Annotated in this window: 34 protein-coding genes and 1 pseudogene; 16 read left to right on the top strand and 19 right to left on the bottom strand. The window is 45.6% G+C overall.

The annotated features are described in order from the left end of the window. Nucleotides 1–115: 115 nt before the first annotated feature. Nucleotides 116–2,938, bottom strand: coding sequence for a DUF3769 domain-containing protein (locus H6F77_RS18750; RefSeq protein ID WP_190490070.1), 2,823 nt, complete (start codon nucleotides 2,936–2,938; stop codon nucleotides 116–118). Nucleotides 2,939–3,057: 119 nt separating this feature from the next. Beyond that, on the bottom strand, nucleotides 3,058–3,174 hold the full coding sequence (locus H6F77_RS18745) for a photosystem II reaction center protein I (protein ID WP_190490069.1): 117 nt from the start codon (nucleotides 3,172–3,174) through the stop codon (nucleotides 3,058–3,060). A 1,223-nt stretch (nucleotides 3,175–4,397) separates the two neighbouring features. Between H6F77_RS18745 and glgP the strand changes: the two genes are divergently transcribed. Continuing rightward, nucleotides 4,398–6,953, top strand: a complete 2,556-nt coding sequence (gene glgP / locus H6F77_RS18740; protein WP_190490068.1) for an alpha-glucan family phosphorylase — start codon at nucleotides 4,398–4,400, stop codon at nucleotides 6,951–6,953. A 46-nt stretch (nucleotides 6,954–6,999) separates the two neighbouring features. Here glgP and H6F77_RS18735 read toward each other — a convergent pair whose 3' ends face one another. Beyond that, nucleotides 7,000–7,815: a DUF429 domain-containing protein gene (locus H6F77_RS18735; protein WP_190490067.1), complete on the bottom strand. Its 816-nt coding sequence runs from the start codon at nucleotides 7,813–7,815 to the stop codon at nucleotides 7,000–7,002. Between the two features lie 183 nt (nucleotides 7,816–7,998). After that, nucleotides 7,999–8,142, bottom strand: a complete 144-nt coding sequence (locus tag H6F77_RS28490) for a transposase DNA-binding-containing protein (RefSeq protein WP_190490066.1) — start codon at nucleotides 8,140–8,142, stop codon at nucleotides 7,999–8,001. Between the two features lie 360 nt (nucleotides 8,143–8,502). Here H6F77_RS28490 and H6F77_RS18725 point away from each other — a divergent pair, with 360 nt between their 5' ends. Together H6F77_RS18725 and H6F77_RS18720 are read left to right on the top strand one after the other, a co-directional pair. After that, a complete protein-coding gene (locus H6F77_RS18725) occupies nucleotides 8,503–8,757 on the top strand; it encodes a DUF4212 domain-containing protein (RefSeq protein WP_190490065.1) in 255 nt (84 codons plus the stop codon). Between the two features lie 9 nt (nucleotides 8,758–8,766). After that, nucleotides 8,767–10,440, top strand: a complete 1,674-nt coding sequence (locus tag H6F77_RS18720) for a sodium:solute symporter family protein (RefSeq protein ID WP_190490064.1) — start codon at nucleotides 8,767–8,769, stop codon at nucleotides 10,438–10,440. A gap of 189 nt (nucleotides 10,441–10,629) precedes the next feature. On the opposite strand, the gene H6F77_RS18715 is transcribed toward H6F77_RS18720, so the two are convergent. Beyond that, nucleotides 10,630–11,454, bottom strand: coding sequence for an SDR family NAD(P)-dependent oxidoreductase (locus H6F77_RS18715; RefSeq protein ID WP_190490063.1), 825 nt, complete (start codon nucleotides 11,452–11,454; stop codon nucleotides 10,630–10,632). Between the two features lie 767 nt (nucleotides 11,455–12,221). On the opposite strand from H6F77_RS18715, the gene H6F77_RS18710 reads away from it, so the two are divergent. From H6F77_RS18710 to yidD, 3 genes are all read left to right on the top strand, one after another. Further along, a complete protein-coding gene (locus H6F77_RS18710) occupies nucleotides 12,222–12,563 on the top strand; it encodes a hypothetical protein (protein WP_190490062.1) in 342 nt (113 codons plus the stop codon). Between the two features lie 109 nt (nucleotides 12,564–12,672). Beyond that, nucleotides 12,673–12,834 (top strand): hypothetical protein, encoded by a 162-nt coding sequence (locus tag H6F77_RS18705; protein WP_190490061.1) that lies wholly within the window; start codon nucleotides 12,673–12,675, stop codon nucleotides 12,832–12,834. A 253-nt stretch (nucleotides 12,835–13,087) separates the two neighbouring features. Continuing rightward, the gene (gene yidD, locus H6F77_RS18700) at nucleotides 13,088–13,378 is read left to right on the top strand and encodes a membrane protein insertion efficiency factor YidD (RefSeq protein WP_190490060.1); all 291 of its coding nucleotides are present in this window, start codon (nucleotides 13,088–13,090) and stop codon (nucleotides 13,376–13,378) included. A gap of 164 nt (nucleotides 13,379–13,542) precedes the next feature. Here yidD and ftsH read toward each other — a convergent pair whose 3' ends face one another. Then, nucleotides 13,543–15,483: an ATP-dependent zinc metalloprotease FtsH gene (gene ftsH, locus H6F77_RS18695; protein WP_190490059.1), complete on the bottom strand. Its 1,941-nt coding sequence runs from the start codon at nucleotides 15,481–15,483 to the stop codon at nucleotides 13,543–13,545. 103 nt (nucleotides 15,484–15,586) lie between these two features. Here ftsH and H6F77_RS18690 point away from each other — a divergent pair, with 103 nt between their 5' ends. The 5 genes from H6F77_RS18690 (at nucleotide 15,587) to H6F77_RS18670 (ending at nucleotide 22,846) form a co-directional block, all read left to right on the top strand. Then, entirely contained in the window at nucleotides 15,587–15,781 is a 195-nt protein-coding gene (locus H6F77_RS18690; protein ID WP_190490058.1) for a hypothetical protein, read from the top strand. Between the two features lie 54 nt (nucleotides 15,782–15,835). Further along, nucleotides 15,836–17,059, top strand: coding sequence for an AI-2E family transporter (locus H6F77_RS18685; RefSeq protein ID WP_199321418.1), 1,224 nt, complete (start codon nucleotides 15,836–15,838; stop codon nucleotides 17,057–17,059). A gap of 225 nt (nucleotides 17,060–17,284) precedes the next feature. Beyond that, nucleotides 17,285–20,737, top strand: coding sequence for a response regulator (locus tag H6F77_RS18680; RefSeq protein WP_190490057.1), 3,453 nt, complete (start codon nucleotides 17,285–17,287; stop codon nucleotides 20,735–20,737). A 34-nt stretch (nucleotides 20,738–20,771) separates the two neighbouring features. Then, nucleotides 20,772–21,614: a DUF4351 domain-containing protein gene (locus H6F77_RS18675; RefSeq protein WP_190490056.1), complete on the top strand. Its 843-nt coding sequence runs from the start codon at nucleotides 20,772–20,774 to the stop codon at nucleotides 21,612–21,614. A 56-nt stretch (nucleotides 21,615–21,670) separates the two neighbouring features. Then, nucleotides 21,671–22,846, top strand: coding sequence for a homocysteine biosynthesis protein (locus H6F77_RS18670; RefSeq protein ID WP_190490055.1), 1,176 nt, complete (start codon nucleotides 21,671–21,673; stop codon nucleotides 22,844–22,846). Nucleotides 22,847–22,930: 84 nt separating this feature from the next. On the opposite strand, the gene patR is transcribed toward H6F77_RS18670, so the two are convergent. Next, entirely contained in the window at nucleotides 22,931–23,881 is a 951-nt protein-coding gene (gene patR, locus H6F77_RS18665) for a heterocyst master regulator PatR (RefSeq protein ID WP_190490054.1), read from the bottom strand. Between the two features lie 208 nt (nucleotides 23,882–24,089). Beyond that, nucleotides 24,090–24,368 (bottom strand): hypothetical protein, encoded by a 279-nt coding sequence (locus H6F77_RS18660; RefSeq protein WP_190490053.1) that lies wholly within the window; start codon nucleotides 24,366–24,368, stop codon nucleotides 24,090–24,092. A gap of 9 nt (nucleotides 24,369–24,377) precedes the next feature. Between H6F77_RS18660 and H6F77_RS18655 the strand changes: the two genes are divergently transcribed. After that, nucleotides 24,378–25,283 (top strand): tetratricopeptide repeat protein, encoded by a 906-nt coding sequence (locus H6F77_RS18655; protein WP_190490052.1) that lies wholly within the window; start codon nucleotides 24,378–24,380, stop codon nucleotides 25,281–25,283. 147 nt (nucleotides 25,284–25,430) lie between these two features. On the opposite strand, the gene H6F77_RS18650 is transcribed toward H6F77_RS18655, so the two are convergent. The 6 genes and pseudogenes from H6F77_RS18650 to H6F77_RS18625 all read right to left on the bottom strand — a co-directional run bounded on the left by H6F77_RS18650 (nucleotide 25,431) and on the right by H6F77_RS18625 (nucleotide 30,604). Beyond that, nucleotides 25,431–26,048 carry a TMEM165/GDT1 family protein gene (locus tag H6F77_RS18650; RefSeq protein ID WP_190490051.1) on the bottom strand — a complete coding sequence of 206 codons (618 nt, stop codon included), beginning with the start codon at nucleotides 26,046–26,048 and terminating at the stop codon, nucleotides 25,431–25,433. 268 nt (nucleotides 26,049–26,316) lie between these two features. Further along, nucleotides 26,317–26,484, bottom strand: coding sequence for a hypothetical protein (locus tag H6F77_RS18645; protein ID WP_206753479.1), 168 nt, complete (start codon nucleotides 26,482–26,484; stop codon nucleotides 26,317–26,319). A 106-nt stretch (nucleotides 26,485–26,590) separates the two neighbouring features. Next, complete coding sequence (locus H6F77_RS18640; RefSeq protein ID WP_190490049.1) at nucleotides 26,591–26,911, bottom strand: hypothetical protein; 321 nt, start codon at nucleotides 26,909–26,911, stop codon at nucleotides 26,591–26,593. Then, nucleotides 26,871–27,934, bottom strand: a pseudogene (locus H6F77_RS18635) (IS630 family transposase). The gene H6F77_RS18640 and the pseudogene H6F77_RS18635 overlap by 41 nt, the downstream one beginning before the upstream one ends. Nucleotides 27,935–28,382: 448 nt before the next feature. Continuing rightward, on the bottom strand, nucleotides 28,383–30,110 hold the full coding sequence (locus H6F77_RS18630) for a succinate dehydrogenase/fumarate reductase flavoprotein subunit (protein ID WP_190490048.1): 1,728 nt from the start codon (nucleotides 30,108–30,110) through the stop codon (nucleotides 28,383–28,385). Nucleotides 30,111–30,280: 170 nt separating this feature from the next. Further along, nucleotides 30,281–30,604, bottom strand: a complete 324-nt coding sequence (locus H6F77_RS18625; RefSeq protein WP_190490047.1) for a hypothetical protein — start codon at nucleotides 30,602–30,604, stop codon at nucleotides 30,281–30,283. A 611-nt stretch (nucleotides 30,605–31,215) separates the two neighbouring features. Between H6F77_RS18625 and H6F77_RS18620 the strand changes: the two genes are divergently transcribed. Together H6F77_RS18620 and H6F77_RS18615 are read left to right on the top strand one after the other, a co-directional pair. Continuing rightward, nucleotides 31,216–37,566 carry a PAS domain S-box protein gene (locus H6F77_RS18620; protein ID WP_190490046.1) on the top strand — a complete coding sequence of 2,117 codons (6,351 nt, stop codon included), beginning with the start codon at nucleotides 31,216–31,218 and terminating at the stop codon, nucleotides 37,564–37,566. Nucleotides 37,567–37,972: 406 nt separating this feature from the next. Further along, nucleotides 37,973–38,695: a DUF8692 domain-containing protein gene (locus H6F77_RS18615; protein WP_190490045.1), complete on the top strand. Its 723-nt coding sequence runs from the start codon at nucleotides 37,973–37,975 to the stop codon at nucleotides 38,693–38,695. 30 nt (nucleotides 38,696–38,725) lie between these two features. On the opposite strand, the gene H6F77_RS18610 is transcribed toward H6F77_RS18615, so the two are convergent. Next, nucleotides 38,726–39,088 (bottom strand): hypothetical protein, encoded by a 363-nt coding sequence (locus H6F77_RS18610; protein WP_190490044.1) that lies wholly within the window; start codon nucleotides 39,086–39,088, stop codon nucleotides 38,726–38,728. A gap of 103 nt (nucleotides 39,089–39,191) precedes the next feature. Next, nucleotides 39,192–39,791 (bottom strand): SH3 domain-containing protein, encoded by a 600-nt coding sequence (locus H6F77_RS18605; RefSeq protein WP_190490043.1) that lies wholly within the window; start codon nucleotides 39,789–39,791, stop codon nucleotides 39,192–39,194. 47 nt (nucleotides 39,792–39,838) lie between these two features. On the opposite strand from H6F77_RS18605, the gene H6F77_RS18600 reads away from it, so the two are divergent. Continuing rightward, entirely contained in the window at nucleotides 39,839–40,759 is a 921-nt protein-coding gene (locus H6F77_RS18600; protein ID WP_190490042.1) for a DMT family transporter, read from the top strand. Between the two features lie 123 nt (nucleotides 40,760–40,882). On the opposite strand, the gene H6F77_RS18595 is transcribed toward H6F77_RS18600, so the two are convergent. Continuing rightward, entirely contained in the window at nucleotides 40,883–41,167 is a 285-nt protein-coding gene (locus H6F77_RS18595; RefSeq protein ID WP_190490041.1) for a contact-dependent growth inhibition system immunity protein, read from the bottom strand. Nucleotides 41,168–41,383: 216 nt separating this feature from the next. Between H6F77_RS18595 and H6F77_RS18590 the strand changes: the two genes are divergently transcribed. Then, complete coding sequence (locus H6F77_RS18590) at nucleotides 41,384–43,315, top strand: S9 family peptidase (protein WP_190490040.1); 1,932 nt, start codon at nucleotides 41,384–41,386, stop codon at nucleotides 43,313–43,315. A 511-nt stretch (nucleotides 43,316–43,826) separates the two neighbouring features. Here the strand turns inward: H6F77_RS18590 and H6F77_RS18585 are convergent. Both H6F77_RS18585 and H6F77_RS18580 read right to left on the bottom strand, forming a co-directional pair. Then, the gene (locus tag H6F77_RS18585; protein WP_190490039.1) at nucleotides 43,827–45,077 is read right to left on the bottom strand and encodes a hybrid sensor histidine kinase/response regulator; all 1,251 of its coding nucleotides are present in this window, start codon (nucleotides 45,075–45,077) and stop codon (nucleotides 43,827–43,829) included. Between the two features lie 34 nt (nucleotides 45,078–45,111). Beyond that, the coding region (locus H6F77_RS18580; protein WP_190490038.1) for a GAF domain-containing sensor histidine kinase at nucleotides 45,112–48,225 on the bottom strand (3,114 nt) is incomplete at its 5' end.

Here is a 48,225-nt window from a genome sequence, read left to right as displayed (position 1 = left end):
CGTTCATCGCGGCTGGAATCTCTTTTGTGAAGGAAAATGTCTCTTTTTATACAAAAATAGCCTTTTTATCTCCGTAATTTCCGATTGTGACAGTTGTGGGTGCGGAATGTGGGTTTTAGCGCGTTACGCCTTGTACGACAGGACGGACGCCACTACCCTCGAAAGGTTCTGGAGTGCCTCTCCAGTTAAAGTCATTAACTCTAAAGCTGAGCGAACCAAGCTGTAAAACTGGGTTATAGCGCAGGAGTACGTTGTAGGTGCGGCGGCTGTATTCCAGAAAGTAGTCGGTACTGATGTCTTGCCCAGTATCTAAATTAATAGATGTTTGGAAACCAGCACGGAATGGCCCCCAAAGTTGCTGCGTTAGTCCAGCAGAAAGCACTCTAGTATCGCTTATTCGATCGAACAAGAAAGGCGATATGCCACTGCGGACGCTTTGAGAGTAGCTGAGATTAAATCCGGTGTAGTCCAGAAAAGGTCGGGAAAAGTGGCCAATTTGTCCGTATAGGGCGACTGTACCGCTGAGCGAATTTTGGCTATCACCGCTACTGTAAGCAGTACCAACACCTGTGAGGCTTGTACCCACCACTAGGGAAGGAACTACGGGTGCTGGTGTGTAGCGCATCCCCTCGGTCGGAGTAGCAGGCAAGGCTTTACCCTGCCAGAGTGTAAAGTAGCGGCTAAGGCTAGCACTGGCTTGATAGCGAGATAAGTTAACGCGATTGTTGGTGCGGATTGGTTCTAACAAGTCAATGCGGTCGGTGTCGGAGTTGATATACGCTGCGCCTAGTTGATAGCTGAGGTTGATACCGCTTCTACCCAACGGAATTACAGGAGAAGTCAGGACAGCGCCTAGATTGCTCTGGACGGTTTGAAAGCCGAGGGAGCCGTTGAACAAGCGATCGCGGTAGCTGTATTCCAGGTTTAAGGTATGAGGTAGCTTGGTACCAACGATCTGCCGCAGTCGCAAACTTGCCCGCGTGTTGTTTTCAAACAGGCTGGGGTTGAGGGTAAGAAATTCTGCACGTCCCGTTATCTCTGTGCGCGGGCTGAGGGTTACATCCAGTCTGGATTTTAAACCAAAGTCAGATGGGTCGATAAATTTCCCTACTCCTGGCTGATCGGGAGCTGGGTTAACAAAAAAACCAAGCCCAACCGCTCTTTGCACAAAATACTGTGGCGTGACGCGAAATCGCACTTTGGGGGTGTTAATTATGTCAAAGGTGCGCTCGACAAACAGACCTCCTCGATCGGTGCCATCAAAGCCGAAGTTGACAATAGCAGGTTCGCGTTCGCGCCTGTCAAGCAATATCCGATCTTGAAATATCGGCAGCGAAAAACCCTGGTCAAAAACTATGCGGGAGCCAGTGGTTGTAATCTCGTCCACCTGTGGCTCTAAATTCCTAAATCTGGCTGTGTCTGCCCGTACTTCCAACTCTGGGGGTGAAAATGGGTCGTTAGTAAGCCTAATATTAGTAGCTCTCCAGCTTTCTGAGTCGAAGTCCACTTTTTCGGCTTTAAACCGCACTCGGTTAATTTGCCCGCCTGTTTCTGGACGAGCCAGGTTTTCGGCTTGCCTGCCACTACCCACGGCAAAGGTATAGCCACCTGGGTTGGTTATCTGTTGTAGCGGTTGATTTTGGATAATGCGATCGCTCAGGGGTCGTTGTGGCAAACCCGCTGCACCCACGTCGTTGGGTAAGGTGGCTGAGAAATCTGCCCCGGTTCGCGGTTGATAAATTTCGCCGCTGGCGTTCAAAATGGTGCCGCTATCCTGGACGAAGAAATAATCAAAGCGATCGCCCCGCAGCACTTGCTCGCCCCGACGCAGAGACACGTTGCCCGTCGCTACCATAATCCGGTTGGGCAAGTTCACCTCTAGTCTGTCTGCATCAAGAATGGCATTTTGAAACCGCATCACAACATTGCCCTCGGCTGTGATGACTTGTCGCTCTTCGTCGTACTCTTGCCGATCTGCTGTTAATTCAATCGCCCCCTCTAAGCTGATGCTATTACTGGGCTTGGCGGGCGGCCTTTTCCCGTCTGTACTAGGTTTAGTAGATGGCTGTTGCCTATCCTGCACTGGCGGCGGGGCTGTAGGTGCGGGCGGATTCTGTTGAGGCAGTGGGGCTGTTTGTGGCTGAGGTGTAGCTTGGCCGCCTTGCGTTGCTCCACCAGGCTGTATTTCAAATGTAGGTGTGGTAGAGCGATCGCCTTGCGTTGCTCCACCAGGCTGTATTTCAAATGTAGGTGTGTTTTGGCCTCCCCCCGGCGTTCCTTGTGGCTGCTGCGGAGTTACCTGGGGGTTATCGGAAGCGGGTGGTGTATTAATCTCGAATTGTCTAACGTCTCCACCGCGCTCTTGAGTCAGCAGACGGGTGACTGGTGGGGATTGTTTTTTGCTTGCTCCTCCCTCTGAGGAAACGGGCTTAGCCTCCCACAATCCTGATATTTCTCTGCGTACTTCTGTCTTTGCAGGCGATCGCCGATTAGCAATTAAAGCTTGAGAAGCACCCCTGGCTATCGTTCCCTGGCTCTGATTAGGAAGGCCATTACTTTCCGGTGTGGCTGCGGGTGTCAGCTCTTTAAGCAGGTTAGTTCCCGATGCTACAGAATACTTGACTTCTGGAGCCATTTGTGAAGTTTGATTTGCTACAGAAGTGCCTGCTGGTAGAATCTGATGGCCTACGGAAATGGCTGGCCCTAGCAGAGATGCACTCTTAGCCACTTTCAAAGGAGAAGCTTCAGGCGCAAATGTTTCCGGCTGTGTCGGGGAAGCGAGGGCTACCTTTGACAGCGTGCGGTTCGATACCGACGTGCGGGAAATTTTTGTAGAGACTTTGCAGTTTACATCTCTACATTGCGGCGCGGCAAATGCCTGGGTCGGTAAGTTCGCAACAATAACAGGCGGTTCAGGCGGCGGGACTGGGTGGGGCATTTTTCAACAACAGTGGTCAAACTGACAGTCCGGGCGCATGACCTCAACCGCAACGGTAAATTTTAGGCGTGGCATGGCCACGCCTTACGACGGACTGAGATAACAAGCGATCGCGCTGTCTATTCTAGATCTCTGCGTCCGGGGTTCCGGGCAGGATCGCTTGATAGGAATCCAAAGATAAACAGCAGCGAGAAGAAGGCAACGACAATATAAACTGTAACTTTGAGGGTCAGCATAGCAGTATCTACTCCAGACAGGAAAGACTGAACGTTGGTGTCTTAAAGGACATACAACTTTCTCATAATACCGAAATATTGCTTCATTTTTGGTCTGGAGTTTTTTTAACAACTGTTGACCTCAAGCAGTGAGGATGGCGATCCCTGATGGCTGCTAGCCTGTTGTGACGATGGATTGGTGTTATAAGTTTCCGTTACGGGGGCGATCGCCAAGGTTGCAAGTCAAAAGGCTAAATTTAAAAGAAAGAAAAGCTATGCGCTTTAAGGCTTTTGACCAGTGCTTATAGGGAAATTAAATGTGGAATAGCTTACTGGGGCGATCGCTACTTAAGCTGCTCTTAATTATCTATCGCCCGTTGCACCTCATCAAGTTGCATGCGGCGAATGCTGGATTATAATTTTCTGCGCGTTCTCAATTTCACTCCAGCTTTTTCAGATATTAAAGCATCTGCGTGAGGTTGGTAAATGAAACATTTTAAACCGTAATTACCTACAAAACTTATTTTCTATAGGTTCTTAATTTAAAAATGGGTAATTAAAAACGCTCGCAATACGAGAATATCTAATCGTTTGGAATAGCAGAAAATACCTTATTTGCAATAATTTTAAAATTAACATAGAAATAGACTCCAGAGAGTTTAGTAGGGTAAATACAATTAAATAAATCGCAGAAGACGTAAACTTTAAATGGACTATAGTATTTTATGGAAAAAGGCCAAAAAGATGGAGGGTTTTATATACCAAGTTTATAAATGATATTCCAGTTATAGCGGCGATCGCTCCCATTGATACGGTTGAGCGGTAGGGGGACAAAGCTTGGCGTTACTAAAGATTTATCTGAAAATTGAAAATCAGTATAAAACCTAAAATAAGTAATAATTTTGACTAATTGGCGCTGGGGATGTATGGGAAATAGCACGATAAATTGAGGCGATAAAACAGGGGCGTCCAGTAATTATGCCAAAGCCAGGGTTGAAAAAATTAATCTTCACGCTGGTATCGTGGCGAGTAAATTGACAATTTTCGCTTATTCTGGGCAAGAGGGCGATCGCATATAAAGGAACTGCGCTGTATTGCCCATACGAAAATAACAGCAAAATGCGAGCAGGAAAACTTTTTGTGGAAAAGGGCGATCGCGTTTTCCCACAAAAAGTATTAAGAGTGACTAGAAAACGCCTCAACAGAGGTGACAATAACTAAAACAGGACTTAGAGGCTTAGTTGATGCAGCCGATTCGGACATTTAACGTATCCCCCGCTTTACCACCGCGACTCGAACCGTTACGAAAACTGGCTTTCAACCTGCACTGGGATTGGAACGTCGAAACTAAAGAGTTATTTCGTCGCCTAGACCGCGATTTGTGGGAATCAAGCCGCCACAATCCAGTTTTGATGCTGGGAACCATCTCTCAAAAGCGACTAAAGGAAGTTGCTGAAGATGAAGGCTTTGTTGCCCAAATGGAAAGAGCAGCGATGCAGCTAGACAACTACCTAAGCGATCGCCACTGGTATCGCAAGAGTAGAAGTCAGCAATCAGAATGCTACGCCTATTTTTCTGCTGAATTTGGATTGTGCGATTGCCTGCCCATCTACTCTGGGGGCTTGGGCGTACTTGCTGGAGATCACCTGAAATCTGCATCTGACCTGGGTTTGCCTCTCGTAGGCGTCGGCTTGCTCTACCAAGAAGGTTATTTTTCCCAACAACTAAGCGCCGATGGCTGGCAGCAAGAACGCTACCCCATCAACGACTTCTACAATATGCCGCTACACCTAGAGCGGAATCCTGACGGGTCAGAATTGCGGATAGACGTGCCGTTTCCAGGGCGTACCGTCTATGCTCGCGTGTGGCGCGTGCAAGTGGGAGTTGTACCTCTTTACCTGCTAGATACAAACATCGAGCCAAACGCGGAATACGACCACAACATCACCGACCAACTCTATGGTGGCGACCTGGATATCCGCATTCACCAAGAAATATTGCTTGGTATCGGCGGCGTGCGGATGCTCAAAGCGTTGGGACTGAAACCGACGGTCTACCATATGAACGAGGGGCATTCGGCGTTCTTGTCTCTAGAACGCATCCGGATGCTGATGGAAGAAGAAGGACTGAGCTACAACGAAGCTAAGCAAGTAGCAATTTCCAGCAATATTTTCACTACGCATACGCCCGTACCCGCTGGAATTGATAAGTTCAGCGGAGAGATGATTCTCCATTATTTGGGACATTACGGCGATCGCTTTGGCTTATCTAAAGAAGAATTTCTGTCTGTGGGACGGGAAACCCCTGGCGATTTGGCAGAACCCTTCAGCATGATTATCCTGGCAATGAATATGGCCAGCTTTGTCAATGGTGTCGCCCAGTTGCACGGGTTAGTCTCGCGGCGGATGTTCCACAGTTTGTGGAAAGATTTCCCCTTAGATGAAGTGCCGATTACAGCGATTACCAACGGCGTACACGCCCGCAGTTGCGTGTCGAAGCCAACTCAGGAGTTATACGATCGCTACCTTGGCCCCCAGTGGTCTGATGCAGCCGTTGACGATCCTTTGTGGGAGCGGGTGAAGTCGATTCCAGATGAGGAGTTGTGGCGCAATCACGAGCGTCAGCGCTCAGAAATGGTGGTGTTTGTGCGGGAGCATATGGTAAGGAAGTTGCGCGATCGCAGTGCTTCTCCTGCTGAAATTGCCCAAGCGCAGGAAGTGCTAGACCCATTTGCGTTGACGATTGGTTTTGCTCGTCGCTTTGCGACATATAAGCGGGCTACTCTATTTCTGCGTAACCTCGACAGAATTAAGAAAATTTTGGCTGGGGACAAAAACCGCCGCGTGCAGTTCTTATTTGCTGGGAAAGCTCATCCCAAGGATATTCCAGGAAAAGAGCTGATCCGCAATATCGTCCACTTTGCGCGGGAACAAGGGATGAGCGCCAGCGTGGTGTTTGTGCCAGATTACGATATCTACGTGTCGCGGTTGATGGTTGCTGGCTGCGATGTCTGGCTGAATACGCCCCGCCGTCCCCGCGAAGCATCGGGTACATCGGGGATGAAAGCTTCGATGAATGGTTTGCCTAACCTCAGCGTGCTAGATGGTTGGTGGGATGAGGCGGATTACGTGCGTACTGGTTGGCCGATTGGTCACGGGGAAGACTACGACGACCTAGCATATCAAGATGATGTGGAATCGTCTGCGCTGTACGACACGATTGAAAATGAAGTTGTGCCGTTGTTCTACGACCGCGATGAGTTTGGAATTCCCCGCAAGTGGATTGCCAAAATGAAGGATGCGATTCGGTTGAATACACCGTTCTTTAATACAGCGCGGATGGTGCGCGATTATGGAATGCGGGGATATTTTCCAGCAAGCGATCGCTACTTTGCTATGACTGCTAACAACTACGCTCCAGCTAAAGAGTTATCTTCTTGGAAGCGTAAAGTTAATGAGAATTGGTACGACATCAAAATTGAGGCGGTTGATGTTTCCGAACCATCCCAGATCATGGTAGGTCAAACGATTTCTGTCAAAGCGCGGATCGACCTTAACAAACTACAACCAGAGGACGTACAAGTTGAACTTTACCAGGGTTCAATTGATGCATCTGGTCAGATTGTTAATGGCATTCCTGTTGTGATGGAACACCAAGGTTCTGACCAACAGGGTATTAGCGTTTACACTTCAAATATCTTGTACTCTTCGAGTGGTTTGCAAGGTTTGTCTCTGCGCGTGTTACCCAAACACAAAAATGTCAGCAGTACTTTTGAATTGGGATTGATGCGCTGGGCGTAATGATTTTGGATTTTGGATTTTGGATTTTGGATTAATAATCTAAAATCTAAAATCGATTGGGGATGACGATGTAGCCTGTCGTGCGATCGCCCAGTACCAAGTTACGCTCTAATCCCCAATACCACCAGTGCGCTGCGACATAAGCACAGATGAGACTATCTAGTTGATCTTCTAATGCTTTGAGGGCTGCACCTGTTAGGTAATTTTGGATTTTTGATTTTGGATTTTCGATTAAAGGCTGATTTGGAATTTTTGAACATTCTATATTTTCACCAGCAACACCCAATCCAAAATCTAAAATCGAAAATCTAAAATCAGGCTTGAGGCTTGGTTGGAGATTGGGCAAGATATTTACAATGTACTGGTAGAGTTTGATTAGTTCTAATTGACGCTCTGCCAGTTTTCCTTTTTTATACTTAAGAATGCGTTCTAAGCCGAATAAATTTACTATGGCTGGGTGGGGAAATACTTCGATTTGATATCTATCCCGTTTTTGGGGTTCTATTATTGGTGCGTGTACGAATCCGCGAGTTTCTAGTTGTAATCCAAATTCTACTGTGCGTTGTGCGAAGGGTAGACCGAGGTTTGCTGGATAGCAACCTGCGTGATATTTTCCAAAATGTTTGTGGGCGAGTTTGTCTGGTAGTCGCATCCCTGTAGCGTTGGGGATGAGTGTGGGTGCGTCTACAGCGATTATGGCGGGTTCTGTTGGCGGTGCGGTTGTATCAATCCAGTCGAGGATATCTGCGATCGCATCTATTCGAGTTAAATCTACTATTTGCAGTTTTCCATCTTGCGGGGATAAACAACAACATCCGCTAGGTTGCGATCGCCACCCCAAATCTATCCCGATAAATTTCATTGTTTATATCCCTGTTTCTGTTTCACCCGCAGGCTAGAAGCCTGCGGCTATATTAACAATCGCTGGGAATTAATGGTGCGATCGCGCTTCTGCATCAGTTACGAGTCTGAGTTATTGGAGGCGGAGATTGTGGTGCTTCATCTGACAAAATGACTTTTCCAATCAAAAGTGTGAAGAAGATAACTATTGCCAAACCAATAACATTGGGATAGTTATCGCTGCAACTATTGCGAAAGCCAAGTTTTTTACTAAGCGTATAAGGCGCTTGTTTCTACTTGCGTCTCCTAAGTCTACCTGGGACAATTCTTTAGCTGCCCACTTTTCCATGCAGGCCATCACCCGCTATTTTTCTCTTCTCTCAAAACTATACCTATCAAGCCTTTCAAGATTATTTTAAGTCGTTTGTCTCATTGTTAAGAAAGATGTGGGTAATGGATAAGCCCGCAAGCGAAGAGGAGGGGGGATCGAAGTGACCTAGATAGAGGCTTTGGTTCTATGCGTTCATTTTGAGTCATCTGCTAATGTCTGATTAGATACCTGATATTTGATTTTCCTCGATTTGTGAAACGCGATCGCATTCCTGCAACGGTTGCATTGTGTAGAAATTTGTTGAGATTTTTAGAAACGCTACAAAGCCCGTGTATCCTTGATTTCGCTTAATAAAACGGTGCAAAACAAGGAAGAAACATGAACCAAGATAAACGTCAGGCTTACTGGCGTGCTAATACGGCTTTAATTCGGAATTTGCTGATTGTGTGGGCGCTAGTGTCAATCGTATTCAGCATTCTGCTAGTTGAACCATTAAACGCGGTGCGTCTGGGTGGCGTTCCCCTCGGCTTTTGGATGGCGCAACAGGGGTCTATCTATGTCTTTGTGGTGCTGATATTCATCTACGCCGTGCAGATGGACAAACTGGATCGCAAATATAATATCGACGAATAGGGGAGAATCATGTCTGTTGAAGTCTGGACTATTTTGTTGGTCAGTCTCTCCTTCATTGCATACCTGTATATTGGTTGGCAGTCTCGCGTCAAAGTTAGTGCTGATTTTTTCGTAGCTGGAAGAGGAGTTCCCGCGATCGCTAACGGTGCGGCTACTGGTGCTGATTGGATGTCGGCGGCTTCGTTTATCTCGATGGCGGGGTTAATCTCGTTTCTGGGTTACGACGGTTCGGTTTACTTGATGGGTTGGACTGGTGGCTACGTGCTTTTGGCGTTATTACTAGCACCTTACCTGCGTAAATTCGGTAAATATACCGTACCTGATTTTGTGGGCGATCGCTATTATTCCAACGTTGCTCGTTTAGTAGCAGTTGTAGCCGCGATTTTCATCTCGATGACTTATGTCGCCGGACAGATGCGCGGTGTGGGAATTGTTTTCAGCCGCTTTCTTCAAGTAGACATCAATACTGGCGTGATTATTGGGATGATAATTGTCGCCTTTTTCTCCGTTCTGGGGGGAATGAAAGGCATCACTTGGACTCAGGTTGCACAGTATGGGGTGTTGATTTTCGCCTACTTAATCCCAGCGATCGCTCTCTCATTCTTGCTCACTGGCAACCCCATCCCCCAACTGGCGTTTACTTTCAGCGACATCGTTGAGAAACTCAACCAAGTTCAGCTAGATCTCGGTTTCCAAGAGTACACAAAACCCTTTGTGAATCAGTCGCAGTTGGATGTATTGTTTAGCACCATCGCGTTGATGGTGGGAACTGCGGGGCTGCCCCATATCATTGTGCGATTTTATACTGTTCCTGATGTGAGAGCGGCACGCTACTCAGCAGGTTGGGCGTTGCTGTTCATCGCCATACTCTACACTACTGCACCTGCTTTATCTACCTTTGCCCGGTACAACCTGATCGATACCTTGCACAACAAAACTATTGAAGAGGTACGTCAGCTAGACTGGGTGAACAAGTGGGAAAATACCAAGCTGTTGACCTTTGAGGACAAAAATGGCGATGGACGCATCCAGCTAACACCTGATAAAACTACGAACGAGATTGGTATCGACCGCGACATCATCGTGCTATCAACTCCGGAGGTAGCGAAACTGGCTCCTTGGGTAATTGCTTTGGTGGCGACGGGAGGACTGGCGGCGGCTTTGTCTACGGCTTCGGGATTGCTGCTGGTGATTTCCAGTTCTATCGCCCATGATATCTACTACCGCATTATTAACCCTGGAGCCTCGGAAGCTCGGCGGGTGATGTTCGGTCGGATTATGATTGGATTTGCGATCGCTGTTGCTGGATATTTTGGCGTCAATCCCCCAGGCTTTGTCGCTCAAGTAGTCGCTTTTGCTTTTGGTTTGGCGGCTGCAAGCTTTTTCCCAATTATTATCTTAGGCATCTTTGACAAACGCACGAATCGGGAAGGCGCGATCGCGGGGATGTTAGTAGGTTTAATCTTCACCATCTACTACATCGTTGGAGTCAAATTCTATGGAATGCAACCTTGGTTTTTTGGCGTATCGCCTGAAGGAATTGGCACCTTGGGGATGCTAATCAACTTTGTAGTTACCTGGGTTGTTTCTCGCCTGACTCCACCACCGCCACCGGAAATTCAAGAAATGGTGGAAATGCTACGGACTCCTGGTGGAGAAGCACCTGTAGAAGTAAGCCATTAATATCAATAAACAACACAATCAGCAGCCCTCAGACGAGGGCTTTTTTGTTGGTATGGAATTAACAGCAGCGATCGCATCCCAATAGTTTTTTGTTAACTTGGGGAATTAGGAATTGCTCTGGGATTGCGCGAGCGCGCCCCCACAAAACTTACGGAGAGTCTTAAATAAGACTCTCCCAAGTAACTTTTTCTAACGCGAAGTTAGCGCAGCCTGTCTTAGTCTTCGGTACTGCTTTTGTTTATACTTCGACAGGGGAGCAGCCATTAGTAAAATTTTCTCCAGCAGCCAAGGCGCAATGCGATCGCACCACACTGCTAAATGACTTTGCCATCCCACTAATATTTCCGGCGATTCTCTATTCAATCCGGCGACAAGCCCCTTAGCTACTTTCTGGGGAGTCATCGGTACTACCCACCTAAACCAATGTAATTCTCGCACCATGTCAGTATCAGTTAAAGATGGTAGCAACGCCATCACTTTGATATTGTGTTCAGCTAACTCCCCGCGCAAGGCTTGGGTAAACCCTACAATCGCAAACTTCGTAGCTGAATAAGTCGCCATCGTCGGCGCTGCAATTTTTCCCATCAAGCTAGAAACGTTAACAATTGTCCCTTCTCGTTGTGCTGCCATGCGTCGGGCGACTAGACGAGTCATGGTGTACATTCCCATTAAATTAATGGCAATTTCTTGTTGAACATCAGGCAATTGTGTTTTCAAGAAAGGCGCTTGATGTGCAACTCCAGCACAGTTGACTAATAAATGAATTGGCCCGTGATTTCGCCAAGCTTGCGCGATCGCAATATTTACTTCTACTATCTGAGACAGATCCAAAGCCAGCGTCACGACTTGGGTACCAAACGCTTCTATCTCCCTGCCAACTTCATCTAAACGCTGGCGATCGCGTGCCACAAGCAGCAGCTTTTTCGCTCCTTGTTGCGCTAATTCTAGGGCGATCGCTCTGCCAATTCCACGCGACGCCCCCGTAATTAAAACCGTTTTTCCTTGAACGTTCATTGCTTAAAGTCTCCATAGTTGAGGAGTCACTGCGTCCGCCATATATGCCGCACTTAAATATTTTGCAGATGCAATATGAAAGCATGGGGCAAATACAAGCAGTGAATCGTAATTCAGGTATGAATTGGACTAATTCTTTGAGAGCAAGACATTTCTCACTAATCTTGCAGGGAACACTTTTGCTTTTATACAAACCTGAGAAATGTCTATCAGTAAAATTGGGTGAAGTTGAGTCTAACTGGCAACATACTAGGTTTGCATTGAGTACCAAAATGCACCAGTCTTAAGCGCAGCCAAACTATCAACAACAATATTTCTCCTTCGTCTTGCAAGAAAGTTGGCAGCGAGCCGTTAGAGAAATATTTTTAGGCATTTCTGGACTCAGTTAATCGGTGAACAGCCAATATTGATGTATAGCATTGATGGCACGTCTCCTAAATACGAACATTTACCAGAAGTAACTGCTTAAGCACACCTTAACAAGTATTTCAACGACCCGCAATATTTATTTATAAACTTTGTGTGACGTTTTTGTTACAAAGCTGCAATTCTCTTTCATAAATGCATAGATATTTTCTAGGTAAAACTTCTAGCTTTTGAGGGATGATGCGGAGCGTCGTCGTAGAGCGATCGCCCTCTTATCCGGAATCCTTTATAATGCATAAGTAGTAATACTTAACCCGTTAGGATGACCCATTGGCAGGAATCGGTATTCACTAGGTACCTGGCAACCTAGAACATAAGAAATCCACGAACACCAAAAAGCCATGTCCAAGCTATTTGAACAAAATTCAGCACAATCCGCAGATATGCGCTCTGCTGTCAGCACAAAAATCTGGGGCATAGCAGTTGGGATGATAGCAATTTGCATTCCGCTTTCAGCCGTTACTAAGAGCGGGCCAATTATTCCCCTAGCCGTTATCGCCAGCGCTGCTGCTAGCACCGTTGCCATTTGGGGTTCTGATAAAAAATCCGCCTACTCCTTGCAACCTCATCAGGTACAAGCGCTCTTAGAACGCATCGATAACTTAGAAACAATTGTTGGCGTTGATGATATGGATTTGCAGTTGAGAATCAAACAGTTAGAGACGAGCGATCGCAAATACTAATATTTCCAGCCTTAGCGCTGCGTTTAGTTGATTTACCACTAGATAGATGACAATGCTTGTTTTTTTCAGTAATATCACTGATATAGATTGTTAGGGTGCAAACAAACAGATGATGAAAGCCAAAATACTTATGGGTTTGAGCGCAACCGTATACTTATTAGCCAGCGTTGCTCTAGCTGCCCATCTCTTCAACTTTACTCCCGCATCCGCTGACACTGCTGAACAAATTAACGAACCGATTCAACAAGCTAGTACCCAGTTGCAACCCTAGAAGCTAGGCCTATTTCAGTGAAAACGCTGCTACGCTCCATAGTAGTTAGCACGATAAGAATTTACGCAGATAAGTGGGATCGGTCGTGAGGCGCAAAGCTGCTTATGTCAAACGTAGGTATCGAGGGCAGCTTAAGATTTTAGATTTTATCTGGCTCAATTAATAACGCTGGTAAAACTCATCCCTTTAGCAGAGTAAGAAAAATTTCTAGTGGGATAGAACAGAGCGTAAGTTGTTTACAATCTACACTGTAATGCAAACTAGCAGCGTTAATTCCTTAGCCCAGACAATTGCTATAGACTCTATTAGTGCATATCAAAAGTATATTTCCCCCCGGAAAGGGTTTTCTTGTGCCCATAGAGTTTTGCACGGTGGCTATTCTTGCTCGGACTATGTAAAAAGCGTCTTGGGCGAGCAAAGTTTGATGTCAGCAGTGGGTATATCTCTGCAAAGGTTCCGCAGTTGTAACGAGGCGAGCCAAACTTTGAGAGCGACGAAAGCGACTGGTGGCTGTATTATCATTCCTTGCTGCTTGCCGTTTTAGTTTCAATGGCTAAAAGGCATTAATTTACAGTTACATACGCGACAAAAATTGAAATCTTGAGAAATATTATTTTGCAGTATTAGATAGTAGAAGTAGCTGCAAAAGAAAAGCGATCGCTCCCTTTGAAAGAAAAGCGATCGCCAGATTTTCAACTAAATAACCGATTAGACTATAGCCAGTTGCTTAAGCTGCATTCCTGAAGGGAATTTGCCGCTACGCAACCATTCATCCAACTCAGCAGGTGATTGAGCGCGATTGAGTTGCTCGCGCAATGTTGGCCCTTCTAAGACTTCTTTTTGCAGCAGCGTTTGCGCCGTTTCTTCCAACAAGTCCCGGTTAGTGTCGAGAATTGTTAAGGCAATGTGATGCGCTCCATCAATAGTTTCCTTGACTTGCCGATCTATCTGCTCTGCAACTTTGGGACTAACCGAGCGGCGCGGATTGCCGTAACCTTCGATAAACTGTTGCTGCGGCTTCTCAAAAGCAACGGGGCCAAGTTCATCGCTCATACCGTAGAGAGTAACAGCGCGTTCGGCTAAATCTGTTGCTTTTTGAATGTCGTCGCTAGCGCCAGTTGACACCTTACCGAAGATTATTTCTTCCGCAGAACGACCGCCTAAAAGAGTAGCAATGCGACCGCGAATTTCATCTTCCACCATCAAGAAGCGGTCTTCTTCTGGCATTTGTAGAGTGTAGCCAAGCGCTCCTACACCGCGAGGGACGATGGAGATTTTTTCCACCTTACCCGCTCCCGGCATCAAAGCACCGATAATAGCGTGACCGACTTCGTGATAAGCGACAGTTTTCTTTTCAATTTCGTTGAGTACGCGCGATCGCTTCTCTAAACCAGCCACAACTCGCTCTAGCGCTTCGTTGAAGTCTGCCATCATCACGGCGTCGCGGTTCTGACGTGCCGCCAGCAGCGCCGCTTCGTTGACCAAATTAGCCAAATCCGCACCAGCAAAGCCAGGAGTGCGAGCGGCAATTACGCTTATTTGGACTTCATCAGACAATTTGACAGTTCTGGCGTGGACATTGAGAATGGCTTCCCGACCAATTTTATCAGGGCGGTCTACAACAACTTGGCGGTCAAAGCGACCCGGACGGCGCAAAGCTGGATCTAGGACTTCCGGACGGTTAGTGGCGGCGACGATAATTACGCCAGTATTGCCGTCAAAGCCATCCATCTCGGTGAGCAACTGGTTGAGGGTTTGTTCGCGTTCGTCGTTACCGCCAACAAAGCCACCAGCACCGCCGCGAGATTTGCCTAGTGCGTCTAATTCGTCGATAAAGACGATACAAGGAGATTGTTTTTTGGCTTGTTCAAATAAGTCGCGGACTCGTGCAGCACCAACGCCGACGAACAACTCAATGAACTCAGAGCCAGAGATACTGAAGAACGGGACGCTTGCTTCACCAGCGATCGCCTTTGCTAGCAGCGTCTTACCAGTTCCCGGAGGGCCGACCAGCAGCACGCCTTTGGGGATTTTAGCTCCCAGACGGGTGTATTTCCCGGCGTTTTTCAAGAAATCGACAATTTCTTGTAGTTCCGCCTTGGCTTCATCGACGCCAGCGACATCGGTAAACTTGATCCCAGTGCTGCCTTCTGAGTAAATTCGCGCCTTACTTTTACCTACAGTCAAGGCAGCGCCACCAGCACCTCCACCCCGGTTCATCAGCCAGCCCCAGATGCCGAAGAAAATCACGGGGGGAACAACCCAACTCAGGAGAGTGCCGATCCAGCCGTTGGTGTCAGGAGCAGGTGCGCCAAACTGGACGTTATGATCCCGCAGAATTTTGGGCAGATCTAGATCGAGTGCTACGGGTGTAGTGACAAAGGCTTGAGGTGGTAAGGTGTTATCGCCAGTCGGCTGCGATTTCAGCACATACTCGATGCGATCGCCACCAACAATAGCCCGGTCAACCTTATTTGCTTCTACTTGTGCAATAAAGTCACTGTAGGCAACTTGGGGAGGACGGGGGCCAAAAGTGGGAATGATAAAGTTTAACAGTAGCAGGACTGTCAGTAGAATCAATAAACTACCACCAAACAGCCTGGGCTTGGGAGTTTTGATAGGACGTTTGTTATTAGTTTCAACAGGCATGATTTATCTGATGGTTTAGCTACTGGAGTTATTGTAGAAAGCAAGATGCGATCGCTCCGTTCGGTGTCTACCCCTACTTCAATCCGTATTGCCGTACAACTACATGGGAAATCAGGCTGGATTCATTTTCAAGGTGCTAGTTATCTCTGCTGCACTGTCAATTTTAATTAAGTACGGCGGTGGGGCATTATCTATTGCTCCGACATCAGCTAATGTATTGATTGCTGTGTTTTTACCCGCACTAATTATGGCTGGAGTTCTAGGCTGGCGGGCGTGGCAAGGCGGGCAAGTGCATTGAGCCCCCGGATGCTCAATCCCCTGTTGTGGCTAAGCCCAAAGAAGCTAGGCGAAGATGCCAATATCGGCTAATCTAGCTGAATTGAATGGGAATTGTTGCCAGATAGCCTGGGAGTCTTCATCTGTGAATTTAGGTCAGTGGATTGGTTTACTAGCTGTCGTTATTTCGTTTTACGTACTGTGGCAAATTAGGCAAGTGCTGCTGCTGGTGTTTGTCGCTGTTGTGTTAGCGACTGCCTTGAACAGGCTAGCGCGGTGGCTGCAAAGCAAGCGTGTACCCCGGCTCTTGGCTGTACTGCTGTCGGTGGGAATTTTAGCAAGCGCCATCACAGGATTTTTCTTGCTGATTGTGCCGCCGTTCGCTGCTGAATTTCAAGAATTGACGACAACGAAGTTTCCCCAAGTGTTAGCACTGGTAAGCGATTGGCAAAATCAGTTGAGAAGCAGGCTTCCAGCGCAGTTGCTTCCTTACATACCAGATGTTGATAGTTTGGTGCAGCAACTCCAGCCTTTTCTAAATAGGCTCTTGGGAGGCTCGGTAGCAGTTTTTTCAGGCTCGCTGGGAGTTGTCCTCAATTTGTTGCTGGTGCTTGTTTTGACCATAATGCTGTTAGTCAATCCCCAAGCTTACCGCAAGGCGTTTTTGAGGTTGTTTCCGTCGTTCTATCGGCGTCGGGCGGATGGCATTCTTTCTGAGTGCGAAGTATCGCTAGGGGCATGGCTGGGCGGCGCTTTTATCAGCATGAGCGTTATTGCCATATTGAGTTGGCTTGGACTGACAATTTTAGGAATAAGATTGGCGATCGCTAGTGGCGTTTTGGCAGGATTGCTGAATTTTATTCCCAATATTGGCCCGACTTTAAGCGTTGTATTGCCAATGGGAATTGCTCTTTTAGATGCCCCTTGGAAATCAGTTTTTGTTTTGGCTCTTTATATTATCATTCAGCAGTTTGAAAGCAATTTACTAACACCCTATATCATGTCGCAACAGGTATCTCTGTTACCAGCTGTGACGTTATTATCTCAACTTGTTTTTACTACAGCTTTTGGCTCTTTAGGACTGCTAATGTCCATACCTCTAACTGTTGTTGCTCAGGTTTGGATAAAAGAAGCCTTAATCAAAGATATTCTTGATAAATGGGGCAGTGATAATAAAAACGATGTGGAGATAGTTGTCGTCGCTGACTCTGCTGAATTACCTGAGTCTTCAAAGTTGCCTGCCGTAGCAACAAAAACAGGAGATAATCCTAACGGGGATGATGTTACCGACAAAACATAGATTTGCAGAGAAATCAAGAGTTAAGTAAAAGTTGAATATTGTTTAAATCTAGCTTCTTGGCATAACACTTGTCGAGGAGCGGATGGTTATAGGAAAAATGCTGCTTTTATTTGTCTAAGCCGTAACATTATCTAAAATTACTCCAACTTTCCAGGCAAATGCAATTTTCATACTGGGGATGGGAATCCTAAATTTAGGAAAAGGCTTTCAAAATGGCGGAATAAAATGAACCTAGAAAAATCAAGCGAGCGTTGGGCTAAACTCGTAGCGGCGATTGCGAGCAAAATTCCCATCTATTCTAGATGGTTACCTGTTTGTATTGGGATGGGAATCTCCGCAGCTAGTCTGTTGCTTTGGCAAGGATTGCTGGCTGACGAGCGATCGCAAATTCAGCAGATGATGCAAGCCGAATCCTCAAAGGTAAAAACCCAATTTACAACTCAGCTCAACGCTCGAATATCGGCGTTAGTAAGGATGTCCAAACGCTGGGAGATACGCGGCGGGACTCCCAAACCTGAGTGGGAAGCTGATGCACAGATTCATATAAATGACTACAAAGGTTTCCAAGCCATCGAGTGGATAGACTCATCATTCAAGGTGCGCTGGATTGTCCCCCTAGCAGGAAACGAAGCAGCCCAAAACTTAAAGCTAAATTTTGAGGAGCGACGCCGTAGGGCTTTAGAAGCAGCGCGAAATAGTGGTGATGTTACAGTTACGGGTTCTATAAATTTAGTTCAAGGCGGTAAGGGGTTTTTAGTTTACGTTCCGATTTTCCAAAAGCAAAAATTTGACGGTTTTATTGCGGGAGTGTTTCGAGTTGAGCAATTGCTAGATACCATCTTGGACGATCAGCTTCTACATGGATACTCTTTGGTTGTATTTGATGGAAAGGAGGAAGTATACAGGTTTAACAGGGTTAACAAACAAACCGACTCGAAATGGAGTGAGGAAATAAAAATAGATTTATATGGCGATCGCCACGATCCAGAATTAGCAGGACACCCATATTGGCGAGTCGTGGTTGAGCCAACATCAGAGTTACTAGAAAAAGAGCGATCGCTCCTACCCAAAGTAGCGTTAATTGGTGGGTTGCTAATAGCGTGGATGTTAGCGTTGGCGGTTTATCTTGCCCAAAAATCCCAACGGCGCTCCAAACAAGTTGAACTTGCCAACCAAAAACTAGAAAAAGAAATCACCGAGCGTCAGCAAACAGAGGAAGCTTTGCAAAGACAGCTAATGGCTGTGGAAGCCGCAATGGACGGCATCGCCATTATTAATAGTAACGGCGAGTACCTTTACCTGAATAAGGCTTATATCAATCTGTTTGGATACAGTTCTGCCGCAGAATTATTAGGCAAGAAATGGCAAGAACATTACAACCAAAAAGAAATAGAGCGTTTGGAGCGCGAATTCCTTCTCAGCGTGCGGTCAAAAGGTTACTGGCATGGCGAAGCAACTCCTAGAAAAGGAGATGGCAGCACCTTTGTCCAAGGTATTTCTTTGACAGCGATCGCAGATGGGGGAATGGTTTGTGTTTGCCGTGATATAAGCGTGCGAAAGCAGGCCGAGAACGAACTCCAAATAGCTAAAGAAATGGCCGAAGCGGCGGCGCGAGCCAAGAGCGAGTTTCTGGCAACTATGAGCCACGAAATCCGCACGCCAATGAACGGCGTGATCGGCATGACAGGTTTATTGCTCGATACCAAGCTAACTTCTGTACAACAAGATTTTGTGGAAACAATTCGCACCAGCGGCGATGCTTTGCTGACAATTATTAACGAAATCCTAGATTTCTCTAAAATCGAATCTGGTAAATTGGAATTAGAAGAACAAACTTTTAATCTGCAAATTTGTATTGAAGAATGTCTAGACTTACTAGCTCAACAAGCCACCCAAAAAGGTTTGGAACTTGCTTATATAATTTCTCCTCCAACCCCAACTGCAATTGTGGGAGATGCTACCAGATTACGCCAAATTATAGTTAATTTACTTGGTAACGCCGTTAAATTTACCGAATTAGGGGAAGTTGTTGTTTCAGTAACAGCCCAGCCTTTAGATGCCATTGCTAACGAAAAACTGCCAACTGAGTACGAGATTCAATTTGCGATCGAAGATACTGGTATCGGTATTCCAGAAGTCAGGATGAATCGCTTGTTTAAGGCATTTAGCCAAGTAGATTCTTCCACTACTCGCCAATTTGGTGGCACGGGTTTAGGCCTTGCTATTAGCAGACGATTGAGCGAACTGATGGGCGGTACTATGTGGGTAGAAAGTGGAGGTAAAGTGGGTGGAAATCCCTCTGCTAATTTTGCGTTAGATGCTAACCAGGCTCTGAACAGGTCAAAGTCTAAAGTTGAGGAGCCTTGCGAGGAAAGCGCTGTAAATTTACATCCAAAATTTAACCATGGTTCTACTTTTTATTTCACTATAGGCGCTAAATCAGCAGATGCCCAATCTTGCCCAGGTGAGTTACAACCAACTCATTCTCAGTTAAAGGGCAAGCGAATGCTAATTGTTGATGATAATGCTACTAATAGGCAAATTCTCACTCTACAAGCCCATAACTTCGAGATGATTTCCCGGGGTGCTAGCTCGGCTGCTTATGCTTTGGAATTACTGCGTCAAGGTGAGACATTTGATATCGCGATCCTCGATATGCAGATGCCCCAAATGAATGGCTTAGAGCTAGCCGCAGCCATACGCCAGATGCCGGGATGTGAAGAATTGCCTTTAGTAATGTTGACTTCGATAGGTAGATCAGAATCTAGTTTTCATTGTTCACCAGTAAAGTTTGCAGCGGTTTTGAATAAGCCTATTAAACAATCACAATTACGCAATGTTTTGAGTAGTATTTTATGCAAGCAATTCGTTCCTTTTAAAGAAAACAGCCCTAATCCTTCTCAATTTGACAACAAATTAGGAGAACGTTTACCGCTACGGATTTTGTTAGCGGAAGATAATCCTGTTAACCAGAAAGTTGCTTTGCATTTGTTGCGAAGATTGGGGTATAGGGCAGATGTAGCAGGGAATGGATTGGAGGTGCTAGAACAGCTACGCATCATGTCTTATGATGTGGTGCTAATGGATGTACAAATGCCAGAGATGGATGGTTTGACAGTATCTCGACTGATATGTAAGCAATGGTTGCCAACTGAACGTCCTCGAATTATTGCCATGACAGCGAATGCTATGGAGAGCGATCGCCAGGAATGTTTTGATGCAGGCATGGATGACTATATCAGCAAACCAATTAGGGTAAATGAGGTAATTGAGGCTCTTAGCAAATGTCAGCCCCAGACAGCAAGTAAACCTATAAGTCCTCTGGATGCAAAAACTTTACAAGCGTTAAGAGAAATAGGGGGCGGAGATGATTTAAATTTGTTGGCTGAGATAATTGATAGTTATTTGGCAGATGCTCCCCAACTGCTTGCAGTAATTAAAGCGGCGATCGCTCAACAAGACGCCAAGGCTCTACAACAAGCAAGTCATACTCTCAAGTCCACCAGTGCTGTATGTGGCGCGATCGCTTTCTCGCACTTGTGCGAAGAATTAGAGTTAATGGCAAGAAGCAGCGCTATCTCAGGTGGATTAGACAAATTTTCGCAGCTTGAAGCTGAGTACCAAAAAGTTACAACTGCTTTGGAAATAGAACTTCAACAATGTGGTAAAACCTCATAAAACTCTTATTTAATTATTAATAAAGGCATCTACTTTGGCTTACGACAACACTTGCAAATATCTGGCTGAAGAATATCCAGCGGATTTTGTCGGCTGGCTGCTTTCAGACAGCACCTCAGACATCCAGGTACTGAAAACTGAACTCAGCCTAGATCCGATTCGCGCCGATTCTGTCATATTTATCAAAATTGGCAACAAAATTCTCCACCTAGAATTTCAAACCCAGCCACAATCTAATCCACCTATTGACTTCCGAATGCTCGACTACTACACCCGACTAAAGCGGGAATATGGGTGTCAAATCGAGCAGGTGGTGATTTTTTTACAGCAAACCACTTCAGAGATTGTTTTTAAGCATGAGTATTTAGACACCAACACCAGACACGGATATCGAGCTATGCGAATGTGGGAGGAAAATCCCGCACCACTGCTGGCTAATCCTGCGTTACTACCCTTCGCTACTTTGGCTCGAAGCAACTCGCCCAATACTTTATTAGAGCAAGTTGCCGCACGGGTGGATATGATCGAGGAAACTGACGAGCGACGCAATATTTCGGCTTGTGCAGAGGTTCTGGCTGGTTTGCGGTTTGAAAAAAATCTGATTCAAGAGCTGTTTAGAGAGGAAGTTATGCAGGAATCTGTAATTTATCAAGATATCCTTCAAAAGGGCGAGCAACGAGGAAAGCAACAAGGAAAGCAAGAGGAGGCGTTAGCACTGATTATGCGCCAACTCCCGCGACGAATTGGCGCGATCGCCCCCGATCTCGAAGAACGCATTCGCGGGTTATCCCTTTTTCAGTTGGAGGAGTTGGCGGAGGCGCTGTTAGATTTCTCCGCTGCAAATGATTTAACTGTGTGGCTAGACGCTAATTCCTAAGTACGCGAGCGCCACGCTAAACCGATGCAGCCAAATCACAACAGCTAAACTTCCCTATGCGAACAATTGCCGAAATTAACGACAAAATCAGCCGCCAGTGCGCCGCCGTCCTGACTGTAGACGAACTAAAAGCACGGGTGGTAGAAGTTGGCGTAACCCAAACCGCGAAGGAAGTGGATGTCATCACAACTGGCACTTTTGAGCCTATGGAGTCATCAGGTGCAATTATTAACCTGGGACACACCGACCCACCCATAAAAATTCGTCAGTGTTGGTTAGATGGTGTCCTAGCATACTCTGGCTTCGGTGCGGTGGATTTGTACTTGGGAGCGACTCAAGTTCCCGAAGACGGGGAAGAATCCAGAGAAAGAGGCGGCGGTCATGTAATTCAAGATTTGATTGCTGGGAAAACGGTGCAGTTACGCGCCATAGGACAAGTAACAGACTGCTATCCCCGCGCATCCTTTGATACAACCATTACCCGCGACACAATTAACCAGTTTTATTTATACAATCCGCGCAATCTATACCAAAATTTTATTGTAGGAGTTAATGGAGGCGATCGCCCCCTCTTTACCTACCTCGGCCCCCTGCAACCCCGCCTCTCTAATGGGGTTTATTCAAACACGGGCGCCATCTCCCCCCTGCTAAACGACCCAGATTTGCAACTAATTGGCATTGGCAGTCGCATTTTCTTAGGCGGCGGCGTCGGCTACGTTTCCTGGGAGGGCACTCAACACTTTCCCTTACAGAAGCGCTTGCCCAATCGGACGCCAGTCGGCCCATCTGCCACGCTTGCCTTAATAGGAGACGCTAAACAGATGAACGCCCGTTGGGTAAGGGCTTGCTACTTCAAAAATTACGGCCCATCTCTAATGCTGGGCGTAGGCGTGCCGCTCCCAGTTTTACACGAGGAAGTTGTGGCTAAGTGTGCCGTCCAAGACAAGGACATAGTAGCGCCTGTTGTCGATTTCTCCATTCCCCGGCGCGTCCGTCCCACCTTCGGCTTGGTGAGTTACGCCCAGTTGAAGACCGGGCGCATCACGATTGAGGGTAAAGCGGTGCGGGTAGCTCCGTTAGCCAGTATCTACTTATCACGTCAAGTTGCCTTGGAATTGAAGCAATGGATTGAAAACGGCCAATTTACCCTCACCGAACCTGTTTCTGTCATTCCAATGGACAGGACTTTTGTACCCCAAGACAGCTGGGGTCAGAGGATTCCTCTCGACTAAATAAAGGCTAAAGGCAAAAGAAAAAATTTTTCTTATTCTTCTTTCTTTTGCCCTCGTTCCCAGGCGGGAGCCTGGGAATGGTGTTTACGTTTTACTTTCTGGCGCACTGCGTTTAACAGGCTTAGGAAGAGGTTCTCGGCGCTGTATTATTGGTTTTACTGGCGTTGGTTTATCACCAGGCTTAGTGGGGCGTGACGAGAAGGGCTTATCTCTCCCACCTGGACGCCTTCCTCCTCCTTTAAACGGCTTTTTCTTGCTAGAGGGCAGAACAGCAATGTCGTTTGCCTGCTTAATTACCAGCGAGTTACCTTCCCGGAGGATATGTAAATCCCAGAAGTGACCGACTGCTTTTTCAGCGATCGCACCTGTGATTTTTAACTTAAAAAATTTGGGCTTATCCTCTCCCTTACGGGCTGCCTGCCTAATCTTGATTATCAGGCTATCTTCATCGCGCGACTGATAAATCGCTTCGCCGCGAATTGAAAAATAGCCATCGTTTACAGTTGGCTCTTCGCTCTTTACTTCAGGTAGGCTTGACGATTCCTCAGACGCAGCAGCTGGTTGCTGTAGTCTTTCTGGCTCCCAAACCCCCACAATCTGGACGTGCAGTTTGCCGTCTTCTTGTCGCGTCCGGGGATAAACTACCCAGAGGTGCGGTTGGTCTAAGCTTAGGTGATTTTTCACCAAGCTCATAACTCGGCCCAGTAGCACCGCATCGATTAAAGTATCATCCGCCGCCACTAGCGTGCCCCGCGTAAATTGCTCTGCGGAAGGCATATATTGACCCCTCACCAGTCCGATGGCTCGGTACTGCATGGGTTCGCTCGGTGGCGGAATGGGGTGCTGTCGTGCTTGCTCTGGCGTCGTCGATAGCGCAGCATCAGCATCAGGAGGAGGCATAGAAGCCTCAGTATCAGCGGCGGCTATCTCTGCTGTCGTATCCGAACTGGGGGCAGCCTCCTGAATTTGGGGTTCGGGGGGCTGTTCGGCAGAAGGCTTGGGTAATTTTGAGGGTCGATTCAAAGAAGGATTCATATAAACTCCTCGCGGCGGAGACACATCCCATTATGGGATTTTCCTAGCAACAGATGTTGAGTTATTAATTCCCGAGCTTAGCGATATTTCAATTAGCGATCGCGCTAACTGCTAATTGCTAAGTGCGATACTCAGAACTTAACACTTAACTCTGTAGCTATGTAGCAATGGTAGCGATAGCTTTTGCTAAGGTAACTACCAACGCATATTAGCCAGAAATAACCACCTGATTTACCGCGTCCCTAATACATACGCCGAAGTTATCAGAGTAGGTAGGCACAAAGGCCGGATGGTTATCTAACAAGCCTGCCCATTTTACTGAATTCAGGCTTAGAACTGGTAGATCCGTAAAGTTTCTGCAATTTTTAGGCGATCGCGCCCATAAACTATTTGATGAAATCTTTATGCGGCAAACATTCTGGCAGCGATCGCGCTGTTTTCGTCTAGCAAATTCCCGCTTTGGGTTGATAATGTGATAAGAGTTCAAGGCAATTGTGTGTCCCAAAAGCGCGGTCGCTGGATCGTTAATCTTGTCCTACTACTGGCACTCGTCACGTTTGTAGGAGTTTCCCTGTTCCCTTTGCTGGGGAATGTCCTTCAGGAAAATCAGCCCTCTGCTGTTGGCACACCAGCACCCAAGCCGACGCAACTCGGGGTTAAAGAAAGTGACCTGCAAGATCAGGCTAAGGGTTACGAACTGGTTTTGCAGCGAGAACCCGATAGTAAAACGTCATTGCGCGGTCTTTTAGAAGTGCGGTTGCAACTGGGCGACCTTAAAGGTGCTACTGATGCCCTGGAAAAGTTAGCTGCGCTGAGTCCCGAACAGACCGAGTATATGGTCTTGCTGGCTCAAGCTAAACAGCAACTAGGCGATCGCGAAGCTGCTGCTACGGCTTATCGCTCGGTCTTAACTTCCAATCCGGGGGACATGAATGCCTTACAAGGTCTTGTGAGTCTGCTGCTACAGCAAAAACGCCCTGAAGCAGCTATCGGTTTGCTTCAAGACACTTTGAAAACAGCAACGCAAACTAATCAAGTTCAACCAGGCAGCATAGATACTACCTCAGTCCAACTACTACTAGGTCAGGTTTACATCAACGAGCAGCGTTTTGCAGAAGCGCTGACTATCTATGATGAGGCTGTTAAAACCAATAAACAGGACTTTCGCCCTGTTTTAGCTAAAGCCATTGTTTTACAACGACTAGGCAAAGCCGCAGAAGCTAAACCCCTGTTCACAACGGCTGTTGCTCTGGCACCACCACAGTACAAAGACCAAATTAAACAGATGGCCACTGAAACGCCTACTGCGGCGGCAGCAACACCAACTCCGGCAGCAACATCAACTCCGGCAGCAACCCCAACTCCTACGAGTTCTCCCTCTGTCTCTGCACCCGCTCCTTAAAAAAGGCAAAAGCATTCCCAGGCTCTGCCTGGGAACGAGGGCAAAGGGGAAAAAGGAGCGTTCGACAAATTGAAGTCGGTGAGTAAACTAAGGCAGAAACTGTTCATCGCCGACTCTTTACACTTCCTAATGCTTTCTTTTGCCTTTTTAAGCCCCTTTCATGGCAGCGATCGCGCCAAAAATTACAAATAGACAACCGCCGATCGTTGTCATCATTCTCTCGGAAATCCGCCCTGCAATCAGGCGCCCTCCCATAACTGCGATCGCTGCACAAATCGCATGCCCCATAATTGCCCCAGCCGTTACCCCCAGCGCCGAATTAGATGCTGCTAGCGCTATCGTCGCAAATTGGGTGCGATCGCCCCACTCCGCCACAAAAGTTAGCACGAACGCTTCTACCACAACCGCCAGATTGCTTTTCACCTTGGGCATTTTCAATTCAGCTTCCTTCACCACCGAAAGTGCTTCTTCGGCTTCTTCACACTCTTTTCCAGGTTGCATTTTACTGGCTTCATACAATAACTTCAGCCCGAAGCCAAGAAATAAAGCAATTTCAGCATGGTGGATGTAAGTTTGGGGCAAAATCGAGACTGCCTGCCCAACTAGAACAGATAACACAGTCATCGCTGCCAATGCTGCGAGCGAGCCTACAAATACCAGCCGCCGGGAGTGCCGCATTGCCAGAATTACGGCAATAAAAAATGTTTTATCGCCTAACTCGGAAATCGTGATTAGTAATAAACCCGCAGTAAAAGCTGTCAGCACTCTTCTAGCTCCTCAGAATTAGATACCCCTTCTGATGCGAGCTTCTGAGGAGAGCTATTACACTTCACCAGAATCTCACATCATCAGATGTGAACTCGGTGAAGGTCTCGCTCCCAAGTGCTTAAAAACTTGTCATCTGAACCAGGCTCATCGCCAGCGTGTTGACTCAGATGGGCTAGCTAAATTCTGAGCTAGCAGCTACTCCCCTTCAATACTTCGTAATTCTATCTCTATCTGTGGGCGGAGGTCAACACAAATTATCAGAAATTTATCTAAAACCGCGATGTGGATCGCCGATACCCGGATGGTATCTAAATGCGACAATTTGCAGCATTTGGGGAAATTTATAAATTTTATAAATTTCCCCGCAGTTGGACAGTTGCAAATTTGCCCGCCGAGGGTAAATTTGGACATCCGATGTCAGCAGCATTGTCATTTATAGTCCGGAATCGCCCACAAAATATCTTATAAGCTTTTCGGGCTTATCCGAGCAGGTCCCGCCCTACAAAAAACTAGCTTATTGAAACTTGTAATATATGAAATCAACCGATAAATCTAAGTGGATAGAGACACAGCCAAAAATGTTCGCTACCTACTTGAACCATACCTACTTCAGTTCCTTCATCATGTTGTACAAGCTTGAAATCATATTCCACCGTCTCCCACTCATCAGCATCGCTAGTATCTTCGGAATCGATAGTCTTTATAAGAATTGTCCTTTCTGACTTTTCTTTCCACTCAAACAAAATTTCTTCTTCACCTTGCAACACGCTGTAATAGCGAATTATGCCAGTATACTCAGAATTAAATTGCCATAAGTAGCTAGGCGGAATTAAACTTAAAACGCTCCAGTGTATATCCACCTCGTTTACTACGGGCTGTCATTCCATCTATCACTGCAACAGCTAAGTCATATTCATTGTCGAACATCTGTCCGGCAATTTCATGAGTTTTAAGTTGATGCCATTGGGTTTCAATGTCATTCATCTCGGAGCAATATTTCGGCAGCATGAACAGGAATAAACCCTGCTGTTGCCAGTTAGACCACTGCGCTTGAGCCGCTTGGCTGGTGTGAATCGATCCATTATCTTGCACAATCACAGTTATTTGCCCTGTCTGGGCCAGGGTTTGTGCCGCCTTCTGTGCTTGCCAATTCATCACTTTGAGATAGCTTTGCGTCTTAAATCCCCCTTGAGCTAAGGCATAGTCAAACTGCTCGTCCGGTTGCCACACTCCTAAAATGCTGATCCGTCTGCCAAACCGTTGCAGAGTTTGTTCAATCCGCTTTTGCTCGCCAATCCGACTATAGCTATAACTCACTGGACTCCACAGACAAAACCCCGACTCGTCAAGGTATTTCAAGATCAGGTGCCCTTCCTGTTCAGCCTGTTTTAACGTGTCAAAGTCTCCTTGCTTGATGGCTTTGGCAATTCGGTCTTGCTTGTGTTTATGGCTGTGGCGGGTGCGTTTCCATCGCCAGCCCTTTTTTTTAATAACCGTCGAATTCGGTCAGCACTCAACTTCACCTGCCGTTCCTGCTCCAGCTTCTGTGCCAATTGTTGACTGTTGTAGGTACGAGGTTCCTGCTCTAAGCACTGCTCCAAATAGTCCAGGTCTGCTACCTGCCACCTGGGTTTGTCTCCCCGTCCCGGAGCATCCCACAATCCACCCAGTCCCAACTGCTGCCACCGTCTGAGCGTTGCTCGCACTGTATGCTCACAGCACTCAAATATCTCGGCAATGGCAGGCGCCTTCCAGCCTTGAGCGTTCAACCGTACTATGTGGGCGCGGTCACGAGTTCGTTGGGGCACATGAGTCGCAACTCGCAACTCGCTCAATGTTCGATCTTCTTCATCGTTGAGAACCACTCGTATTGCTACAGGCATTTTCATCTGGAGATGGGGCTTTTCTATCTTAAACTTAATCCTGCCTACCTACTTACTTCTCCCATCATTACTTCAAACGATCCCTGCAAACTAGACCATTTGCCAATGGGAGATAGCCTAAATTTTGCCCTATATTCAGCAATTTTAGATGGCATTTTTCTATGCCATAGTTGTGCAAAATTATCCATTGCGATCGCTTTATAATTTTTAGCTGGTTTCTGGTTTGTTTAGGGAGCGATCGCTATTCTCTTTTTTGTGAATAAAATATGTAGGTGCGCTAGACAACGCTAGCCACACCTACTTTTTCATCGAGAATTCTCATTTCCACGCTTCGCTAGCAAACGAGTATAAATTCAGTAGTGCGAGCGATATGAAAATGGTAAATGTAAAATCTACCAAAAAGGGTAAATTTGCTAAAAACAAAGTTTACCAGCCGTAAACAGCGTTATTAGTACTTCCTTTCTTTTGGCTCAAACATGGTAAGATTCACGGGCATGAAGCTAATATCAATACCCGCTGGTGAATAATAAGCCATCGTGTGTTTGAGGAAATTATCATCATCTCGTTCCGTATAATCCTCGCGACAATGAGCGCCCCGGCTTTCTTGCCGATTCAGCGCGGATGCGAGAATCAACTGCCCTACAATCATCAGGCTGCGTAGTTCCAGCGCTTCGATAAGTTCGGTATTCCAGAGTTTGCCCTTATCATCCAAATAAATATGCTGATAACGCTGTTGCAACTCTTGCAGTTGATTCAAACCCTCGCGCATCATTTCATCAGTACGAAATACGCCACAATACTCAGTCATGCAGTCTTGAAATGCTTGCCGCACTTGGTCTATACGGTATTCTCCAGCTTGGTCGAATAGCGCTTGAATTTGTTGTTGGGCTGCTTTTAAATACTGCTGTTCGTTAACATCAGGAAGCTTGCGGTTTTGCACATACTGGGCGATCGCTCCTCCTGTTCGTCTCCCATAAACCACGCACTCCAACAAGGAATTACTCCCTAGCCGATTTGCGCCGTGAACGGAAACGCAAGCCGCTTCCCCAGCTGCAAAGAAAGCCTCAGTCAATCCATCCGGGCCACTACGCACCCTACCATCAGTATTAACCGGAATTCCCCCCATCGAATAGTGAATTGTTGGACGCACTGGCATTGGTTGATGTACTGCATCAACGCCCACTAACCGATGCGCTTCTTCCCAAGCAAACGGAACCCGGAGCATAATTTTTTCTCGCCCCATGTGACGCAAATCGAGGTAAACAAAGGGGCCACCTGCACTACCATCTAGATGTATGCCGCGTCCGGCGCGAATTTCCTTAGTAATGGCTCTTGAAGTAATATCACGGGGAGCTAATTCCATGCGGCTGGGGGCATAAGTCGCCATAAAGCGATCGCCGTCACTATTTATTAAATATGCACCCTCACCCCGCACCGCCTCAGAAATCAGCACCCCCACTGGATACAAACCCGTCGGGTGAAACTGCACAAATTCCATATCTTCTAAAGGCACGCCAGCAAGTGCCGACATTGCTAGACCATCCCCCGTCGAAGCATAGTCATTAGATGTCGTGTTGAACGCCCTTCCATAGCCGCCAGTGGCAACCATTACTGCCTTAGCCCGGACTATTTCAAGGTGTCCATCTATTATGTGGAACATCACTACGCCTTTGGCTTGGGCATCTTCCAAAATCAGCTGCATCACGTACCACTCATCGTAAATGCGGACGCCGTTGCGCCTAAGATTGTTAACCAGTTCGTGTAAGATTGCGTGACCAGTTTTATCTGCTGCGTAGCAAGTGCGTTTGTGCGAATGTCCCCCAAAGGCACGCTGGGCAATTCGACCGTCAGGCAATCGGGAGAAAAGAACCCCCATGTGTTCTAGATCGATAATTACATCTGGTGCTTCTTTGGTGAGGATTGCTACGGCATCCTGATCCGCGAGGTAGTCGGAACCTTTGACGGTATCAAAGGCATGGGCTTCCCAGGTATCTTCGGGATCTACATTTTTCAGCGTTGCTGCCATTCCCCCTTGGGCAGCTACCGAGTGGGAACGAATCGGGTGAGTTTTGGCAATTAGGGCTACATTCAGACTGGGGTCGGTGCGGATAATTTCCAGTGCGGCGCGACACCCAGCCAATCCACCGCCAACGATGATTACGTCGTGTTCTAGCATTCTCGCTCTGATATGAAGAGTTCTCCCGATCTATGCTGACGCAAAAAAAGATTCCCCGCCGACAGGCAGGGAACTTATGCAGAAATTTGTTTGTTGTTTGTTGTGCGTTGTGAGTTGAGGAGACGGATAAATCGCCGTCTCTACAAGAATTACTAATGACCAATGATTCTTCAGCTGGTTGCTTGTGCTGGTAGCTGTCCTGGCTGCTGGTTTGGCATGCTGCCGCCTACTGTTTCGGTTGTTGAGCCTACTTCCATTGGTGCAAGTTCAATATGGTTGAGCAATGTGGTTACGAAGGCAAAGAGCAAAAAGGGCAGGGATAGCACTAAAATTAGCCCTACTGTGGCTAGGGCGTAAATATGCCGGGTTGTACTCCATAGGGCTAGCGCTGAGGCTAGGCTGAGGAAAATGACTATTAACCAAACAATGATTTGACCGTAGATATCGCCAAAGCTAAGAGTGCAGATGATGCGATACTTTTGTAATTTTTCCATGATATACCTCGCAATATTCCTATAAAGTTCTAGGTTACGATTCGGGCTGGTTTTTGGTGTATTTCTAAATGTTTTTCAAAGGTTTGCAATATAGCTTTACAATTTGCCATGTTGGAAGATGAAGGCGATCGCATTAGGGCATCATCCCTATGGACGATATCAATGCTTGGTGGCTGTTGTCGATAGAGATATTTCTATTAATTAAAATTCAACGTGCTTCTGTATACGCTTTTACTTAATATCTAGCTCATCCTTAAGAAAGAATTAATTTTGATTGAGAAGCAGATTAAAGAAAAATGTTATGTCTTAAGTAGGAAGTAAATTCGGGGAACATAAATAAAGGTAATGGTTAATCAGTTTAGGGGCAGGTAGAAGGTATTAAGTAATTTTATTAGTTGTTTGACAACCGCATAAACCCTGAAATTTAATTTGCAAGTGAGTAGTAAATTCCAGCGTAATTACCGATGCGATCGCCCTGTGGTGTTACTAGACAATTAAAGGGCATCTACCTAACTCAGTATTGCTTTGACTCCAGTTGTAATTTCTGTGGGGAATGGAGATAGCTAACTGAGGATTTGCGGATTTTAGGCTTAATACGCATAGGAGAATATATGCTGGATTTTTTACAAAACTTGTTTATTGCATCACCATTTATTCCACACGGACATTGTTATTTATGGAAACCAGGGTTGGTGTGGTTACATATCACATCAGACTCTTTGATTGCCCTAGCATATTACTCCATTCCGATTACTCTCGTTTATTTTGTCCAAAAAAGAGATGATTTTCCGTTCAAATGGATACTTTTATTATTTGGAGCTTTCATCATCTCTTGTGGAACAACCCACCTTATCGAAATATGGACGCTGTGGCATCCAATTTACTGGCTGTCTGGTGCCATGAAAGCCTTTACCGCTGGAGTCTCGCTATATACAGCGGCAATAATGGTTCCTCTGGTTCCGAAGGCACTGGCGCTGCCAAGTCCAGCACAACTAGAAACAGCAAACCACAAACTAGAAGCAGAACTTATTGAGCGCAAGCGTATCGAAGAGAAGCTGCGTTCTCAAGAGCAAATGGTAAAGGTGGTGATGGAAAACATCCCGCAGTTGATCTTTTGGAAAGACAAAAATTCTGTATATCTGGGTTGCAATCGCAGCTTCGCAGTAGCGGCTGGCATTGGATCTCCAGAAAATATCGTTGGCAAGACAGACTATGACTTAGCTTGTAAGCATGAGGAGGCTGCCTTCTTTCGCGAGTGCGACGCCCGCGTGATGGAGACAGATATCGCTGAGTATCACATTATTGAACCTGCACTCCTAGCTGATGGCAAACAAGCCTGGATGGACGCGAACAAAATCCCCCTGCACGATCCAGATGGAAAGGTTGTAGGCATTCTTGCCACAGTTGAAGATATTACCGAACGCAAACAGGCAGAAGAGGAACTGCGTAAGAGCCGAGAAAGATTTGAGTTAGCGGTTCTTGGTTCCAGAGACGGATTGTGGGATTGGGAGCTTGAAACCAACGAAGTTTATTTCTCGCCGCGCTGGAAGAGTATGCTCGGCTTTGAGGAGGGCGAACTACAAAATAATTGGGATGAGTGGAAAAAACGGATACATCCGGATGATAGCGATCGCGTGCTAGCCGATGTCCAAGCTTGTTTGGATGGTCTGACTCCTTATTCCGAAGCCGAGTACCGCTTGCTGCACAAAGATGGCGGCTATCGGTGGGTATTGGGGCGCGGAGCGGCACTCTTTGATGCCAACGGTAGAGCGATTCGTATGGCTGGCTCCCACACCGACATCACAGGGCGCAAGCGGACTGAGGAAGCCATGAAAACAGCCAAAGAGGAGCTGGAATTTAGCTATAGTCTGGTGAGCGCCGTAATTGAAGGAACGCCAGATCCCATCTACGTGAAGGATCTTCAGGGTCGCTATTTAATGATGAACTCTGCTGCTGCTGCTGTCTTTGGCAGACCAGAGGGGAAAATATTAGGGCTTGATGACACCAGCTTGCTGCCGACAGACTTAGCGCGTCAAGTTATGGAAACAGACCAATACATTATGACAACAGGCGAACCTCAGACAATAGAGGAAGTTGTGCCTAGTCTTGATGCGACGCGGACTTATCTTGCTACGAAAAGCGTCTATCGCGACCAGAAAGGAAATGCGATCGGTCTGATTGGCGTTGCGCGAGATATCACCCAGCGCAAACAAGTTGAGGATGCGCTACAAGAACAGTTACATTTTTTGCAAGTTTTAATAGATACGATTCCGGCTCCTATTTTTTATAAGAACCATCAAGGTGTGTATCTTGGCTGCAATGGTGCTTTTGAGACATATCTTGGTTTGACTAAAGAGCAGATTGTAGGAAAATCTGCTTACGATATTGCACCCAAGCATTTAGCTGAGAAATACCATAAAGCGGACATGGCACTGTTTGAAGAGCGGGGAATTCAGAATTATGAAAGTTCTGTTGCCTACGCCGATGGTACTCAACACGATGTCGTATTTTACAAGGCAAGTTTTTTAAAAACTGATAAAACTATCGGCGGTTTGGTGGGAATTATTTTAGATATTACCGCTCGCAAACAAGCGGAATTAGCACTAAAGAAAGCTAAGGAAGAGTTAGAAATTCGAGTTGAAGAACGTACAGTCGAATTAAGGCAAGCCAACGAGCAATTGCAAAGCGAGATTGCAGAGCGTATCGATGCTGTTGAGGCGTTGCGAACAACTAACCAGACTTTGCAAACGCTGATACAAACTTCACCTTTAGCGATCGCTACTCTCAATAGCGTTGGAAACGTGACGATGTGGAACTCAGCCGCTGAAAAGCTTTTTGGCTGGAGCCAACAAGAAGTTCTGGGCAAACCTCTGCCCATTATTCCTCTAGACCAAAAATCAGAGTTACGTGCCACGCTTAATGCTGAGTTGCAAGGTAAGGAACACGCTGGCTTAGAATTACGCCGCCAGAGGAAAGATGGTTCGTTGGTTGATGTCGCCCTCTGGACGGCACCGCTATTTGATGGTAGCGATGTGGCGATTGGCAGCATGGGCTTATTTATTGACATCCGCGACAGAATTGGAGCCGAAGCCGCGTTGCGGGAAAGTCAACAGCAGTTACAGGCGCTCATTGATTACTCTCCGGCGATCATCTACGTCAAGGATACTCAGGGGCGATACACTCTGATCAACCGTCGGTGGACAACCCTATTTCATCTTCAGCTAGAGGAAGTTAAAGGTAAGACTGACTTCGATCTGTTTCCCCATGAAGTCGCGCAAGCATTTCGGGCGAACGATCTTAAAGTAATTCAAAGTCGAACTTCTTTAGAGATTGAGGAAGTTGTCTTTCAAGACGATGGTTTGCACACATACATCTCGATAAAGTTTCCTCTGTACGATGCTGCTGGTGTTCCTTCTGGAATTTGCGGTATTTCCACCGACATCAGCGAGCGCAAGCGGGCAGAGGAGGAAAAGCAGAAGTTTGTTTCCCTAATTGAAAATAGTAATGATTTTATCGGCTTCAGTAGCTTAAACGGGGAACCGATATTTCTCAACGAAGCTGGACGCAGGCTGGTGGGACTAGACAGCTTGGAAGAAACGCGCTCGAAAAAATTAAGTGAATTTTTTCCGAGTGAGGTTCTTGCAACTTTTCAAGATGTCGTATTGCCCACAGTAATGCAGCAAGGAATGTGGGAAGGCGAAACGCAGTTGCAGCACTTCAAGACTGGGGAGCTAATTGACGTATACAAAACTATATTCACCATCAAGCACCCCCAAACCGACGAACCAAGTTATCTGGCAACGGTTACTAGAGACATTACCGAACGCAAACGGGCTGAAGCGACGCTGCAAGAGAGCGAAAGACGATTCCGGGCTATCTTCAACAGCACGTTCCAGTTGATGGCACTGCTTGCACCAAGCGGCACGGTAGTGGAGGTTAACCAGACAGCTTTAGACTTCATTGGATGGGAAAAAGCAGATGTAATTGAGCGTTGCTTTTGGGAAGATCCTTGGTGGCGGAACCTTGAAGCTACTACGGAGACTGAGACACGAAACCGAGTGAAAGCAGCGATCGCCCTTGCCGCAGCGGGTGAGTTTGTCCGTTACGAAGTGGAAGTGTTAGGGGGAGAAGATAAGTTATTAACTATTGATTTTTCTCTCAAGCCCATTTTTGACGAAAACGGACAAGTTGTGTTGCTGATTGCCGAAGCACGGGATATCAGCGATCGCCAGCAAGCCGAGGAAGCATTGCAGCAGAGCGAACAGCGATATCGTTCTCTGGTAGTCGCTACCTCGCAGCTAATCTGGACAACCGATGGCCAAGGACAGGTTGTAGATATACCAGTTTGGAGGGCTTATACAGGTCAGACCCCCGAAGAAGTCAAGGGATATGGCTGGATAGATGCACTGCACCCAGATGACCGGGAGCAATCGCTAGCAATTTGGACAAAAGCTGTTAAAAACAAAACCCTTTACAAGAATGAGTATCGCATTCGACGTGCTGATGGAAACTATCGCTACTTTTCGGTACGCGGTATCCCCCTATTGGCTTCAGATGGCAGCATTTGCGAGTGGATTGGAGCTTGCACCGACATCCACGATCGCAAAGCCGTAGAAGAAGCTATACGTCAAAGTGAGGCAAGGTATCGTTCTCTAGTCGCCGCTACATCACAAATTGTCTGGCTCAACAATGCTGAAGGAATGGCTGTTGATATGCCGGAGTGGGGGGCTTATACAGGTCAGACCCCACAAGAGATTGCTGGCTGGGGCTGGTTGGATGCCGTTCACCCAGAAGATCGCCAACACACTGCTGAAATTTGGAACCGCTGTGTAGAAACAAAAAGCCTCTATGAAGTTGAGTATCGCATACGCGGCAAGGATGGCAACTATCGCTTCTTCGCGGTGCGCGGCGTTCCTGTACTAGCGCAAGACGGTTCAATCTGCGAGTGGATTGGCATCTGCATTGACATTCACGAGCGGAAACAAGCGGAAGCAGCACTGCGGGAGACAGCAACAGAGTTGGTGCGTTCCGAGGCGGAGCTAAGACACAAAACGGGTATTTTGCAATTGGTACTCAACAGCATGGGTGAAGGCGTCATAGTTGCCGATGAAACTGGAAAGTTTTTACTTTACAACCCTGCTGCTAGTCAAATGTTTGGTCTGAGTGGGTCAGATATCGCCCCCGAGCGATGGTCTATAGAGTATGGGCTGTTTTTAGCTGATGGGGTGACGCCTTACCCCCCGGCAGACTTACCTTTGGCACGGGCGATCCGAGGAGAAGGTGTTGACGATGCGGAAATGTTTACCCGCCCACCTAGCACGCGAGAAGGTGTGTGGTTAAAAATTAATGGCAGACAGCTGAACGACGAAAGCGGAGCCTTTAAAGGTGGCGTGATTGTTTGTCGCAACGTCACTGGTGACAAGCAAGCTGAAAAACGCCTAAAACAGCTAACTGAGGAATTAAAAGAACAAGTCCAGCGGGCAAACTTAATGAACCGCCTTGCTCAGCAAATTCGCAATTCGCTTGACTTCGATACTATTGTGGAAACGTCTGTGCAGGAGATTAGGCATTTATTGCAGAGCGATCGCTGCACGTTTAGTTGGTGTCACAATAAGACGGATTTACCATACTGGGAGGTTATAAAAGATGCTAGGCATCCCGACCTACCTTGCGTTATGGGTGTTCGCACTCCAGTTACTAACTTTGGTTCTGTTGGCGATAGCGAAACGCTGCTGCGAAGCGCAGATCGCACCCTGTACTCGCAAATGATGAAATTAGATGATGTTAGTACTTTAACCAATCGGGAAGGGCGCAAGGAAATGTCTTCTTCTGGAGTGGCTTCTTTACTGTCGCTTCCTGTACAAACTAAGTCTGGACAATTGGGTACTATTTGCTGTATCCGCATGGGCGAACCGCGACCTTGGAGTGATAGTGAAGTAGAACTGCTTGGAAACGTTGCAGACCAACTGGCGATCGCAATATCTCAAGCTGAACTCTATGCAGCTAGCCGCGAGGCTACTAACGCCGCCCAATTGCAAGCTATTGAACTAGAGCAAACTCTACAACAACTGCAACGCACTCAAGCACAATTGGTTCAAACTGAAAAAATGTCTTCTCTGGGTCAGCTAGTTGCTGGTGTTGCCCACGAAATTAACAATCCTGTTAACTTTATCTACGGCAATATCAACCATGCCAATGATTATGCTGTAGACTTGCTCGACTTAGTTCAACTCTACCAGAAATACTATCCCACTCCCGATCCAGAAATTGCAGAGGAGATGGAGGCGATCGACTTAGATTTTATTAAACAAGATTTACCTAAAATCTTATCTTCGATGAAAATGGGAGCCGAGCGCATCCGCAATATTGTCTTATCCTTGCGAAACTTCTCACGCTTGGATGAATCAGAGATGAAGCAGGTGGACATTCATGAGGGTATTGATAGCACTCTGTTGATTCTGCAAAATAGACTGAAAGCAAAACCCGATCATCCAGCTATTGAGGTTATTAAAGAATACGGTCAACTTCCTCAAGTATATTGTTATGCTGGACAGCTTAATCAGGTGTTTATGAATATCCTGACTAATTCAATTGATGCTCTAGATGAGCGCAATAAGAAGCAAACTTCTTCCTCAGCATCTCCGGGAGCCGTTGCCGATCTCAAAAACAATCCCAGCACCATTCGGATTCGCACAGAAGCTTTAGATAGTCGTCGCCTGCTCGTTAGTATTGCAGATAATGGGCCTGGTATGACCGAGGAAGTACAGCGTCGGTTATTCGATCCGTTTTTTACAACAAAACCAGTTGGTGCAGGTACAGGTTTAGGAATGTCTATTAGTTATCAGATTGTAGAGAAGCATGGCGGTCAATTAACCTGTATTTCAGCACCAGATCGGGGCGCTGAGTTTTTGATTGAAATTCCTATTTCACACCAAAATAGTAAATTTTTACTCGGTAAATAAGCATAAGATATATAGATTTGTGAGGCTTCCATCTAGGCGATTAGCGCGATGGCGCTTAACTTCTTATTTGCTTTTTTATCTAAATTCAATTTATGCAGCAATTAGCTAAAAACAAATAATATTAGATTATTGTGTTTGCCTATGATGAAATCCAATAATTATAAGATTTGGGTTTTGTTCCCCAAACGCCACGTCGCCAGGGCGGGAAAAACCTCTGCACGCGAGTGGCTCGCCAACCTACGATATTGTTATTCTTTTAGCCCTAAGAGAACGCTATTAAGCTAGAAACCTTATTCTTATTCCAAAATTTTGATCTTATCCATATTTTTGATTCAAATCTAATGAGTTGCATACTTCTTTCTAAAAATGCTATGACAGTAAACAACTCCCTTTAGGTAGTGCCCTCGTGAATCTCAATCCTAAAATACTTCAAGACAACAGTAAATTACTGCTGTTCTCTTTAATTGCTATTGACCTATGTTTCGGATTAATTTATCTCATCAGTAGCATCATCAGAGGCGAAGCTCTTCCCGCTTTTGATTTTGATAAGCCAAGGACAATTCCCATCTTCTATGCTGCGTTGCAACTATTCGCCATTGGCTTTTCTTTAGTGATGACATGGCTCTGGCGGCGTCTGCACTCCAAGCGCCCTTATCGGTGGATTTTGTTAACAGTTGGAGCGGGATTTATTTATTTATCTATCGATAAAATTTTGAAGCTCCATCTGATGATTCATAGCTTTAGCTGGCTACCCCAATTCAAAAGCGGGGGCGGCGCATGGGTATTTTTCTATGTGCCACTTGGATTAATTATCATCTTGTCAGGTTATCGCGATTTAATAGCACTTTGGCGTTTTTACCCCAGAGCCACATTAATAACCATCCTGGGAGTGGGTATTTTTCTATTAGGAGGTATAGGTGTAGAAGTAATCAACTACCAATTTTTACAATCGAAAATATGGAAAATCCAAGAGCAAGATACCTCTCTTGCCATAATAATAAATGCTATTAAAGTTACACTTGAGGAGACTGTAGAACTCTTAGGCCAAAGTGCGGCTATCTACGGTATAAGTTTATTCTGGATAAAAAAGCAATTAGTGCGACGGGCACATAATTTGCGATCGCAGTAAGAGTAGCACCCTTTTACTCACAATTTTCCTTCAACTGCTGCGTGCAGACTTACTTTGATTAATACGTTCTACCCAAGCTTCGCTCTGGTCAATTGTGAGGATGATTTTGTTATAGTCTTCATTCTTCAGCTCTAAAGTCAAATAATCTTGCTGCTTAGTTACATACCAGAATTCTTTCCCTCTGCTGGTGTAATAAGTTCCTGCTTTTATCAAACCTGGAATAAAGGTTCCAGGTGCGCGTATCTCTGACCAACTACTTTGGGGTTCCTCTATTGTAGCTAGTTCAATATGTTCGAGGGGAATTAAAAAGTTTCTTTTAAATTGAAAAGCAAAGAATTGCTCGAATAATTCCCATTCCATTTGTAATTTATCGCCAATGATATTAAGGTTCATAAGTTGTTATAATTTTAATTTGCGTATACTCACTCGCTTTTATGTCTTGAAGCTCGCCAACGCGCTGGGACAAGAGTTTTTCTTTCTTTGGCGTTTTTACTTTTTAAGGGCAAGTGGTCAAAGGATTGGGACACTGAGCCTCCCGTGCTAGCCAACCTGTAATATTTTCATATTGAATTTTGGCATAAGAACCCCTACAGCTTAAAAGTTTAACTTCCTTTTGATCTGGAATTCGACCCACAACCTTGCTTTTTTCACTAGCTTCTTGGTAAACATTGACGCCTTTAGTGCCATATCCCCTGGTGCTAGTTCCTAACAGTTGGGTGTAAAGCCATCCCTTTCCGTGAAATTCAAAATCTCGCCGCGCACTTTCAGCTTTGTCAATTTGAACCCAATCGCCTTGTGAAGCAACTATATCAACAAATGCAGCATCGGTATTGGTGGGCAATTTTGTAAGGATTTTAGACCTGGAACTAGCATTCATACGCACGTTCAGCCCTTGGGGATCTTTGTCGATAACGTAAGCTGAAATATTACAAGTTTGGGATGAGGGAACTGTAGCTAATTCCTGAGTGGAAATTGGAGAGTTGTTTGCTATTGCGGGACTAGCTTGAGGAGTTGGCGCGATCGCCTCTGGTGGGTTTGAAGTTTGACATCCCGTAAGCGTGTATATTATTGCTGCAACAAGTAGCGATCGCTTCATATCATTTCCTTTTTAATTTAAAAATCATTTACTAGGTGCATTGTGCAATGAAGCTACACGCGCCACCGCATCTTTTCCAGGTAAGACTGATTTTGGTTGTCGGTGTTTTGGCTATTTCGACAGCGGCAATTTTTATCCGTCTCGCCATCGACGCTGCTGGCGTGCGCGGTGTTGGATTTAGCTTGGTTCTAGCCGCTTCTCGCCTTACAATAGCTGCAATAATTCTACTTCCGGCTTGGAAGCGCCTCCGGGAAACCCAGCTAACTCCCCTCACTTTGTTGTACTCAGTGGCGGCTGGGGTTTTCCTGGCTTTGCACTTCGCAACCTGGATTACCTCGCTGTCTTACACTTCAATCGCCGCCTCTACTACTTTGGTGACAACAAGTCCCGTCTGGGTAACGTTTCTGTCTTGGCTGTGCTTTGGGGAAAAACCAACCCGGCTTACTGTTTTGGGGATTGGCGTGGCGCTTGTGGGTGCGATGGCTATTGGTTTGGCTGATACTGGCGCGGTTTCACAAAGCAGTAACCCCCTATTGGGTGACTTGCTGGCCTTGATGGGTTCTTGGAGTATAAGTTTATACTTCCTATTCGGGCGCGAAGCACAGCGGCGCGGATTGGGGATTGGCGCTTATGCAGCTGTGGCGTACAGCGTGGCGGCTGTTGTACTTTTGCCTTTGCCTTTAGCGTTCAAATCTAGTTACGCTGGCTATCCTAACGCAGTCTACGTGTATATTTTGTTAATGGCTTTGTTCCCGCAACTGGTGGGACACACTAGCTTTAACTGGGCTGTGCGTTGGATTTCGCCTACTCTGGTAGCCCTCGCTACTTTGTTCGAGCCAGTAGTGTCAAGTATTCTTGGATACTTTGTGTTCGGGGAATTACCGGGAACTATGGTAATGATTGGTGCGGCTGTGTTGTTGGGAGGTGTCGCAGTTGCTGCAATTGGGGGAAAAGAGCGATCGCTATGACTATTTTCAACTAATAACTATATCCCCGAACTGCACTACGCGATCGCTGCTTCCCCCGGCTTCCACCTTTGGCTAAGATGACTTTTATGCTTTAACCCCGGATTTACTCACGCTCGGAAATTATTACACATCATTAGACAAATTTCTCACTATGATTTCTGTCATGTTTTTAAGTCTTTGGCTATTTAGCCTTCTTTGCCCATGCTTTTTTACAATCTTTTGAAATAAACTCCAATTATCTGAAGCTCTAATTGAGTTTATTTCATCTACAAGTTTTTTAATACTATTTTGACTTTCTGCGCTCTTAAACGTAATTACAATATTTTCTAACTCTTCAGAATTAGTACCAACATGGAAATAACATTCCATAAAATACTTAAGAGTTTCAAAATTTAATTGTGACGACATTTTGCTTACTTTTAATTGAGTATAGGGTATCCTATCTCTATTTTAAAACCAAGCTTCATGGATGAGTCTTTTGGCAATTGGGGGAAAAGAGCGATCGCTATGACTATTTTCAACTAATAACTATATCCCCGAACTGCAACGCGCGATCGCTGCTTCCCCCGGCTTCCACCTTTGGCTAAGATGACTTCTATGCTTTAACCCCGGAGGCAAAACCGCATGACAGAACCACAATTCTCACCCTATGGTTCTTGGAAATCGCCCATCACGTCTGACCTTATTGTTTCCAGCACCATTGGACTAGGCGAAATTGCTATCGATGGCGACGATATCTACTGGATCGAGTTGCGTCCCTCTGAAGGCGGTCGCAATGTCATTGTTCGACGCACCCCCGACGGACAAACAATTGATGTCACCCCGCCTCCTTTCAATGCGCGATCGCGCGTCCACGAGTACGGCGGCGGTGCTTTCCTCGTTGCTGATGGTACTGTCTACTTCTCTAACTTTGCCGATGGGCGCCTCTACCGTCAGACCCCAGGTTCCCAACCGCAACCCCTCACGCCGGAATCAAGTCGCCGCTACGCTGACGCTATCTGCGATCGCCAACGCAACCGCCTCATCTGCGTCTGCGAAGATCTCACCGTTGGCGGTCGCGAACCGATAAATACTCTAGCCACTATCCCACTAGATCGCGATGAAGATGCCCAAGTGCTAGTCATCGGTAACGACTTTTACGCCTCCCCCCGCCTCAGTCCCGATGGTTCGCGTCTAGCATGGATCGCCTGGAATCATCCCAATATGCCTTGGGACGGTACGGAATTATGGGTAGCTGAGTTAGCGGCTGATGGCTCAATTGTTAGCAGCGAAAGAGTAGCCGGGAGTATAGATGAATCTATCTTCCAGCCTGAGTGGTCGCCTGATGGCATTTTATACTTCGTCTCTGACCGTACTGGCTGGTGGAATCTCTACCGCTGGCACAATGGAAGCGTTCAGCCAGTTATCGAGATGGAAGCTGAGTTTGGCAGACCCCAATGGGTTTTTGGGATGTCTACTTATGCCTTTGATTCAGCAAATCGGATCGCCTGTACTTACACCCAAGAGGGAACTTGGCATCTAGTTAGCCTCAACACAGAGACGGGCAAACTAGAAAAGATTGATACACCTTACACCTCCATTTCCTCCATAAAGGCAGATGCTGGTCGAGTCCTGTTTGGCGCTGGTTCTCCCACAGAAGCAAACTCAATCGTTCTGCTGGACTTAGCCAGCCAACAACTAACTACCGTGCGTCGCTCAAGCAATGTTGCGATTGATACAGGTTATTTATCAGAACCACAAGCGATCGCTTTCCCAACAACAAACGGATACACTGCCTACGCTTTCTTCTACCCTCCCCAAAACCACGACTACAAAGCACCAGATGGAGATCTGCCTCCCCTCCTAGTAAAAAGTCACGGTGGCCCCACAGCAGCAGCTTCCAGCACTTTTAACCTGAGCATCCAGTATTGGACTAGCCGAGGATTTGGGTTTTTGGATGTTAATTACCGAGGCAGTACGGGATACGGGCGGGAGTATAGAAAGCAACTAGAGGGCGAATGGGGAATTGCCGATGTTGATGATTGCGTGAACGGCGCTAAATATTTGGCAGACAAGGGCTTAGTAGATGGCGATCGCCTGACGATTGCTGGTGGAAGTGCTGGAGGCTACACGACTCTCTGTGCGCTGACGTTCCGGAACACTTTTAAAGCTGGTGCGAGTTATTACGGTGTGAGTGACTTAGAAGCATTAGCGCAGGATACCCACAAGTTTGAGTCGCGCTACTTAGATTCACTGATTGGCCCTTATCCGCAACAGCGCGATCGCTACCTAGAGCGATCGCCAATTCATTTTAGCGATCGCCTCTCTTGTCCGGCGATCTTCTTTCAAGGATTAGAGGATAAGGTTGTCCCCCCTAACCAAGCAGAAACAATGGTAGAAGCTATCCGCGCTAAAGGTCTACCAGTTGCTTATGTTCCCTTCGAGGGTGAAGGACACGGCTTCCGGCGTGCCGAAAACATCAAACGCGCACTTGAAGCAGAGCTTTACTTCTATTCCCGGATTTTCGGCTTTGAACTAGCCGAACCAGTCGAGCCAGTGCTAATTGATAATCTCTAAATCACTGCAATCGCTAAGTTTGTGAGATTGTTGGTACTTTACGTTAATTAGTTTTATTCTCTTCCTACATCCACCCCTCCTATGGGAGAAAAAACTTACTTAAGCCACCCAATACTTCTCAGCTAAGGCAAACTTAACCCCAAACTCCCTTTCCTACAGAGGAAGGGAGAATAATTCTTAGCTTTTCTTGTAGTAGGAGAAGGTTTGGGGTAGAGGTTAAGCCATAAAGTTTATACCCAACTATTATCGTTCCAGGAGATAAATCTATCCACTATTTTTCTAATAAGCAATCTAATTGAATAGACAAAACTAGCTATATAAGCTGATTTACTAGCGGGCTACAATACTTATTTTTTAATAATAGTTACCTTCATTATTTAGTGTTTTTCCTCAATTTAATGCTTGATTTAGTTTGACTATACTGTTATTTTGGCGTGAAGCAGAGTCTGGCTATTTCCCTATAATTTTTTAACTTCCCAGACCCAGCTTGGAAGCAGGGGATTTGCGATCGCTACACTTTTTTTATCTGCCGTATTGGCATCTTAATGATGAACTCTGTTCCCCATCCTAGTTTGGAAGAGCAAGTCAATTGACCTTTATGTTTTTCCACCATTATCTGACGGCTGATAGACAATCCCAATCCAGTGCCTTTGTTTGTCGCTTTGGTAGTAAACATAGGCTCGAATAGCTGCTTCTGGACATCTTCCGTCATGCCAACGCCATTGTCTGCAATACGAATTTCTACAAAGTCGCCTTCAAGCACTTCAGTACAAATTTTGATAGTAGGCGATCGCTCTGTTTTTTCTTTAAGCATTGCCTCTTCCAAAGCATCAATAGCATTAGCCAAGATATTCATAAAAACTTGGTTGAGCGGGCCAGGGTAGCACTCCACTTGAGGCAAGTCACCATAATCTTTAACCACCTCTATAGCGGGGCGAGCGGCGCTCGCTTTCAGGCGATGCCGTAAAATCAATAAGGTACTCTCTATCCCTTCATGAATGTTGGCTAACACCTTAGAGGATGTATCTGAACGAGAAAAATTTCTTAAGGAAACACTAATCTGGTTAATACGTTCAACTCCGACTTTCATGGAGGAAATTAGCTGAGGGAGGTCTTCCACCAAGTAATCTAGGTCAATCTGCTCTATCTCTTCTTGGATATCGGACACCGGGTTTGGATAGTGCTGCTGATATAAATGCAACAAGTTCAGTATATCGTTGATATAAGATTGGGCATGGGTTAAATTGCCTGCAATAAAACCCACTGGGTTGTTAATTTCATGAGCCACACCCGCCACTAACTGACCCAGCGCTGACATTTTTTCTTTCTGAATCAGTCGTGTCTGTACCTGTTGGAACTGGCGCTGGGTTTCTTTCAGTTCTTGCACATACCCTAGAGTGCGATTGATAGTAACTTCTAAATCTTGAAAATCTATTGGTTTAGTCAAAAAGTCAAAGGCATCATGGTTCATAGCCTTTCTAATATTTGCCATATCGCTGTAGGCTGACACCACCACAGTTTTGAGGCTCGGCTCAATTTCTTTCAGCTTTTCTAGCAAAGTTAGCCCATCCATCTCGGGCATATTAATATCGGTCAGCACCATATCTATCTGCGGGTTATTTTGCAGTTTATCTAACGCTTCAACTCCATTATGGGCAAAAACAAATTCTAGCTCTTTGGCGCGAATTTTTTTTCGGAATTGCTGGCAAATCAAGCGTTCTATCGGTAATTCATCATCCACCACGAGAATTTTAGCTGTCATATTTAAACCCTTGATTTTGTTAGTTCGCTCTTTTTTAGATACTTACTGCCTTTTTAGGCAAAAGTATAATAAATTCGGTAAATGCACCGATTTCAGATTCAAGTTGTATTTGTCCTTGGTGCTGACCAACAATAATGTCATGAGTTAGAGATAAACCTAACCCTGTTCCTTCTCCCGTTGGTTTTGTGGTAAAAAATGGATGAAAAATTTTCTCTCGAATTTCTTCCGTTATTCCTTTGCCATTATCTCGAATACGGATTTCTACTATATTAATACGATTTAGCGTGCTAATAGCAAGTTTGGGAGTAAAATTCTCGCCCATTACATTTTTTTTGTCAGCGACAGCATAACAAGCATTATTAATGATGTTGATAAAAGCCCGACTAATGTCTTGGGTGACAACTTCTACAAGGCCTATCGTATTGTCATAGTTAGTTTCTAAAGTGATGTTAAAGGTAACATCCTTAGCACGCTTACCGTGATAAACCAACTGCACCGCTTCGGCTAATATTGTATTAACATCGCTTAGTTGCCGTTGACCACTATCAGAGCGGGCGTGCATCAGCATACCTTCAACAATATTCTGAGTTCTTTGACCCTGCCTACTGATTTCAGCAACATTTTGGCTTATATCGCTTAATATTTCTTTAATATACTCAACAGCTTCTGCCTCTAAATGCTCTGATTGATTTTCAATTTCTTCTTCTAGATCTTGGGTTAAATCAATAGAAATTGCGGCAAAGTTATTGACAAAATTTAAAGGATTTCTAATCTCGTGGGCAATTCCAGCGGTTAATGCACCCAGCGAAGCAAGTTTTTCTTGGGCGATAATCTGCTTTTGAGCTGTTCTTAGCTGTTGTAGAGTTTGTTCTAACTGATCGTTTTTCTCTTTTAATTCTTGGGTTCGCTCTTCTACTTTCACCTCTAGAGTGCGTGAATAGTCTTCTAATTGCTCGTTAGCTTGTTGCAAATTGTCATACAAAAGCGCATTTTCAATAGAAATGGCAGCTTGCGAACACAAAATGCTTAATATTTCGATGCGATCGCTGGTAAATGCACTGGTAGTCAAATTATTTTCCAGATAAACAATACCAATCAGCTTGCCTTGATTGATAAGCGGCGCACATAACACAGATTTGGGCTGATGCAATTGTATGTAATAGTCAGTAGCAAAAGTTGCCTCAGTAGCAGCATTGTTTAATACAACATTTTCGTGTGTTCTAGCTACATAATTAATCACCGACATCGGCAACTGGCTATTGCAATCAGCTGGCGTTGATTGCCTCACATCTACTTCTGAAGACTCAACTGCTTTTGCCGCTTCTATTAGTAATTTACCTTCTCGATTGAGAATAAAAAAGCCTTTTTGCGCTCCAGCATTTTCAATCACTATTTTGATCAGCTTATTCAGCAACCCTCCAAGAAGAATTTCACCAGAAATCGCTTGGGAAGCTTTCATGACTGTAGCTAAATCCAACGCCACAGCCGAATTGGTGGTGGTGAAGCTAGAGTTAGTATTCTTTAGCGTCACCTTATGATTCACTGTTTCTTTAATAGGAGCCGCAGTCGGAGTTTTGCTTAGCAACTGAGGATATTTTTCTTCTAAATCATTCACTTTACCCAAAGCTCCCCAAAGTTGGTATCCATAGTGAGCTTTCTTCATATAAATTTGGGCAAAATCCTCTTTGCCTTTGATTAACCAGAACTTCGCTGCTAGTTCATTCGCCAAAGCTTCATTTTGAATAAACTCATTTTCTCTTGCTGACTCAATAGCCTTGTCGTACAAGTCGATTGCGCCTTCCCCTCTGCCATTAATACGGGCAATTTCCGCTTCTACTAAGAGGTATTTATGTAGAAAGTTTTCAGTGCAATTATCCGCCCAAATCTTCATCTGTTGTTGATTAGCTGCCAATGTCTCCAAATATTGTTTTTGTTGTGATTCTGAAGCTGTTGGATATACCGCAGTTAAAATGAGTGAATAGTAAAAATTATGATGAGAGCTAGAAATGTGACCCATAATGTAATTAATTATGTCTAAGGATAAAATAGCCCATTCCAACGCTTCATTAGGTTTTTCATACATATACAAAATTTGGGATTTTAAAACATGATATTCGCAGATAGCTGCCATGCTTTTATGTTGATAAAAAGTCTCCACATGTTGGGCTTCGCTAATTTCATCGTCTTGCCCTATTAGACTCAATACAGCTAGCTTATTCGCCGATATAATATCAGCTGCCCATTGATTTTTAGTTTTTTGACAAACTAGCATGAAATTTGATATTTCTGATAAAACATCTTCCAGATTTATTCCCTGATAGAATAAAGTCATTGTTTGAAACATACGGTTGTATCCTGTCCATTGTAAATTTCCGGATTGCAACCCTACTTTATAACCTTCGCTATTAATAGCATTAGTAGTTTTTATATGTTTTACCCAACAACTCAAGTAATTGGCAAATATAACACTATCTTGACAATTTTGGGATAAATTATTAGACGTTTCGCTTAGTTGTATAGCTAGCTTACCAAACTCAAAAGCCGATTTATAATCACCCAAAATTGCGCTCAATATAATTCCATAGCAAGAGTAGCAATACGAACCTTCTGCTACAAACCCATATTTAAGAGAAAGATTAATTGCTTTAACTACCGTTAATTTCCATAATTCTTGAGAGGAAAAGAAGGTTAACGGCCCCATATTACCTAACAATTTTAAAGCGATTTTTTTATCTCCATCTTTCATTTTGTCTTGGTTAATCAAACAAGCAATTTCTTTGTTTGCCAAGTTTGATTTGGCTTCAGCAAGTTCTACCATAACTGCTGCGGGCAAGTCCTCTTGGGGCAAGTTTATCCCTAGCAAGCTAAGAGCCTTTAGCCCGGCTTGAATAGCCTCTGAATATTTTGCAGTCAGGGTATATTGTACAATCAGCATATTGTAAATTTCAGCTTTCTCAAGGGCAGATTTTGCTTGAGATAAAGTAATTTCAATTAATACTTCTGATCGAGCAAAGTTGCCTTTTAAATACTCAACATCTGCTAGTTCTTTATGCAGAGTAAAGGCTAGCTCATAGTGTTGTAGCCAAATCTCACCAGGTAAACTATCGAGGCTAGCAATTAAGTATTCCCTAGCGGCGGTATAAGCAGT

The sequence above is a fragment of the Microcoleus sp. FACHB-831 genome, assembly GCF_014695585.1.
Taxonomy (GTDB): Bacteria; Cyanobacteriota; Cyanobacteriia; order Cyanobacteriales; family FACHB-T130; genus FACHB-831.
This window is presented reverse-complemented; position numbering and strand designations above follow the sequence as displayed.

Bases quoted from the DNA above. Each gene is read 5' to 3' on its own strand.
- H6F77_RS18685 (WP_199321418.1), top strand. From the start codon at position 15,836: ATGCCAATATCGGCTAATCTAGCTGAATTGAATGGGAATTGTTGCCAG.
- H6F77_RS18750 (WP_190490070.1), bottom strand. From the start codon at position 2,938: ATGCCCCACCCAGTCCCGCCGCCTGAACCGCCTGTTATTGTTGCGAAC.
- H6F77_RS18680 (WP_190490057.1), top strand. From the start codon at position 17,285: ATGAACCTAGAAAAATCAAGCGAGCGTTGGGCTAAACTCGTAGCGGCG.
- H6F77_RS18600 (WP_190490042.1), top strand. From the start codon at position 39,839: ATGAAGCTACACGCGCCACCGCATCTTTTCCAGGTAAGACTGATTTTG.
- H6F77_RS18705 (WP_190490061.1), top strand. From the start codon at position 12,673: ATGATGAAAGCCAAAATACTTATGGGTTTGAGCGCAACCGTATACTTA.
- H6F77_RS18625 (WP_190490047.1), bottom strand. From the start codon at position 30,604: ATGGAAAAATTACAAAAGTATCGCATCATCTGCACTCTTAGCTTTGGC.
- H6F77_RS18710 (WP_190490062.1), top strand. From the start codon at position 12,222: ATGTCCAAGCTATTTGAACAAAATTCAGCACAATCCGCAGATATGCGC.
- H6F77_RS18585 (WP_190490039.1), bottom strand. From the start codon at position 45,077: ATGACAGCTAAAATTCTCGTGGTGGATGATGAATTACCGATAGAACGC.
- H6F77_RS28490 (WP_190490066.1), bottom strand. From the start codon at position 8,142: ATGGAAAAGTGGGCAGCTAAAGAATTGTCCCAGGTAGACTTAGGAGAC.
- H6F77_RS18630 (WP_190490048.1), bottom strand. From the start codon at position 30,110: ATGCTAGAACACGACGTAATCATCGTTGGCGGTGGATTGGCTGGGTGT.
- glgP (WP_190490068.1), top strand. From the start codon at position 4,398: ATGCAGCCGATTCGGACATTTAACGTATCCCCCGCTTTACCACCGCGA.
- H6F77_RS18720 (WP_190490064.1), top strand. From the start codon at position 8,767: ATGTCTGTTGAAGTCTGGACTATTTTGTTGGTCAGTCTCTCCTTCATT.
- H6F77_RS18725 (WP_190490065.1), top strand. From the start codon at position 8,503: ATGAACCAAGATAAACGTCAGGCTTACTGGCGTGCTAATACGGCTTTA.
- H6F77_RS18670 (WP_190490055.1), top strand. From the start codon at position 21,671: ATGCGAACAATTGCCGAAATTAACGACAAAATCAGCCGCCAGTGCGCC.
- H6F77_RS18595 (WP_190490041.1), bottom strand. From the start codon at position 41,167: ATGTCGTCACAATTAAATTTTGAAACTCTTAAGTATTTTATGGAATGT.
- H6F77_RS18715 (WP_190490063.1), bottom strand. From the start codon at position 11,454: ATGAACGTTCAAGGAAAAACGGTTTTAATTACGGGGGCGTCGCGTGGA.
- patR (WP_190490054.1), bottom strand. From the start codon at position 23,881: ATGAATCCTTCTTTGAATCGACCCTCAAAATTACCCAAGCCTTCTGCC.
- H6F77_RS18620 (WP_190490046.1), top strand. From the start codon at position 31,216: ATGCTGGATTTTTTACAAAACTTGTTTATTGCATCACCATTTATTCCA.
- H6F77_RS18690 (WP_190490058.1), top strand. From the start codon at position 15,587: ATGGGAAATCAGGCTGGATTCATTTTCAAGGTGCTAGTTATCTCTGCT.
- H6F77_RS18645 (WP_206753479.1), bottom strand. From the start codon at position 26,484: ATGACAATGCTGCTGACATCGGATGTCCAAATTTACCCTCGGCGGGCA.
- H6F77_RS18735 (WP_190490067.1), bottom strand. From the start codon at position 7,815: ATGAAATTTATCGGGATAGATTTGGGGTGGCGATCGCAACCTAGCGGA.
- ftsH (WP_190490059.1), bottom strand. From the start codon at position 15,483: ATGCCTGTTGAAACTAATAACAAACGTCCTATCAAAACTCCCAAGCCC.
- H6F77_RS18605 (WP_190490043.1), bottom strand. From the start codon at position 39,791: ATGAAGCGATCGCTACTTGTTGCAGCAATAATATACACGCTTACGGGA.
- H6F77_RS18610 (WP_190490044.1), bottom strand. From the start codon at position 39,088: ATGAACCTTAATATCATTGGCGATAAATTACAAATGGAATGGGAATTA.
- H6F77_RS18590 (WP_190490040.1), top strand. From the start codon at position 41,384: ATGACAGAACCACAATTCTCACCCTATGGTTCTTGGAAATCGCCCATC.
- H6F77_RS18745 (WP_190490069.1), bottom strand. From the start codon at position 3,174: ATGCTGACCCTCAAAGTTACAGTTTATATTGTCGTTGCCTTCTTCTCG.
- yidD (WP_190490060.1), top strand. From the start codon at position 13,088: ATGCAAACTAGCAGCGTTAATTCCTTAGCCCAGACAATTGCTATAGAC.